Source organism: Gorillibacterium terrae (assembly GCF_051594785.1).
Classification (GTDB): Bacteria; Bacillota; Bacilli; order Paenibacillales; family NBRC-103111; genus Gorillibacterium.
Map to the genome: position 1 here is coordinate 228,647 of NZ_JBPPGI010000001.1, position 56,652 is coordinate 285,298.

General features: G+C 61.1%; 52 protein-coding genes, 1 pseudogene and 1 riboswitch (2 of these 54 only partly in view). Of the genes and pseudogenes, 37 read left to right on the top strand and 16 right to left on the bottom strand.

All coding sequences use genetic code 11. From position 1 onward, the window contains the following. The 4 genes from ACSEXS_RS00995 to ACSEXS_RS01010 all read right to left on the bottom strand — a co-directional run. On the bottom strand, positions 1-434 hold the start of the coding sequence (locus ACSEXS_RS00995) for a sensor histidine kinase (RefSeq protein WP_438431322.1). The gene continues 691 nt to the left of window position 1, outside the view; 434 of the gene's 1,125 nt are visible here — the first part of the coding sequence; it begins with the start codon at positions 432-434; its stop codon lies off the left edge, out of view. A gap of 38 nt (positions 435-472) precedes the next feature. Then, positions 473-1,531: a Delta(5) desaturase DesA gene (gene desA / locus ACSEXS_RS01000; RefSeq protein ID WP_438431323.1), complete on the bottom strand. Its 1,059-nt coding sequence runs from the start codon at positions 1,529-1,531 to the stop codon at positions 473-475. 231 nt (positions 1,532-1,762) lie between these two features. After that, positions 1,763-2,446 carry a YetF domain-containing protein gene (locus ACSEXS_RS01005; protein WP_438431324.1) on the bottom strand — a complete coding sequence of 228 codons (684 nt, stop codon included), beginning with the start codon at positions 2,444-2,446 and terminating at the stop codon, positions 1,763-1,765. Between the two features lie 250 nt (positions 2,447-2,696). Then, positions 2,697-3,275 carry a hypothetical protein gene (locus ACSEXS_RS01010; RefSeq protein WP_438431325.1) on the bottom strand — a complete coding sequence of 193 codons (579 nt, stop codon included), beginning with the start codon at positions 3,273-3,275 and terminating at the stop codon, positions 2,697-2,699. A gap of 263 nt (positions 3,276-3,538) precedes the next feature. On the opposite strand from ACSEXS_RS01010, the gene mutY reads away from it, so the two are divergent. From mutY to ACSEXS_RS01030, 4 genes are all read left to right on the top strand, one after another. Continuing rightward, positions 3,539-4,696: an A/G-specific adenine glycosylase gene (mutY, locus tag ACSEXS_RS01015; RefSeq protein ID WP_438433053.1), complete on the top strand. Its 1,158-nt coding sequence runs from the start codon at positions 3,539-3,541 to the stop codon at positions 4,694-4,696. A gap of 159 nt (positions 4,697-4,855) precedes the next feature. After that, the gene (locus tag ACSEXS_RS01020; RefSeq protein WP_438431326.1) at positions 4,856-5,599 is read left to right on the top strand and encodes a hypothetical protein; all 744 of its coding nucleotides are present in this window, start codon (positions 4,856-4,858) and stop codon (positions 5,597-5,599) included. 160 nt (positions 5,600-5,759) lie between these two features. Further along, on the top strand, positions 5,760-6,488 hold the full coding sequence (locus tag ACSEXS_RS01025; RefSeq protein ID WP_438431327.1) for a hypothetical protein: 729 nt from the start codon (positions 5,760-5,762) through the stop codon (positions 6,486-6,488). Between the two features lie 16 nt (positions 6,489-6,504). After that, positions 6,505-7,911, top strand: coding sequence for a zinc ribbon domain-containing protein (locus tag ACSEXS_RS01030; RefSeq protein WP_438431328.1), 1,407 nt, complete (start codon positions 6,505-6,507; stop codon positions 7,909-7,911). A 134-nt stretch (positions 7,912-8,045) separates the two neighbouring features. On the opposite strand, the gene ACSEXS_RS01035 is transcribed toward ACSEXS_RS01030, so the two are convergent. Next, positions 8,046-8,657, bottom strand: coding sequence for a superoxide dismutase (locus ACSEXS_RS01035; protein ID WP_438431329.1), 612 nt, complete (start codon positions 8,655-8,657; stop codon positions 8,046-8,048). A gap of 486 nt (positions 8,658-9,143) precedes the next feature. Between ACSEXS_RS01035 and ACSEXS_RS01040 the strand changes: the two genes are divergently transcribed. From ACSEXS_RS01040 to ACSEXS_RS01075, 8 genes are all read left to right on the top strand, one after another. Further along, complete coding sequence (locus ACSEXS_RS01040; protein WP_438431330.1) at positions 9,144-9,575, top strand: GNAT family N-acetyltransferase; 432 nt, start codon at positions 9,144-9,146, stop codon at positions 9,573-9,575. 99 nt (positions 9,576-9,674) lie between these two features. Next, positions 9,675-10,229 (top strand): DUF402 domain-containing protein, encoded by a 555-nt coding sequence (locus tag ACSEXS_RS01045; protein ID WP_438431331.1) that lies wholly within the window; start codon positions 9,675-9,677, stop codon positions 10,227-10,229. Beyond that, positions 10,226-10,687, top strand: coding sequence for a ribonuclease HI (gene rnhA / locus ACSEXS_RS01050; protein WP_438431332.1), 462 nt, complete (start codon positions 10,226-10,228; stop codon positions 10,685-10,687). Before ACSEXS_RS01045 ends, rnhA begins: the two co-directional genes overlap by 4 nt. Further along, a complete protein-coding gene (queG, locus tag ACSEXS_RS01055) occupies positions 10,684-11,922 on the top strand; it encodes a tRNA epoxyqueuosine(34) reductase QueG (protein ID WP_438431333.1) in 1,239 nt (412 codons plus the stop codon). Before rnhA ends, queG begins: the two co-directional genes overlap by 4 nt. A gap of 273 nt (positions 11,923-12,195) precedes the next feature. Then, positions 12,196-13,224: an HD-GYP domain-containing protein gene (locus tag ACSEXS_RS01060; RefSeq protein ID WP_438431334.1), complete on the top strand. Its 1,029-nt coding sequence runs from the start codon at positions 12,196-12,198 to the stop codon at positions 13,222-13,224. A gap of 95 nt (positions 13,225-13,319) precedes the next feature. Further along, the gene (locus tag ACSEXS_RS01065; protein ID WP_438431335.1) at positions 13,320-13,580 is read left to right on the top strand and encodes a YneF family protein; all 261 of its coding nucleotides are present in this window, start codon (positions 13,320-13,322) and stop codon (positions 13,578-13,580) included. 36 nt (positions 13,581-13,616) lie between these two features. Continuing rightward, on the top strand, positions 13,617-14,207 hold the full coding sequence (gene folE / locus ACSEXS_RS01070) for a GTP cyclohydrolase I FolE (RefSeq protein ID WP_438431336.1): 591 nt from the start codon (positions 13,617-13,619) through the stop codon (positions 14,205-14,207). A gap of 176 nt (positions 14,208-14,383) precedes the next feature. After that, a complete protein-coding gene (locus ACSEXS_RS01075; RefSeq protein WP_438431337.1) occupies positions 14,384-15,073 on the top strand; it encodes a DinB family protein in 690 nt (229 codons plus the stop codon). 69 nt (positions 15,074-15,142) lie between these two features. Here the strand turns inward: ACSEXS_RS01075 and ACSEXS_RS01080 are convergent, their stop codons facing one another. After that, positions 15,143-16,348, bottom strand: coding sequence for a superoxide dismutase (locus ACSEXS_RS01080; RefSeq protein ID WP_438433054.1), 1,206 nt, complete (start codon positions 16,346-16,348; stop codon positions 15,143-15,145). Between the two features lie 174 nt (positions 16,349-16,522). Here ACSEXS_RS01080 and ACSEXS_RS01085 point away from each other — a divergent pair, with 174 nt between their 5' ends. The 5 genes from ACSEXS_RS01085 (at position 16,523) to ACSEXS_RS01105 (ending at position 20,801) form a co-directional block, all read left to right on the top strand. Beyond that, entirely contained in the window at positions 16,523-17,275 is a 753-nt protein-coding gene (locus tag ACSEXS_RS01085) for an IclR family transcriptional regulator (RefSeq protein WP_438431338.1), read from the top strand. A gap of 390 nt (positions 17,276-17,665) precedes the next feature. Continuing rightward, positions 17,666-18,421, top strand: a complete 756-nt coding sequence (locus ACSEXS_RS01090; RefSeq protein ID WP_438431339.1) for a basic amino acid ABC transporter substrate-binding protein — start codon at positions 17,666-17,668, stop codon at positions 18,419-18,421. Positions 18,422-18,508: 87 nt separating this feature from the next. Next, on the top strand, positions 18,509-19,162 hold the full coding sequence (locus ACSEXS_RS01095) for an amino acid ABC transporter permease (RefSeq protein ID WP_438431340.1): 654 nt from the start codon (positions 18,509-18,511) through the stop codon (positions 19,160-19,162). A 12-nt stretch (positions 19,163-19,174) separates the two neighbouring features. Next, complete coding sequence (locus ACSEXS_RS01100; RefSeq protein WP_438433055.1) at positions 19,175-19,897, top strand: amino acid ABC transporter ATP-binding protein; 723 nt, start codon at positions 19,175-19,177, stop codon at positions 19,895-19,897. 151 nt (positions 19,898-20,048) lie between these two features. Continuing rightward, a complete protein-coding gene (locus tag ACSEXS_RS01105) occupies positions 20,049-20,801 on the top strand; it encodes a metallophosphoesterase family protein (protein WP_438431341.1) in 753 nt (250 codons plus the stop codon). A gap of 238 nt (positions 20,802-21,039) precedes the next feature. On the opposite strand, the gene acnA is transcribed toward ACSEXS_RS01105, so the two are convergent. Continuing rightward, the gene (gene acnA / locus ACSEXS_RS01110; protein WP_438431342.1) at positions 21,040-23,775 is read right to left on the bottom strand and encodes an aconitate hydratase AcnA; all 2,736 of its coding nucleotides are present in this window, start codon (positions 23,773-23,775) and stop codon (positions 21,040-21,042) included. Positions 23,776-23,980: 205 nt separating this feature from the next. On the opposite strand from acnA, the gene ACSEXS_RS01115 reads away from it, so the two are divergent. The 7 genes from ACSEXS_RS01115 to ACSEXS_RS01145 all read left to right on the top strand — a co-directional run bounded on the left by ACSEXS_RS01115 (position 23,981) and on the right by ACSEXS_RS01145 (position 30,356). Next, complete coding sequence (locus ACSEXS_RS01115; RefSeq protein ID WP_438431343.1) at positions 23,981-24,970, top strand: amidase domain-containing protein; 990 nt, start codon at positions 23,981-23,983, stop codon at positions 24,968-24,970. A gap of 21 nt (positions 24,971-24,991) precedes the next feature. Continuing rightward, entirely contained in the window at positions 24,992-26,155 is a 1,164-nt protein-coding gene (locus tag ACSEXS_RS01120; RefSeq protein WP_438431344.1) for a D-alanine--D-alanine ligase, read from the top strand. A gap of 4 nt (positions 26,156-26,159) precedes the next feature. Next, positions 26,160-26,483 (top strand): MBT domain-containing protein, encoded by a 324-nt coding sequence (locus ACSEXS_RS01125; protein ID WP_438431345.1) that lies wholly within the window; start codon positions 26,160-26,162, stop codon positions 26,481-26,483. A 76-nt stretch (positions 26,484-26,559) separates the two neighbouring features. After that, positions 26,560-27,522: a UV DNA damage repair endonuclease UvsE gene (gene uvsE, locus ACSEXS_RS01130; protein ID WP_438431346.1), complete on the top strand. Its 963-nt coding sequence runs from the start codon at positions 26,560-26,562 to the stop codon at positions 27,520-27,522. Positions 27,523-27,739: 217 nt separating this feature from the next. Next, the gene (locus ACSEXS_RS01135; protein WP_438431347.1) at positions 27,740-28,603 is read left to right on the top strand and encodes an inositol monophosphatase family protein; all 864 of its coding nucleotides are present in this window, start codon (positions 27,740-27,742) and stop codon (positions 28,601-28,603) included. Positions 28,604-28,876: 273 nt separating this feature from the next. Then, positions 28,877-28,962: riboswitch (cyclic di-GMP riboswitch) on the top strand. A gap of 80 nt (positions 28,963-29,042) precedes the next feature. Next, the gene (locus ACSEXS_RS01140) at positions 29,043-29,498 is read left to right on the top strand and encodes a chemotaxis protein CheX (protein WP_438431348.1); all 456 of its coding nucleotides are present in this window, start codon (positions 29,043-29,045) and stop codon (positions 29,496-29,498) included. Between the two features lie 138 nt (positions 29,499-29,636). Beyond that, complete coding sequence (locus tag ACSEXS_RS01145) at positions 29,637-30,356, top strand: hypothetical protein (RefSeq protein WP_438431349.1); 720 nt, start codon at positions 29,637-29,639, stop codon at positions 30,354-30,356. A 101-nt stretch (positions 30,357-30,457) separates the two neighbouring features. On the opposite strand, the gene ACSEXS_RS01150 is transcribed toward ACSEXS_RS01145, so the two are convergent. Both ACSEXS_RS01150 and ACSEXS_RS01155 read right to left on the bottom strand, forming a co-directional pair. Continuing rightward, positions 30,458-32,893 carry a glycoside hydrolase family 94 protein gene (locus ACSEXS_RS01150; RefSeq protein WP_438431350.1) on the bottom strand — a complete coding sequence of 812 codons (2,436 nt, stop codon included), beginning with the start codon at positions 32,891-32,893 and terminating at the stop codon, positions 30,458-30,460. 121 nt (positions 32,894-33,014) lie between these two features. Then, complete coding sequence (locus ACSEXS_RS01155; RefSeq protein ID WP_438431351.1) at positions 33,015-34,118, bottom strand: LacI family DNA-binding transcriptional regulator; 1,104 nt, start codon at positions 34,116-34,118, stop codon at positions 33,015-33,017. A 210-nt stretch (positions 34,119-34,328) separates the two neighbouring features. Here ACSEXS_RS01155 and ACSEXS_RS01160 point away from each other — a divergent pair, with 210 nt between their 5' ends. The 5 genes and pseudogenes from ACSEXS_RS01160 to ACSEXS_RS01180 all read left to right on the top strand — a co-directional run. Next, complete coding sequence (locus tag ACSEXS_RS01160) at positions 34,329-35,474, top strand: metallophosphoesterase (protein WP_438431352.1); 1,146 nt, start codon at positions 34,329-34,331, stop codon at positions 35,472-35,474. Positions 35,475-35,702: 228 nt separating this feature from the next. After that, positions 35,703-36,548, top strand: coding sequence for an ABC transporter ATP-binding protein (locus ACSEXS_RS01165; RefSeq protein ID WP_438431353.1), 846 nt, complete (start codon positions 35,703-35,705; stop codon positions 36,546-36,548). After that, a complete protein-coding gene (locus ACSEXS_RS01170) occupies positions 36,545-37,339 on the top strand; it encodes a (2Fe-2S)-binding protein (RefSeq protein WP_438431354.1) in 795 nt (264 codons plus the stop codon). Before ACSEXS_RS01165 ends, ACSEXS_RS01170 begins: the two co-directional genes overlap by 4 nt. 403 nt (positions 37,340-37,742) lie before the next feature. Next, entirely contained in the window at positions 37,743-38,885 is a 1,143-nt protein-coding gene (locus ACSEXS_RS01175) for a hydroxymethylglutaryl-CoA lyase-like TIM-barrel protein (protein WP_438431355.1), read from the top strand. A gap of 64 nt (positions 38,886-38,949) precedes the next feature. Then, positions 38,950-39,150 (top strand): annotated as a pseudogene (locus ACSEXS_RS01180) (transposase); the annotation flags it as partial. A gap of 184 nt (positions 39,151-39,334) precedes the next feature. On the opposite strand, the gene ACSEXS_RS01185 reads toward ACSEXS_RS01180, so the two are convergent. After that, positions 39,335-41,794, bottom strand: a complete 2,460-nt coding sequence (locus ACSEXS_RS01185; protein ID WP_438431356.1) for a type IA DNA topoisomerase — start codon at positions 41,792-41,794, stop codon at positions 39,335-39,337. A 221-nt stretch (positions 41,795-42,015) separates the two neighbouring features. Between ACSEXS_RS01185 and ACSEXS_RS01190 the strand changes: the two genes are divergently transcribed. After that, entirely contained in the window at positions 42,016-43,215 is a 1,200-nt protein-coding gene (locus ACSEXS_RS01190) for a polysaccharide deacetylase family protein (RefSeq protein ID WP_438431357.1), read from the top strand. An 18-nt stretch (positions 43,216-43,233) separates the two neighbouring features. Beyond that, entirely contained in the window at positions 43,234-44,544 is a 1,311-nt protein-coding gene (locus ACSEXS_RS01195; RefSeq protein ID WP_438431358.1) for a glycosyltransferase family 39 protein, read from the top strand. Between the two features lie 292 nt (positions 44,545-44,836). Here ACSEXS_RS01195 and ACSEXS_RS01200 read toward each other — a convergent pair whose 3' ends face one another. The 6 genes from ACSEXS_RS01200 to ACSEXS_RS01225 all read right to left on the bottom strand — a co-directional run bounded on the left by ACSEXS_RS01200 (position 44,837) and on the right by ACSEXS_RS01225 (position 51,338). Beyond that, positions 44,837-45,790 carry a copper amine oxidase N-terminal domain-containing protein gene (locus tag ACSEXS_RS01200; RefSeq protein WP_438431359.1) on the bottom strand — a complete coding sequence of 318 codons (954 nt, stop codon included), beginning with the start codon at positions 45,788-45,790 and terminating at the stop codon, positions 44,837-44,839. A 70-nt stretch (positions 45,791-45,860) separates the two neighbouring features. Continuing rightward, positions 45,861-46,514: an NAD(P)H-dependent oxidoreductase gene (locus tag ACSEXS_RS01205; RefSeq protein ID WP_438431360.1), complete on the bottom strand. Its 654-nt coding sequence runs from the start codon at positions 46,512-46,514 to the stop codon at positions 45,861-45,863. Positions 46,515-46,672: 158 nt separating this feature from the next. Next, the gene (gene rsgA, locus ACSEXS_RS01210; protein WP_438431361.1) at positions 46,673-47,737 is read right to left on the bottom strand and encodes a ribosome small subunit-dependent GTPase A; all 1,065 of its coding nucleotides are present in this window, start codon (positions 47,735-47,737) and stop codon (positions 46,673-46,675) included. A 55-nt stretch (positions 47,738-47,792) separates the two neighbouring features. Continuing rightward, positions 47,793-48,215 carry a GNAT family N-acetyltransferase gene (locus ACSEXS_RS01215; RefSeq protein WP_438431362.1) on the bottom strand — a complete coding sequence of 141 codons (423 nt, stop codon included), beginning with the start codon at positions 48,213-48,215 and terminating at the stop codon, positions 47,793-47,795. Positions 48,216-48,746: 531 nt separating this feature from the next. After that, complete coding sequence (locus ACSEXS_RS01220; protein ID WP_438431363.1) at positions 48,747-50,150, bottom strand: aspartate aminotransferase family protein; 1,404 nt, start codon at positions 50,148-50,150, stop codon at positions 48,747-48,749. 150 nt (positions 50,151-50,300) lie between these two features. After that, positions 50,301-51,338 carry an LCP family protein gene (locus tag ACSEXS_RS01225; RefSeq protein ID WP_438431364.1) on the bottom strand — a complete coding sequence of 346 codons (1,038 nt, stop codon included), beginning with the start codon at positions 51,336-51,338 and terminating at the stop codon, positions 50,301-50,303. Positions 51,339-51,603: 265 nt separating this feature from the next. On the opposite strand from ACSEXS_RS01225, the gene ACSEXS_RS01230 reads away from it, so the two are divergent. From ACSEXS_RS01230 to ACSEXS_RS01255, 6 genes are all read left to right on the top strand, one after another. Next, positions 51,604-51,951 (top strand): hypothetical protein, encoded by a 348-nt coding sequence (locus ACSEXS_RS01230; protein ID WP_438431365.1) that lies wholly within the window; start codon positions 51,604-51,606, stop codon positions 51,949-51,951. Positions 51,952-52,068: 117 nt separating this feature from the next. Continuing rightward, a complete protein-coding gene (gene bcp / locus ACSEXS_RS01235) occupies positions 52,069-52,551 on the top strand; it encodes a thioredoxin-dependent thiol peroxidase (RefSeq protein WP_438431366.1) in 483 nt (160 codons plus the stop codon). 170 nt (positions 52,552-52,721) lie between these two features. After that, on the top strand, positions 52,722-53,510 hold the full coding sequence (locus ACSEXS_RS01240) for an alpha/beta hydrolase family protein (RefSeq protein ID WP_438431367.1): 789 nt from the start codon (positions 52,722-52,724) through the stop codon (positions 53,508-53,510). Positions 53,511-53,626: 116 nt separating this feature from the next. Continuing rightward, positions 53,627-55,261, top strand: a complete 1,635-nt coding sequence (locus ACSEXS_RS01245; RefSeq protein ID WP_438431368.1) for a polysaccharide deacetylase family protein — start codon at positions 53,627-53,629, stop codon at positions 55,259-55,261. 104 nt (positions 55,262-55,365) lie between these two features. Next, complete coding sequence (locus tag ACSEXS_RS01250) at positions 55,366-56,343, top strand: AAA family ATPase (RefSeq protein WP_438431369.1); 978 nt, start codon at positions 55,366-55,368, stop codon at positions 56,341-56,343. Beyond that, positions 56,340-56,652: the beginning of a DUF58 domain-containing protein gene (locus ACSEXS_RS01255; protein WP_438431370.1), read on the top strand. It continues 914 nt past the right edge of the window; 313 of the gene's 1,227 nt are visible here — the first part of the coding sequence; the start codon lies at positions 56,340-56,342; its stop codon lies off the right edge, out of view. Before ACSEXS_RS01250 ends, ACSEXS_RS01255 begins: the two co-directional genes overlap by 4 nt.

Sequence of the window (56,652 nt, forward strand, 5' to 3'; positions counted from 1 at the left end):
ATGACCATGATCAAACAAATGATGACAAAGGGCAATTGATTGACCACCATCGGGTTGTGGACGAGAATCGCATATTCGATCGTCACGATCGTTACGGTAAGGTGAATGACATATAGCGTAATGAAGCCCGTCTTGCTCATAATGTTGCCGATCACGAAGGCGAGCAATAACGAGAAGTACACGAATCCGAATAGGACGGTCATGGCGATCGAGATGGCAATCTGTACGCCTGACCAAACATAGACCTTCCACCCTTTGGTAACGAAGACCAGCACATAGGAGACGAAGAACAGGAGAATCAGAGCGATTCCCACCGCGATATGGGCCCTGGATGAAGTGCGAAAGATATAGTAGAAGGGCAGAATGAACAGGATGGCCCATATAAAAGGGTTGAGTCCGGTCGTCTCGTGCAGATTCAAACGCCACTTTTGCATGCGGTTCCACCTTTTCGGAGGCTACTCGTGCTTCAGAATCATCTAGCCCCGTTAGCGGCCTTTCCGCCGTTAATCGGGATAACTTGCTTCGCAGCGAGCTTCTTGCGAGTCGCTCTCCCTTCGCGAAAGCTGATAAAGGTCTTCGCATTCTCATCCCACAACCGGAACCGAAGCGAGCGCAGGCTGCTGCGAAGGGTGATGGTCATGGCTTTCTGAAGCGGCGGAATCGCCAGATGAGTCTTCTCCAGATTGTAATTCGGCACTTTCGGGTTGAGGTGATGCACGTGATGAAAGCCGATGTTGCCGGTTATCCATTGCAGCGGCCTTGGAAGCTGATAATAGGAGCTACCTTCCACTGCGGCCTTCACGAAGCTCCACTTATCGTCATTCTCGAAGTAAGAGTCCTCGAACTGGTGCTGAACGTAGAATAACCAAATTCCCATCATTCCTGCAACCCAAAGGATGGGGGCTTGCACAAGCAGCACGCTTTTCCATCCGAATAAGGCAACCAATCCCGCGTATAAAGCGAGAATTCCTGCGTTTATCAGATGCGTATTCAGCTTCTCCCGTCGCTTTGCCCCTGTGCGGTTCATGCGGTTGGAAATCATAAACACCAGCAGAGGGCCCAGCACCAGCATGACAAACGGATTGCGGTACAAGCGGTAGGCCAGTTTGCGCAGCGGCGGAGAAGCGAGGTATTCATCCACGGTCATGATCCACATATCGCCGACGCCCCGTTTATCGAGATTGCCGCTTGTGGCGTGATGAATGTTGTGGGCGTTCTTCCATTGCTCATAGGGAAAATGCGTAAGTACGCCGGTAAGGTTCCCCAGCACATCGTTCGCCTTACGACTTTGGAAAAACGACTGATGGCAGCAATCGTGGAAAATAATAAACGTTCGGACTAAAAAGCAGGCTGCAAGGATCGCTATCGGCAGCGTCAGCCAGTAGGAGACCGACAGGCTCGCATAGGCGAGCGTCCACAGCAGCAGGAACGGCAGCAGGGTGTTGAAGAGCTGACGAATGCTGGCTGCGGTATTCGTGCGCGCAAACGGAATGGAGTGTTTTTTCAAATCGGCAATCTTCATTTGATCCATCCTTGATTCCCTCCTGGCTGAAGCGGCTCGCTGATGTCGTTTCGAAATGGATATCTTCAATGATAAGGCAGGATGCTCTGCCGCTACCAGTCACAAACGTCAAGTCATGAGTATGACAAATATCACATTAGGATGGGCAGGTCCCTCTTCTTGGCCAAAAGAGAAAACTCCCCTTTAAGCAGACACGGGAAATAGAGTAACCGTCTGCTTAAAGGGGAGGCCTCACGCGGGTCAGCCTTTATCCGCCGCCAAGAGATGGAGGCCATTCTCCGGCGTCCATTCCGCATACAACACTTCCTCCGGCCGGCTATATCCGTTCTTGTGCAGCTCCTCAAGCAGCCATTGGGGGTCTTTTCCGCATCGGCTCAGTTCGTCAAGCTGTACTTCTCCGTCTTCGATCAGGCCGACCGGCAGGCCGACGGCTTCCTCGGGCAGGTTGAGATCACGCCGCTCCACCGATTCGAAGGCGGATTTTTTCAGCACCGTGAGGCTTCCGTTGGTCTCGTAGACGGCATACGCCACCTCGCGCAGCGAGAAGACGTTTTGCATGCGCAACAGCAGGCGAAGCTGCTCGAAATCGAGCTTGTTGCGGTTCATTTCCTTGCGGTCGATGACACCGTTATGGATGAGGACGGAAGGGCGCCCGTCGAGCGGCCCGCGCAGCCGTTTAACGCGGAACGTCAGGAACTCAAACAAAAAAGACAGGGCGGCCCACACTCCGAACGCCAATAGCAGATGGAGAAGGGTTACCTCTTTATCATAGATGGTGTTGCCGACAATCTCGCTCAAGACGAGCGAGGAGATAAAGTCGAAGGGGGTAAGCTGGGCGATTTCCTTTTTGCCGAGCAGCCGCGTAATCGTCCACAGCCCGGCGAAGCCGACGCACAGCTTAATCACAATCAATTCGTAGCTCATGCGAACGAATGCCTCCCGTCTATGGTAAACCCCCGAAAACGCGCATGGGTTTGATTCTCTATTACCCGAACGGTTTTGGGGCTGAACCAGCGGTTCATCTCACTTGGAGTGGCATCTCTGCCGATGGACAGGAAAAAACCCTCCGGCGGTCAACCCGGAAGGTTTATTTCCCAATCTATATCATTAGGGGGGCTAGTTATAGATTACCCGCTCAACCTTAATTGAACCTGAAAAACAGATTACCGTTATGTTACAAATTGATGACAAGGGCGCAGGCGATCAAGCTGCAGCCGCCGAGCACGCCCAGCACAAACGGAGCGAAGCCTAGATAGAGCAGAGCAACCGCCAGCGTCAGCAGAATGAGCCACCAGGCGAGCGCCGTAAACCGGCGGGAGCGGTGCGCACCGAGCAGGAGATAGAGTGCCGCAAGCGCGAGCGCCCGATAGAAATCCACCAAGCCTACGGCGGGAACGAAAAACGGAAGCGCGGCGGCGAAGGCAGTCAGCGCGAGGGCGGTCCCGGTCGTCGCGAACCGTCCGGTCAGCCGGTGTCCGGGATTTGGCCGGTCGGTTCCGGCGGGGCGGCGTCGGGCAGCCTGCCCATAGAACGCGGCAGCCGCAAGCGTTGCCGCAGCCGCGAGATAGAAGGACAGCGGAGCGAGCCGCGAAGAAGCGCCGAACAGCTCCAACTGGCGGAAGGCGGCGGCGAGAATCCACTGGACTCCCCATAACAAACCAACGAATCGCCAGAACCGGCCGGCGGACCGGCCGATGGAAGAGGAGGCCGAACGGTCGGCGGGAGGGGAGGCAGAGCGGATGGAGTCGGACATGGCGAAACCCCCTGGTGCGGATGGTATAATGGAAATGGTGCCGTGACCTATTATAGCAGAATTGTGGTCTCAAGCGAGTCGGTACGGCCGGAAGGAGCGACAAGGTGAAGAACAGACAGCCGCATGAGGCGGAGTGGATAGATAAGCATGCAAAGGGGGCGGAAGCGGCCGCTGCGGCGGATAAGGATGGGGCGGGAGGCGATTCGAGCAGAACCGAATCGGGCAGAACCGAATCGGGCAGAACCGAATCGAGCGGAACCCAGATTAGCGGGGCCGTTCAGGCGGATGGGGAGACCGACGAGGCGTTCTATTCCCGCGAGCTCCTGGCCTGGTACCGGAGGCACAAGCGGGATTTGCCCTGGCGGCGAAACAAAGACCCCTATCACATCTGGGTATCGGAAATCATGCTGCAGCAGACCCGGGTGGATACGGTGATCCCGTATTATCACCGGTTTATGGAGCAGTTTCCTACCGTCGAGGCCCTGGCGGACGCACCCGAGGAGCAGGTGCTGAAGGCCTGGGAGGGGCTCGGCTACTACTCGCGGGCCCGCAACCTTCAAGCGGCGGTCCGCGAGGTGAAGGAGGACTACGGCGGCGTGGTGCCCGACGAGCCGGAAGCGGTGCGGGCCTTGAAGGGAGTCGGCCCCTACACGGCGGGCGCCATCCTCAGTATCGCCTACGACCGCCCGGAGCCAGCGGTGGACGGCAATGTGATGCGGGTGCTGTCGCGATTCTTCCTCCTCGAGGAGGATATCGCTAAGCCGTCGGCCCGAAGCTCCATTGAAAAGCTCGCCCGGTCGCTGATTCCGGCTGGAGCGGCCGGGGACTTCAACCAGGCGCTGATGGAACTCGGCGCAACCGTCTGCACCCCCAAATCGCCGCAATGCCTGATCTGCCCGGTGATGGAGCGCTGCGGCGCTCGGCTGGAGGGACGGGTGGACGAGCTGCCCGTCAAGTCGAAGGCGAAGCCGCCCCGTCCGGAGGCCCGAGCAGCGGCTATTGTTACCGACGGAGCCGGGCGGCTCCTGATCCGCCGCCGTCCGGCGGAAGGACTGCTCGCCGGGCTCTGGGAGCTCCCCCATGTCGCCTTGCCGGACGGTAACCGGGACCCGGCAGCCGTGCCTGCCATACCTCCGGTTTCGGCGGAAGCGGCCGGCTTCCCGTCGGCTTCCGCCGCCGCGCTGGCCCTAGGGCTGGCCGAGGCCGACGGACTTCGGGTGATTCCCGAAGCGTGGCTGACCGACGCGGAGCATACGTTCAGCCACCTGCGCTGGGAGATGCGGGTGTTCCGCTGCCGTCTGGCGGACGGCTCGCCCGCTGAGCTGCCGCCGGGGTATGCCTGGATGGGAGCTGAAGAGGAGAAGCGGTATGCCTTTCCCAACCTGTTTGTCCGGTTGATCGGAGCCTTCCGCCCCGAGTGAGACGGAAGAACAGCGGACTGAGTGGCTGAACGGGATGAATCGCAGGAACGGAGTCGCCGATACCGGTAATCCGGTAATCTTTTCCTTCGCCGCGGGGCATCCTAAGCGGGAGCTTCCCGCCGGAAGCTCCACTCTCAATCCCCGAAGGGAAGGAAAGCCATGAAACCACCCCTATCTGCCTGGATCGCCTGCGGCATGGCGGTGCTCCTCGCGGCAGCGTCTGCCGCACCTGCCGGCGCAGCCGGTGCGGTCGGCGCGGCGAAGCCGAGTCCGACGGCGCAGGTGACCCCGAGCCCGCCGCCGCAGCCCGGATCGTCTTGCCAGCCTAAACATACCCGCACCGGACTCGGCCCGGAACGAATTTATGCGGAAGCCGCGGCAGTGCTTGGCATAAGCAAGGCTGACTTGATGAAGGAGCTGAACGCCGGCAAGAGCTTGACCGACGTCGCTGCGGCCAAGGGCAAGAGCCGCGAGCAACTGCTCGCCGGCTTGAACCGGCGGGCAGCCGCTCTCCTGGACAAGGAGGTGAAGAACGGCACGCTGACCCGCGAAGCCGCCGATCGAATGAAAGAGCAGATGAATCGCCGGCTTCCCTGGCTCGTGGATGTCAAAGGAGCCGCTTTCTCCGGCAGAGACCGGGGCCGCCACGGCATGCCGCCGGGCCTGCTCGCCTCCCGGTTGCCGGAGCTTGCCGCCGATCTCGGGATGACCCCGGAGGAGCTGCAACGGTCGCTCGCTTCGGGCAAATCGCTGGCCGAGATCGCCGCGTCGAAGGGCGTGAGCCGGGAGCAGCTCATCGCGAAGCTGAAGGACGAGCTGACGCCTGTCCTGGAGAAGCTGATCGATCATCGGACCGTCGCGCCGGCTCCTTCCCCGAGCGACGCCGCCCCGAAGCGCAAATAACCAAACCCTCACAGCTCCATCCTCCAGCCCTCCCGATGCGGAGGGCTTTTTGCCGCAATACAACCAACGGCAAGGAAGGAAATTCCGGGAGATCTGTCGAAAGAAGGGGGATCAAGGAAGAAGCGGAATTCCAAGGTTCCGCCTAAGGAGGATAAGGATTGTGGCTTATTGCACGCAATGCGGCGCCAAGCTGGAGGAAGGAACGGTCCACGATTGTCCGGCCAAGGCCGCTCAACCGGTCTGGGTCGGGACGGACCAAGGGGAGAAGGCCCGGAGAAGGCCGGATGTGAATGCGAATCTGCTGCTCGCCATCCTGCGCGATCCGCTCGCCGCTTTTTCGCTGCAGCCGGCGCGGGATTCCATTTACGGCATCCTGGGACTTGCCGCCTCGATCATCGGGTTTTTCCTGTGGGGACTCGTGCTCAAATTCAAGCTTGTCCGCTCTTTTGGACCGGCGGACGGAATCTTCTCGGACATTGTCGGCGGCACAGTTCGCAAACTGCCGATCGCTTCGCACCTGCTGCTGCTCGGCCTGTTCTCGCTGGCCGCGCTCATTCTGCTGCTCTGGGCGGTGGGCCAATGGAAGGGCTCCGTCCAGCGAAGCGGCAAGGAGGTGCTCACCCACTTGGGAGCGATGCAGCTTCAATCGGGGGCCGGCTTCGCCCTGGCGGCGCTTGTGGCCTTCCTCTGGGTGCCCGGCTCGTTCGTGATCGTGGCCGCCTTCCTGCTCTACACCCTGCTCATGACCGTTCTGAGCGCGTTGGATTGGTTCGGGATCTCCGCGGAAAATCGGGGGCAGGCGCTCGCCGTGTTCGCCGGGGCGTATACCGTCGTCAGCCTCGTCGCTTTCCAACTCTTGATCCGCGATTTCGGCAGCGCCATCTTCTAGAAGGAGGAGAATCCCCATGTTCTGCGCACATTGCGGCGGTCCGGTAGCGCCCGGCGACCGGTACTGCGGAAGCTGCGGGGAGCCGGTAGCCTCCTCAGCGGCTCCGGCGCCGGTTCCGGCCCAACGGCAGGAGCCGCGGGCGAGACAACCGAGACAACCGCTCTCGCGAAAGATCCGCATTCTCGCCGCCTCCGTCCTTGGAGCAGCGGTGCTGGCGGGCGCCGGCTATGCCTTCGCCCATTTCACCTATGGACCGTCGAGTCCCCCAGCGCTGCAAGCCAAAGCCGAGGCCGCGGTCGAAGCCGGCGACGCCGCCGGGCTGTCCCGGCTGCTCGCGCCCGGCCAGCAGGAGCTGAAGAACCAGGAGGCCCTGGATGCTTTTGACAAGACCTTGGACAAGCCCGAGGTGAAAGAGAAATACAAGACCCTCTTGGCCGAAGCCGCGGATCAGGCGGACATGCAGCCGAACGCTCTGCAGCGGCTCTTTTCGGGGGATTCGGTGCTGGCCTTCGAATCGGAAAAGTCCTGGCGGGGAACCCGCTGGCGGCTTCAGGTCGAGCCGGGCGAGATCGCCATCGTCCAAGCGGAAGGAATCACGGTGGAAGGGAAGCTGGCCGAAGGCGGCCCGGCGGCGGCGAACAACCGGATCTCCGGCCTGTGGCCGTCCATCTACCGGTTCGAGGGAACCGTCCGCAACGACTATGCCAGCGAAACCGTGGCGGACACGGTGAGTCTGCTGCAGGGCTCCGGGGCGGAGATCCGTCCCGCCGAGCTGTTGAGCACCTCGCTCACCGTCGAACTGCCGCGCGGCAAGGGATACACGGTGACCTTGAACGGCAAAGAAGTCTCTTCGCTGAACGGAGAGCTGGAGCTGGCTCCCGCTCCCGCGAAGTCGTCTTTTCAGGTGAAGGCGAACGTGCTGGGAACCGAGCTGGAAGCGTCGCTTGACGTCGACGCCGCGCAGACGCAACGTGTGGAGCTGGACGGGCTCCTGAACGGCAAGATGGCGGAGCAGGCGCTGGAAGCGGCCTACGGCGCCGCCCTGTCGTGGACGGAGGCCCGCAACAGCGGCGATCCTTCGCTGCTCAAGGCCGCCGACCCGGCCTCGCCCTATGCGGTCGGCTTAAGCAAGGAGATCACCCAGCCGGCCGAGAACCGCGTCCAGCTGGTCAAGGTGCTGGTTGACCCGTCCAGCATCCAGTGGGACGGCGGCGACAGCCTGCAGGTGAGCGTCCGGGAGATGTACCATCTGGAGCGGCAGCCGGACGGCTGGTTCTCGACGCAGGACCCGGTATCCGATCACAGCTACACGTTAAAGCGCGCCGGAGACGGCAGCGGCTGGTGGCTCGATACCGACAATGGCTCCGCTTGGTTTGACGACAGCGAGGCCATCGTCAAGGAGAATGCGGGCGCATCGACTTGATGTCCGGCAGGGGGAGAACGGGAGACTAAGCCACCGTTATCGCTCCTTAAGAGCAACTCAATCTCTGATTGAACGCCAAAAAAAAGCGCGAACCGGGATGCTCCGGTTCGCGCTTTTCCTCTTGGCTTGCGCCTTTATTTTGCAGCGGCGTAGCGCTTGTTGACTTCGTCCCAGTTGATGAGGTTCCAGAAGGCGCCGATGTAATCCGGACGCTTGTTCTGGTACTTCAGGTAGTAGGCGTGCTCCCAGACGTCCAGGCCGAGAATCGGGGTCTTGCCTTCGGACAGAGGCGAGTCCTGGTTCGGCGTGCTGGTGACGGAAAGCTTGCCGTCCTTGTCGACGACGAGCCAAGCCCAGCCGCTGCCGAAGCGGGTCGTGGCGGCCTTGGTGAAGTCTTCCTTGAACTTGGCGAAGCCGCCCAGTTCGGATTCGATTGCCTGAGCGATGGGGCCGGTCGGTTCGCCGCCGCCGTTCGGGCTGAGGATCTGCCAGAAGAACGAGTGGTTGGCGTGGCCGCCGCCGTTGTTGCGGACGGCGGTGCGGATGCCTTCCGGAACGGCGTCCAGATCGGCAATCAGCTCTTCGACGGATTTATTCTGCAGCTCCGGCGCGCTTTCCAGAGCGGCGTTCAGGTTGGTCACGTACGTGTTGTGGTGGCGGTCATGGTGGATTTCCATGGTCTTTTCATCGAAATGCGGTTCAAGCGCGTTGTTCGGGTAAGGCAGCGGGGGCAATTGATGTGCCATTGCGAATTCCTCCTGATATGTAAAATTTGGAATCAAAGCTATCCATACCGTTATTATAAACAATTTGCCGGACTGTTGCAAAAATCATTGACAAGCTTGTAAAGAGTCAAGCCAGAGCGGGAAGACTCCGATTTCCCGGAAATCCGGATCGGCGGGGCAAAGCACGAACTCAACCTGTATGAACGGATGCCGGAGCTGCGTCGTCGGGGTTAAAAATAGGGGTTGCCGCATTTCGGGACATGCCTAATAATGGAGGAAGCGCCTTTTGCGCTTGGGCTGTGCGCCGATGGACCGAACATCGGAACCGTCGCGAGAGTCAAATGCGAGACAAATGATGAAAGCGGTTAATATTAAGCGCTTTCAGGAGGAATACGGTGAAAAGTTAATGAATTTTTAAAAATTCCTCCCAAAACGCAAGTAATTTGCGCAATTTTGTCGTAATATATAGGAGGTACCGAATCTCAATTCTTCTGGGGAGAGACCTTCATGATTATTCGTTCGTTTCGGCTGTCGGATTATCTCGTTGTGAACCGGCTGCTGGCTGAAGCCCTGACCGAAGCCTGCTACGAAGAAACCAACCATGCGCTCGCCCGCCAGTTGTCCTATGACAGCGAGCTCGTCCTGGTGGCTGAGGAAGGCGAGGACCTCCTGGGAGTCATTATCGGCACGATCGACAACAACCAGGGCTATTATTACCGCCTGGCCGTTGATCCGCTTCACCGCCGCAAGGGAATCGGCAAGGAGCTCATCCGTACGTTGGAGAAGCGGTTCCTCACCCGTAACGTGAGCGACATTCTCATTGCGCTGGACGAGCATGGTGAAGATCAGGAGATGCTGTCCGTATTCGATGCGGTAAGGTACTTCAACCGGTTTTTGCCCAAGGGCAGGAAAGCGCTTAGCATCGTCGGAGCGCACTGACCCGCGGATCCATTTTGAAGCATATCGGGCGCCGAAATTGGCGTGCCGGTATGCTTTTCTTGTATACTGGAGCAAAGAGAGAGAAAGAGGACGGTTGCGATGAGCGATTCCGACGTATATGTCATCAAAAGCTTCAAGCATAACGGCCATCTGCACCGCATGTGGCTGGAGAACCGCCGGGTCCCGGACGAACTCCTCCATCCGGAGCATGCCGCCGAGAAGATGATCGTGACCGTCAACTGCCGCACGAAGATTGTGGAGGCGGCGGGAAGCGAATGGTTCAGCCGCAGCCCGGGCGTCACCTTCTTCATTCCGGGCGCCTGGTACAATATTGTCGCGCTGATCGAGAACGGGGGCGTGCGTTATTACTGCAACGTGGCGTCGCCGCCTTATCTGTACGGCAATGTCATCACTTACATCGATTATGACCTGGACCTGATCGTCACGCCGGGCGGCGAACGGATTCTCGTCGATCAGGACGAATACGAGCGTCACAAGCAGAGCTATCATTACTCTCACATCGTGGAGCGAAAGGTTCGCGAAGGCCTGCGGCTTCTGACCGAGCGTGCGGACAAGAAGCGGATGCCCTTCGACAATGGACAGGTTCTGGCTTACTACGACTGGTGGCGGAAAGAGTGGGGAGAAGAGGCATGAAGGAAGTCATTCTATACACCGACGGAGCGTGCTCCGGCAACCCGGGTCCCGGGGGCTGGGGTGCTGTTTTGTTTTACGGCGAGCATCGGCTGGAGCTGTCCGGGGGAGAAGCCCATACCACGAATAACCGGATGGAGCTGTTGTCCGTCATCGAAGCGCTCGCCAAGCTGAAGGAGCCGTGCCAGGTCAAGGTGCACAGCGACTCGGCCTACTTGGTGAACTGCTTTCAGCAGGGCTGGTACCGCGGCTGGCTGAAGAACGGCTGGCTGAACAGCAAGAAGCAGCCCGTGGAGAATCAGGATCTGTGGAAGCGGCTCCTGGCCCTGAAGGATATCCACCGACTGGAGTTCGTCAAGGTTAAGGGGCATGCCGACGACAAATGGAACAACCGCTGCGACGAGCTGGCCGTGGCGGCGGCGAAAGCGGCCGCCGCGGGCGGAAGCGCGGGCGTAAAATGAATGGGAAGGGGGCGAGACCCATCGCCGACCTGCTGCATCTGGACGCACCCGCCGGCGATTGGCTGTCCCTGAAGGAGGAGATCAAAGCCGCCGCCCGCGGCTTGGGAATCGACAAGATCGGCTTCGCGTCGGCCGATCCTTTTCTTGAATTGAAGGAACGGCTTCTGCGCCGCCGGGCAGAGGGCTACGAATGCGGCTTCGAGGAGAAGGACATCGACAAGCGGACGCATCCGGAGCTGCTGTTCGAGGGACCGCGCTCGATCCTCTCCATCGCGTTGGCCTATCCCTCCAAGCTGGAGGGGCCGCCCCGCTCCGAGCCGGGCGCTTCGCGCGGAATCGTCGCCCGGTCCGCCTGGGGCGAGGATTACCACACCGTGCTGCGCGACCGGCTCGAGCGGCTTGCGGATTTCATCCGCTCGCGGGTGCCGGAGGCCCGCTTGGAGAGCATGGTCGACACGGGCGCTCTCGTCGACCGGGAGGTGGCGGTCCGGGCCGGCATCGGCTTCAGCGGCAAGAACTGCTCGGTCATCACGCCCGAGTTCGGCTCCTACGTCTACTTGGGCGAGCTGCTCACCAACCTGCCGTTTCCGCCGGATACGCCGCTTACCGATAGCTGCGGCGATTGCACGCTCTGCCTGGATGCCTGCCCGACTTCGGCGTTCGTGGAACCCGGCGTGCTGAACGCGGGCCGCTGCCTGTCGTTCCTGACCCAATCCAAGGACGAGATTCCGGAGGAGGTTAAGGACCGGATGGGAAACCGGCTCTATGGCTGCGACACCTGTCAGGTGGTATGCCCGAAGAACAAGGGCTTCAACTGGACGCATCATGCCGAATTCCGCCCGGACCCGGAGCTGGCCAAGCCGCTGCTGGCGCCGCTCCTCACGATCGGCAACCGCGAATTCAAGGAGCGGTTCGGCTCGGGCGCAGCCGCCTGGCGGGGCAAGAAGCCGATCCAGCGCAACGCGATCCTCGGGCTCGGCAAGTTCCGCGACCGCACGGCCGCGCCGCTGCTAATCCGGCTGCTTCTGGAAGATCCGCGGCCGGACATCCGGGCCGAGGCCGCTTGGGCGCTCGGGCGCATCGGCGGGGATGAGGCGCTCGGCGCTTTGAAGCAAGCGGCCGAGCGCGATCCGGAGGAGCGCGTCCGGGTCAAGGCAGCGAAGGCGCTGGCCGAAGCCCGGCCCGCCGGCGAAGGGTCGGCGGATACGCCGATCCAGCCGGATTTGCCGGTCTAACTAGATGGAACAAAAGAAAGCCGGAGAAGAGGAAGGTCGTGAAGAAGCGAAGCGGGCGCCTTTGATCCCGGATTTCCCCCTTAACAAGTTCATTCCGAAAATCTGGGATCAACAGCGATTGGAATGACATTCCAGCTGCGCAGGCGTAAATAATAAGTTCAATCTCTATAGGTGACGGTTGGGGGTTCATCAACCCGTTTGCGTTGACGATATGGAAGATAGGGGCCGCTTGACGGAAGGCGGCCTTCAACCTAATGATCCGGGTGGTGCATCATGAAGTATGTCAGTCTCGACAATGTAGAACCGGGTCAGTATTTGGGCAGAACCATTTTTTCCGGCAATGGAGCGACTCTGCTGGCGGAGGGCGTCCAACTGACGGTCTACATGATCAACACGCTGAGGCGGATCGGCGTGACCATGCTGTATATTCAGGACCCGCTGTTCGAGGACGCCTTGTACGAGGACCCCGTCTCCGAAGAGAACAAGCGGCTCGTCATGCACCGGATGGGCGAAGCCATGGAAGCGATCCGCTCGGGAAAAGACTTTTCCAGCAAAGCGGTCAGCATCAGCATCGACCGGCTTCTCGAGGACATCTCCCAGAACCAGGAGGTGCTGCTGCAGCTTTCGGATATCCGCACGCACGACAATGCCCACTATGTGCACGCGCTCAATGTCGCAACCCTCAGCGCTTTGATCGGCGCGAACATGGGGCTCGGCCAGGTGCAGCTCAAGGAGCTGACCATCGGGGCGCTCCTGCACGATATCGGCAAAGTCGAAGCGATCACCGACGACTCTTCGACGGATTTGAAGCGGCACCACACCTGGCGGGGCTTCGAGCTGCTCAAGACGAAGCGGGAGTTCAGCCTGCTGATCGCCCATGTCGCCTTTCAGCATCACGAGCGGCCGGACGGGCTGGGCTTGCCGCGCGGCCTTTTCGACGATCAGATTCACCTGTACGCCAAGATCGTGAAGGTCGCCAACACCTACGACAATCTGTTGTACCGCGACGGTCAGCCCATGATGCTTCCGCATGAGGCCTGCGAGGTGATGATGGCGATGGCGGGCGTGGAGCTCGATCATGAGGCGCTCCTGCAATTCACCCGGATCGTGTCCGTGTACCCGACCGGGATTTCCGTCCGGCTGTCGACCAAGGAGACCGGCGTCGTCGTCGGCCAGCATCGCGGCCTGCCGGGCAGACCCATCGTGCGGGTAGTGCGCCAGGAGTTTGACGGCGAGGTGGAGACCAAGGAGGTCGACCTGGCCAAGCATACGACGGTGTTCATCGAGACGGTTCAGCCCTGACGCCCCCAGCGGCAAAAGCGGTTTGTGCGCCTTTCGGGGACATGGTATCATAGTAAAGGTTTTGATTACTCTTAACTGGGGTGAAGGAAGAACGTATGAATAGTGTATGGGATTGGCTGATTCCCGTTCTCACGCTGATTGTCGGCCTCATCGTCGGCTTCGTGATCGGCGTCTACTACCTGCGCAGGCAGATGGAGAAAATGCAGAACGACCCTGACATGCTGGCGAAGATGGCCAAGCAGATGGGATACAACATGAACCGTCAGCAGCTGGCCAAAGCGCAGCAGATGATGAAGCAGCAGGGGCAGGGCAAGAATCCGGGAATGAAGCCGCCCGTTCGCGGCGGCAAACGATAAATCGGGGTCATCCCGACAGGTCAGGGGGAGAGCGCCATGCTGTCCAAGCAGCTCCGCAATGAAAAAGTCGAGGAAAACCGCGAAGAGATCGAAGGGCATATCCGCGAGATTCTCCGGCTCATCGGGGAAGATCCGGACCGTGAGGGCCTCCGCGAGACCCCGGCCCGCGTCACCCGCATGTATGAAGAGATCTTTGCCGGGTACGGCAAGGATTATCAAGAAATCCTCGGCGTCACCTTCGACGAGAACCACGAGGAGCTGGTCGTGGTCAAGGACATCGTCTACTACAGCCAGTGCGAGCATCACATGGCGCCGTTCTTCGGCAAGGTGCACATCGGCTACATCCCGAGCGGCAAGATCGCAGGCTTAAGCAAGTTCGCCCGGCTGGTCGACGCCGTGGCGAGCCGCCTGCAGGTGCAGGAGCGGATCACCTCGGAGCTGGCCGACACGATCATGCGGGTGCTGAAGCCGCAAGGCGCGATCGTCGTCGTCGAGGGCGAGCACCTGTGCATGTGTTCGCGCGGGGTCAAGAAATACGGCAGCAAGACCGTTACCTCCGGCGTGCGCGGCATCTTCCGCCGCGATGTCGCCCTGCGAACGGAATTCATGTCGCTGATCAAGGAATAAGCAGCATTTGTCTTAAAGCGCGAGGGCGGTTGGCCCCGCGCTTTTTTCATGCCTTTTGTGCGCATAAGGGAAATTCCGCAAAAAGCGTCAAGCCGTCTCCTCTGCGGTTTGCTATAGTAGGGGGAGACGAATAGCCATTTGGACATTGGCTCATGATTCGCTAAGGAGAGACGGCGATGTTTGAAGTGGGAACGCAGTGGAACCCGAAGCAGGCGAGGCTGAAGGCCATCCTGCAAAAGCGCGAGCACTTCGAGGAGGCGGTCGGCCTGTTGTCCGACATGCACTCCCTGGTGCACGAGTCTCGCGTCGGCGGCGGGCAAGCGGACACGTTTATGGATGAAATCGCGGCAGGGTTGGACTCCGAGACCTGTCGGGCGATGCCGGCTGCCAAGGGGAACACGATCGCATGGAACCTCTGGCACATGACCCGCATTGAAGACCTGACCGCGAACCGGTTGGTTGCACGGCGGGAGCCTGTCTTCGATGAGGAGTGGATGCGGCGGCTCGGGACCGACGTGAAGGACACGGGGAACGCGATGACCAAGGAGGAAATCCGCTCCTTCAGCGAATCGGTGAGCCTGACGGAGCTGCTTGAGTACCGCTGTGCAGTGGGCACCCGGACCCGCACGATCATTCAAGGGCTGCATCCGGAGGATATGAAGCGCAAGGTGGAAAAGGAGCAGTTGGGCCGGATCGCCGAGGAGGGCGGCGTCGCCCGCCGCGAAGCCGCGTTCTGGCTGCTCGATTTCTGGGGCAGGAAGACGGTGGCCGGAATCTTCCTGATGCCGATTACCCGGCATCAGATCGTTCATCTGAACGCCTGCCGCAGGATCAGGGAGAGCTGCCTCAAGCAAGCCCGGCGGTGAAGAGAAACAAAAGGACCGAACGGCTTTATTGCCGATTCGAGTCCTTTTTTGGTTTGGCGGTGAAAAAGCTCAATAAGGATACCACTTCACCTGGCGGGCGGTAGCGAACCGCTCGTTCACATGGGGCCAATTGACGAGATTCCACCAGGCGTCGATGTACTTGCCCCGCTCGTTCTGGTATTTCAGGTAGTAGGCATGCTCCCAGACGTCCAGAGCGAGCAGGGGAATGACGTCCCACTGCGACAGGTTCTGGTGCTTTTCCGCCTGCAGGATCTCCAGCCGGTGGCTGCGCGGGCTCCAGACCAGGATCGCCCAGCCGCCGCCCTCCACCTTTTCCGCAGCTTGGGAAAAATGCTTCTTGAACGCCTCGAAGCTGCCAAAATCGCGGTCGATCTGCGCCGCCAGCGCTCCGCTCGGCTTGCCGCCTCCCTTGGGCGTCATGATGTTCCAAAACAGCGTATGCAGGTAATGGCCGGCTCCGTTGAAGGCGGCTTCGCGTTCCCAGTGCTTGATCAGCGAGAAGTCGCCGGTCTTGCGCGCCTTCTGCATCTCCAGCTCCGCTTTGTTGAGTCCGTCCACGTAGGATTTGTGGTGGATGTCGTGGTGGAGCTGCATGGTCTTGGCGTCGATGTAGGGCTCCAGCGCGTCGTAGGCATAGGGAAGCGGGGGCAGGGTGTGACCGCCGATCGGTACGGGCGCCTGGTCGGGAACCGGCGGCCGCGACCACTGGCCTTCGCCGGTGGCAGTGGCATCGCCGGCTTCATCCCGGCGGAGTTCGCTTTCGGCGCCGGGTAAGTCGCCGCTTGACGTGAGGGCGGAGGCCGCTTCGTACTCCGACAAGTAGGGCTCCAGCGCATCCGCGTACGAGGTGGACTCGTTCGCAGCTTGGGCGAGGAGCACGGCGGCGGAGCCGGGGGCGGGCGGAAAGGCCCGGCTATCCGTTTCGGCCCTTTCGGCGGCAAACCGTTCGAGCTGGGAGACGAATTCCCGCGACTGGGCAAGCGAGACGGGCAGGAGACCGGCGATGGGGTGCTCCGGCCCGGTCGGGGGACCGGCTGCTCCGCGGCTGCGGGGTGCCAGCTCCCGTTCGATCAGCCGGACGGCAGCCTGCTCGGTTTGTCCGAAGACCCGCTCCCAGTTGGCCAGCCATTCTTCCACAGCGGGGGCTTGTTCGGGAACGGACTGCCGCAGGCTGCGGGCGTAGCCGGCCTCGCGGAACTTCCAGGAACGGATCACCTCCAGCAGGTGGAGCGGAGTGAGCTTGTCATAGCTCATGGACACGTTCGACAACTCCTTTCCGGATTGGACTTCATCCCTTATCTGTATTCCGCCGCCGACGAGCCTATGAATGCTTCGTTGCTCCCGTTCCCCTCTGGCAGGATAGGAGCTCCTGCGTTATACTGATGGTAACTGGGTTTCACTCTTTGAAACGGGAGGCGGGTTGCCGATATGTCCACGGAAGATTCCAAATTGACGGTGCGGGCGGTGGAGCGGGCCCTCGACCTGCTGCTCTGTTTTGCCGAGGACAGCGACCTCAGCCTGACGGAATTAGCCGCCCGGGCGGGCTTGCATAAGAGCACCGTGCACCGGCTGCTGGCCTCTTTGGAGGTCAAGGGCTTCGTCCGCCGCGATCCGGCTTCGGAGCGGTACCGGCTCGGCTACCGGATGTGGGAGCTCTCCGCCAACCTGGTACAGGATGACGACCCGGCGGTGATCCTGCTGCCGGAGATGGAGCGGCTCCGCGATCAGCTTGGAGAGACGGTTAGCCTCTATGTGCGGGACGGTCTGGAGCGGATTCGGGTGCAGGCGGTGCAGAGCAGCCAAGCCATCCGCCGGGTGGCCCCGGTCGGCGTCCGCCTGCCGCTGCACGTAGGGGCTTCCGGCAAAATCCTCGTCGCCTTCGGCGCGCCGGAGCTCCAGCGCGAGTTGTCGGCCGCTCCGCTGTGGGCCGACGAGGCGCAGAAGGCCGCGTTCGAGCGGCAGCTTCAAGAGGCGCGGGACTGCGGGTACGCCACGAGCCTGGAGGAACGGGAAGCGGGCGCGGCGGCGATTGCCGCTCCCATCGTCAACCGCGCTCACCGGATGGTGGCGGCGCTGGCCGTCTCGGGTCCGGTCAACCGGTTGACGGCGGAAGCGATGAAGGAGGATGCGCCCCTTCTCCTGGAAGCGGCTGCACGGATGGGCAAGATGCTTAAGCCCTAGTCCTTCTTTTCCCCATCCGATCCGGACAACGTCATGGATAGGTGTCAGGGTTCTTGACCTTATGAATGAATAACAACATGTCCATTGAAAACGAATAACCATAATATGCATAATTTAATCTTAATAGGAAAATTCGTCCATCTCGACGGACGAAATGGAATGACAATCGAGAGCATTTTTAGGCCTTCCTGATCGGGAAGGCTTTTTGGCATACCTGTCTTTCTTTATCGTGGCAGCGTAATAAACGTCACTTTATCTAACAATTCATGAAAAATTCCATTGTCGTATGCGCAATATGCTGGTAAAATCACCGTAATGATTTTACTTTTTCAAGCGTGGGGGGAGAAGGATCGAATGAAAAAGCTTGTTATGTTAGCTATAGCCGGTTTCATGGCAGTATCTTTTACGGGATGCGGCAATAAATCCTCGGACGGCGGAGAAAAGGTGTACCGGATCGCCACCGACGCCAGCTATGCCCCGATGGAGAGCATGGATAAAGATAAGATTGTCGGATTCGATGTCGACTTTTTCGCTGCGGTGATGAAGGAGGCGGGACTGAAATACAAGCTGACCAATACCGGCTGGGACCCCATGCTCGACACGGTCAAGAACGGCACCAACGACGCCGGGCTCTCCTCGGTCTCGATCACGGACGACCGCAAGCAGACGTATGATTTCTCGGTTCCCTATTTCGAATCGACCAACATGATTCTGGTCAAGGAAGGCAGCTCCATCAAGAGCGCGCTCGACCTGAAGGACAAGAAGGTAGCCGTACAGGGCTCGACGACCGCCGACACGCTGATGAGCGACATCATGGGAGCGACGAATCCCAACCTGAAGAAATACGAATCGAATACGTATGCCTTCCTCGAGCTGGATAAGGACGGCGTCGACGCGGCGGTAGCGGACATCGCCATCGTACGCGAATATGCCAAGAACAACCCGAAGAAGAAATTCGTTACGATCGAAGACAAACAGAATTTCGGGGTGGAGTACTATGGGATTCTCCTCCCGAAAGGAAGCGAGCTGAAGGCAAAGCTGGACCCGGCGATCAAGGCGATCCTCGAGAACGGCACATACGCGAAGCTCTACAAGAAGTGGTTCGGCGAGGAGCCGAACACGCAGGCTCTTCTGAACGCCAAGTAGGCCGACTCCGAGACGTCCTGCCGCGGGCGGGTCTGCCGGTAACGGGCCTTCACCCTCCACGAGACAAGCGAAGGAAGGAAGAACATCATGCTTGGTGGCTTTCGATTCGATATCATTGGGGATTACTTGCCCCTCCTGCTGAAGGGAGCGCTGCTTACCGTCGGCATCTCCGTCGGCTCCATCCTTCTGGGTTCGCTGCTGGGGCTTGCGGTAGGCTTCGGCAAAATGTCGCGGCGCTGGTTCCTGCATTACCCGGCTGTGTGCTACATCAACTTTTTTCGCGGGACGCCGCTCTACGTGCAGATCCTTATGGCTCATTTCGGCTTGATTCCGCCCATTCTGGGGCACACGGACGCCATCGTGGCCGCGATCACGGCGCTCTCCCTCAACTCGGCGGCGTATTCGGCGGAGATCTACCGGGCCGGCATTCAGTCGATCGACAAGGGACAGACCGAGGCGGCCCACTCGCTCGGCATGAACGCGGTTCAAACGATGCGGCATATCATTTTGCCGCAGGCGGTCAAACGGATGATCCCCGCCTTCGGCAACGAGTTCATTACGCTGCTCAAGGACTCCTCGCTGATCGCCATCGTTGCCGCGCCGGAAATTATGTATTGGGCGAATGCCATGCGCGGCCAATACATGCGCATCTGGGAGCCTTACCTGACGGCGGCGCTCATCTACTTCGTCCTAACCTACTCCCTCAACAAGCTCTTGGCTTACGTGGAAAGGAAGGTGTAGCGGATGGAGCCGATCATCCGGGTGCGGGGGCTGTCCAAGGCCTTCGGCAGCAGCGTCGTCCTGCGTGACATCAACGTGGAGGTTCAGCCGAGCGAGGTGGTGGTCGTCATCGGTCCGTCCGGATCGGGAAAATCCACCTTCCTGCGCTGCCTCAACCTGCTGGAGGAGCCGAACGGCGGAGAGATCGTCATCGACGGACAGTCGCTGATGGACAAGAAAACGAGCATCGCCGAAATTCGCTCGGAGGTCGGCATGGTGTTCCAGCAGTTCAATCTCTTCCCGCACAAGAAGGTCATCGACAACCTGACGCTGGCCCCCATCCTCGTCCGCAAGTGGACGGAGGAGAAGGCCCGGGCCAAGGCGATGGAGCTGCTCGACAAGGTCGGCCTGTCCGAGAAGGCCGAGGCGTATCCGCCGTCGCTGTCGGGCGGCCAAGCCCAGCGCGTGGCCATCGCCCGCGCGCTCGCCATGGAGCCGAAGATCATGCTGTTCGACGAGCCGACCTCGGCGCTCGATCCGGAGATGGTCGGCGAGGTGCTCGGCGTCATGCAGCAGCTCGCCCGCGAGGGCATGACGATGGTCGTCGTCACGCATGAAATGGGCTTCGCCCGCGAGGTGGGCGACCGGGTTCTGTTCATGGAGCAGGGCTTCGTGGTGGAGGAAGGTCCGCCCACCGAGCTGTTCGGCAGCGCGCAGCAGGAACGCACCAAGGCGTTTCTCTCCAAGGTGCTCTAGGAAAGGAATTCTTCCGCCGGGCCGAGCCGTTCCTACGGGCTCGGTCTTTGCCATTGGAAGAAATGCGATAGAGAGGATGGACGCGTCCCTCCCTTAAGGCTAAACTGAGAAGGACTACCATGCAGCCAAGAACAAGAGGGTGAAACCGAATATGAAAAAAATAGCGATTCTGGCGGATGTCCATGGAAACGCTCCGGCGCTGAAGGCGGTGCTTCAGGAAATCGACCGCCGCCGGGAGGTCGAACAAATCTACGTGCTGGGGGATACGATCGGAATCGGACCGGATACGAACGAAGTGCTGGAAGCCTTGTTCGCGCGGAAGGATGTTTCTCTCCTGGCAGGCAATCATGACGAAGCGGTGCTGGCGCTCGTTCGCGGAGAGGCTTATCCCGCGAGCCACGCCCAGGTCCGGGAGCATCACCAATGGATCGTCGACCGGATGGACCGGAAATTCCACAGCAAGCTGGCTGGCCTGCCCCGGACACTGCTGCGTACCTTGGAGGGGCGAACGTTCCGGTTTACCCATTACGCGCTGGTACGGGGCAAGGAGCGGGCGCCGATCGGCCGGGAGCCGTATGCGTCGATCGTCAAGCCGACGCGGGAGAACCTGGAGACCCTGTTCCGCGAATGCCGGGAGGATTTCATCTGCTTCGGGCACGATCATTTGCCCCTTTGCCTCCGCGGCAACAGGTCCATGTTCCTGAATCCCGGCTCTGTGGGCTGCACGGCCGAACCGAGCGCGCCTTACGCCATTCTCGAAGTGGCGAAGGACTCCGTCCAAGTTCACCTGGAGGAAGCGGCCTATGACCGGACAGAATTCCTGGCCTCGTATGAGCGCCTGAAGGTTCCCGACCGCGAGTTCATCCTGAAAGTGTTCCACGGCCAGCCGGGGGTTAAGCCCTAAGCCGGGCAGGCGAAGGCCGGGCGCATAAGCTCCGGCAAACGAAAACCCTCCGCACCTTTCTCGGTGCGGAGGGTTTTCGTTATGCGCTGCCGGAACACCGGCTAAGAGAGAACAGGTGGCGGCAATCCCGGTACGACCCCGGTCAGTTGCAATGGGACGGCGAGGCGATGCGGCCGGTTCGACGACGAACGCGCTCCCGATACAACCGTGCCGTTATCGCTGTGACCGCGATGCTGGATCAAGCCGTGGGGCCGGCCAACTTCTCCGACGCCGTAATCTGCCGCAGGACGGTCTGCAGAATGCCGCCGTTGCGGTAATAATCGACCTCGACCATGCTGTCGAGCCGGACGACCGCTTCGAAGTCGAAGTCGGAGCCATCCTCGCGCGTCACCGTCACCCGAACCTTCTGCCCGGGCTGCACGGCGTTGTCGAGGCCGGAAAGCTCGAACGTCTCCGTGCCGGTGATGCCCAGCGTCCGCCAGCCGAAGCCTTCCGGGAACTGCAGGGGCAGCACGCCCATGCCGACCAGATTGGAGCGGTGGATGCGCTCGTAGCTCTCGGCGATGACCGCCTTGACGCCGAGCAGATACGTTCCCTTGGCCGCCCAGTCGCGCGAGCTGCCGGTTCCGTATTCCTTGCCGGCCAGCACGATCAGCGGGGTTCCCTGCTCCTGATACTTCATCGACGCATCGTAGATCGGCATCACTTCACCGGTCGGCAGATACTTGGTGACGCCGCCTTCGGTGCCGGGAGCCGCCGCGTTGCGGATGCGAATGTTGGCGAAGGTGCCGCGCATCATCACTTCGTGGTTGCCGCGGCGGGAGCCGTAGGAATTGAAATCCTTGCGCTCCACCCCGTGCGACTGGAGGTACAGTCCGGCCGGGCTGTCAGCCTTGATGTTGCCGGCGGGCGAGATGTGGTCGGTCGTGACCGAATCGCCCAGCATGGCGAGCGCCTTCATGCCGGAGAAGCTGGAGATATCGCCCGGTTCCTCGGAGAGACCGGAGAAGAACGGCGGCTCCTGGATGTAGGTGGACGCTTCGTCCCATTCGTACAGCTCCCCGAGCGGCACGAGCAGGTTGTTCCAGCGCTTGTTGGCAATGAACACTTCCTTGTACTTCTCGTGAAACATCGCCGGGCTGACGCTGGAGCGGATCGTCTCGGCAATCTCGCGCGAGGTGGGCCAGATGTCCTTCAAGTAGACCGGCTGTCCGTCCTTGCCCACCCCGATCGGCTCCTTCGTCAGGTCGATGTCGACCGTGCCGGCCAGGGCGTAGGCGACGACGAGCGGAGGAGAGGCCAGGTAGTTGGCTTTCACCAGGGCGTGAATCCGGCCCTCGAAGTTCCGGTTGCCGGACAGTACGGCGGCCACGGTCATATCGTTGTCGGCGATCGCCGCCGACACTTCGTCCGGCAGCGGGCCGCTGTTGCCGATGCACGTCGCGCAGCCGTAGCCGGCCAGATGGAAGCCGAGCGCCTCCAGCGGAGCGAGCAGGTCGGCTTTCTTTAAGTATTCGGTGACGACCAGCGAGCCCGGGGTCAGGCTGGTCTTGACGTATTCGGGAACGGCGAGGCCGAGCTCGACGGCCTTCTTGGCGACGAGGCCCGCGCCCAGCATGACGCTCGGGTTCGAGGTGTTGGTACAGCTCGTGATCGCGGCGATGACGACGGCTCCCGTCTTGAGAACGGTGGTATTGCCGCTCGGATGGACAACCGGTACCGCCTGGGCGATCTTCTCGTCGGTCAGGCCATATCCGCCTTTATCGACGGGCGTGCGGATGATCGAGTCGAAGGAGGACTTCATGTTGGTGAGCTCCACCCGGTCCTGCGGGCGCTTCGGCCCTGCCAGACTCGGCATGACGGTGGACAGGTCCAGCTCGATGGTGTCGCTGTAGACCGGCTCGGGACTGTCCGCGTTGCGGAAGAGGCCTTGAGCCTTGTAATAAGCTTCCGTCAGGGCGACCTGCTCCTCGCTGCGGCCGGTGCTGCGCAGGTATTTCAAGGTTTCCTGGTCGACCGGGAAGAAGCCGATCGTCGCCCCGTATTCCGGCGACATGTTGGCGACCGTGGTCCGGTCGGCGAGGCTCAGGCTCTCCAGCCCTTCGCCGTAATACTCGACGAACTTGCCGACGACGCCCTTCTTGCGCAGAATCTCGGTGATCGTGAGCGCGAGGTCGGTGGCGGTCGCGCCCTCCGACAGGCTGCCGCTCAGCTTGAAGCCGACGACCTCCGGCGTCACAAAATACAGCGGCTGCCCCAGCATCCCGGCTTCCGCCTCGATTCCGCCGACGCCCCAGCCGACCACGCCGAGCCCGTTGATCATCGTCGTGTGCGAATCGGTGCCGACGAGCGAATCCGGGAACACCTCGACTTCTCCGTCCACGGTGCGGGTCGCCGCCACCGATGCGAGGTATTCCAGGTTGACTTGGTGAACGATGCCCGTATCGGGCGGCACCGCGCGGAAGTTATCGAACGCGGTCTGCGCCCAGCGCAGGAAGCGATAGCGCTCCTCGTTGCGCTCGAACTCGATCTGTTCGTTGAAGGCGAGGGCGTTCTCCGTCCCGAACTGGTCGACCATCACCGAATGGTCGATGACCAGATCGACCGGCACGAGCGGATTGATCGTCTTGGGGTCTCCGCCCATCCGCTTCATCGTCGAGCGCATTGCCGCAAGGTCCGCCACCACCGGCACGCCGGTGAAGTCCTGCAGCACGATCCGGGCCGGAATGAAGGGGATTTCCTTGTTCGCGTCGCGGTTCTCCGCCCAGCCGGCGATCTGCTTGACGTGCTCGTTGGTGATCGCCCGGCCGTCGAACTGGCGCACCGCCGCCTCGAGCAGCACCTTAATCGAGTAGGGCAGGCGGTGGATGGGGCCAAGACCGCGCTCCTCCAGCTTCTGCAGGCTGTAATAGACGTACTCCTGGCCGCCGCTGGTCAACGTGCTTTTGACATTGAAATGATCCTTTCTCGCCATTCCATGGGCCTCCTGTCATGATCAATTGTTTCACAGGTTGAAACACGATTTCATAATTTCGTCATCTTTAGTATAACGGTTCCCGCCCCGCGAGTAAACTGCTTTTTCGCGGAAAATCGCCTAGGAAACCGGCTCCAAGGACCTTTTCGATCCACATGAGCCATGCCCGGTTTACATATAGTTGGAATGAATGGGGGGAATGGCGATGAATTGGAAGACGCTCCTCTACGAATATGCCCACAGCCGCAACCGGATGGAGGCGGAATGCGATCCGTCCGTCCTGCAGCCGCTGGGGGAGAGCTCGCTCGATTGGGGCTTGCAGGGAGAAAAGCTGCAGCGTATCCGCGAGCAGCGGCGGGAGCGCCGGCTCGTTGCGGTCAGCCGGGAGGTTCGCCTCCGCATCCTCCGAGCCAGGCCCATCCGCGGGGGGCTCTTGGCGGATATCCGCTTGCACAGCCGCTTCGCCTACCGCATCGACGGAGCGGATCATCTGGAGGAGCGGGCGGAACGGGAGAGCGTCTATCTGTCCGCTCTGCGGGGCGGCTGGGCGATCGCCGGCATCGAGCCGGACACCCGCGAGCTGACCGGAGGCGCAGTCTTCCCGCCGGAAGGGGGAGCGGCAAACGCGGCGCCCTTGCCCGCCAACCTTAAGCCTATGCTGAATCCGCTCGCCCAATTCCGCAGAGCGGGCGGGTACGACCGGCAGGCCGCGGCCGACTATGCCGACCGGTATTGGGAGACGGCCAATCCCGGCTATCTCGAATTCGAGGTCGACTGCTCGAACTATGTCTCGCAGTGCATCTTTGCAGGCGGAGCGCCGATGAACTATACTGATAGAAGAGATTCCGGCTGGTGGTACCGCGGCATGAGCGGCAGCCGGGAGAACTGGAGCTACAGTTGGGCCGTCGCCGACAGCCTTCGCCGGTATTTGGCGGCGGGCCGGTCGCACGGGCTCCGCGCCAAAGCGGTTGAAAGCGCGCAGGAGCTTGAGCCGGGCGACGTCATTAGCTACTGCTGGAAAGGCGACGGCCGGTTCGGCCACAGCACGGTGGTTGCTTCCAAGGACAAGAACGGGATGCCTCTCGTCAATGCCCATACCGTAAGCAGCAAGCATCGATACTGGGACTACCGGGATTCCTACGCCTGGACAGAGAACACCAGGTATCTTTTTTTTCATATTACGGATCTGTTCTGATTCCATATTCAGGAGGTTTCCATGGCGAACAAAGTTCGGGTTGGACTGATATACGGAGGCCGTTCGGGCGAGCATGACGTCTCCCTGCAGACAGCCCTCGCCGTTATACGGGCGTTTGATCACAGCAAGTACGAGATCCATCCGTTTTACATTGACCGCACCGGCGGCTGGAAAACGGGGCCCGTGCTGAACGGACCTGTCGGTTCCGTGGCCGAGCTGACTTTCGAGCGGGAGGCGCTTACGGCCGACGGCCGGATCGCCGGAGACGATACGGGAGCCGCAGCGGCGGGCAAGCAGGCGGCCGTGTCGGAGCAGGCGATGCCGCTCAGTCCGATCTTTGCCGGAACGAACGGGGAGCGGGGGCTCGATGTGGTCTTTCCGCTGCTGCACGGAACCTTCGGCGAAGACGGCACCATTCAGGGACTCCTGGAAATGGCCGACATTCCTTACGTCGGCGGCGGCGTGCTTGCCTCCTCGGTAGGCATGGATAAGGTGGTCATGAAGAAGCTGTTCGCCCAGGAAGGCCTGCCGCAGTGCATGTTCCGCCATTTCACCCGGGCGCAATGGGAGAAGGACCAGGTATTCTTCCTGATGGAGATCGAGATCGCACTCGGCTACCCCTGCTTCATCAAGCCGGCGAATCTCGGTTCGAGCGTCGGCATCTCCAAGGCGACCAACCGGGACGAACTGATCGAGGGCATCAAGACGGCGTTTAAATACGACCGCAAGGTGATCGTCGAGGAATTCGTCGATGGCCGCGAGATCGAGGTGGCGGTGCTCGGCAACGACGACCCGAAGGCCTCCGTGGCGGGCGAGATCGTCGCCGGAGCCGACTTCTACGATTACAAGGCCAAGTACCTGGACGGCAAATCGACGATGGTCATCCCCGCCGACCTGCCGGAGGAGCTGTCCGACCGCATCCGCGAGCTGGCCGTTCGGGCCTTCTGCGCGGTGGACGGCAGCGGTCTGTCGCGCGTCGACTTCTTTGTCGGCCGGACCGACAACGCCATTCTGATCAACGAGATCAACACGATGCCGGGCTTCACCCCGTTCAGCATGTATCCGCTGCTGTGGAAGGAAACCGGCAAATCCTACGGAGAGCTGCTCGACGAGCTGATCGGTCTCGCCGTGGAGCGGCACGCGGAGAAGCAAAAGCTGCAGTTTACTTTTGAAGCCGGAAGGTGAGACCATGGGATTCTCGACGGAATTCAACTCGGTCTGCAAGTTCAAATCCGAACGGGAGCTTGAAGACCTGTTCGAATACGGCAAGACCAAAATGCGCAAAAACGGCTTCCGCATCTATCCGACCGGCATGAAGGTAATCGCCTTCGATCCGCGCAATCAAGCCGTTGCGATCGTGAAGATCAGCGCCTCCATCGCCGAGATCGACTTCCAGGGCAAAGAGATCACCCTGGTGGAGATGGAGCTGGTTCGCCGCCTTACCGCCCAGGAGTCCGAGGTGGAAACGGCGCTCGCCGACGAAATGTTTTTCCGCGATCACCCCGGGCTGTGACGCAACGGGCGGAGAAAAGGGAATACTAAGGGCAGGCCCTTAGGGGCCCAGTCCGCTATTCCCGGAGTTGACGTTCATGCTGATCCGTTTCGGCTATGTGGCCATGTCGGTCCATGTGGCGCATGCTTCTCCATCGAAGACGATGACCGCGACGCAGTTTGCCAAGATTGCCGACCGTGAAGCGGCGCTCGGGAAGCTCGTTCGGATTGCCGAGGAGAATCTCCATAATACGCTGCGCCTGCTCCGCCACAACCGCGCCTACGATATCCATGTCTTCCGGTTCTCGTCCAAGCTGGTTCCGCTCGTCACCCATCCGCTGACCGAGGGCTGGGACCCGATTCCGCGGCTTGCGGAGCCGTTTCGGGAGCTGGGCGACTACGTCATCCAGCATGGCATGCGTACGTCCTTTCACCCCGACCACTTCACGGTGCTGACGACGCCCCGCGAGGAGGTGTTGCGCACCTCGCTCGCCGATCTGGCCCATCAGGTGCGGATGCTGGAGGCCATGGGTCTGGACGAACGCTCCAAATGCAACATCCATATCGGCGGTACCTATGGCGACAAGGAGTCGGCGCTGGCCCGCTTTCACAGCCGGGTTAACGATCTTCCGGCCGCAGTGAGGCGGAGGCTGACCCTGGAGAACGACGACAAAACGTATACCGCCGAGGAAACGCTGCAGGCCGCCGAGGAGCTCGGACTGCCGATGGTACTGGACCTGCACCATCACCAGGTGAATCCCGGCTCGGGCGTCGCCGCGGAAGAGCTTTGGCCGCGCATCCGGGCGACTTGGAAGGACACCGGGATTCCGCCGAAGATCCACGTGTCGAGCCCGAAGAGCGAGAAGGATGTGCGGGCCCACGCCGATTTCGTCGAGCCGGAGCCGCTCGCCGCCTTTTTGGGGGCAATCGCCGCCGAGACGCCGCGGCTCGATATCATGATCGAGGCGAAGCAGAAGGACGAGGCGCTGTTCCGGCTGGTCGCCGATTTGGCCGGACGGGAGGAATTCCGCGAAGTCGACGGCGCTACCTTGGAACGCTGAGCGCTGAACGTTGACCGCTTATGGTCCGTTACTTCCGCTCAAGCGGCACGCTTGATCCATCCCCACCGCAGACGGTGGGGTTTTTAGCGATAGGGCCTGCAACACCCATGCCCTTTGTCACCGCTTACGATGAAATTTGGGGGAAGCTCCGGTAGTTTTTGCGAAGCAACTCTACTATACTGGGGAATAAGAGATTAACCGAAATGAGTGATGATTCATGGCTGAGCCGATTAATGTCCATTATTCCGCAAGCGGGAAGAGCTTTACCGCAGTTGCCATCAACACGGCGGCCAAGGCCGGGGAGTGGATCAAGAGCAAGCTGGGAGCCTACACCACGCTGGGTACCAAAACATCGCCGGCCGATCTGGTGACCGAAATCGATAAAGGCTCGGAGAAGCTGATCAAGAACTTGATTATGACGCATTTTCCCGAGCATTCTTTCTTGGGGGAAGAAGGAGTAGAGCCCGGTCCGCTCGCATCCGCCCAAGCGCTGGAGAGTGTGAGGGACGCCGATTACCTGTGGATCGTCGATCCCATCGACGGCACGACCAATTTCGTTCACGGCTTTCCGTTCTTCTCCGTCTCCATCGCGCTGGCCTTCAAGGGCGAGGTCATCGTCGGGGTTGTCTACGATCCTTCCCGGGATGAGCTGTTCGTCGCCGAGAAGGGCAAAGGGGCTTATCTGCGGGGCAAGCCCATCCACGTCTCCTCGGAGGCGGCGCTGGCCGAGAGCCTCCTCGCGACCGGCTTCCCGACCGATCCGGTCGCGGCCCTGCCCGTGAACATGCGCGGCCTAACGGCTGTGCTGCCGCGCGTGCGCAACATCCGCAACGGAGGCTCCGCCGCGCTGCATTTGGCCTATATCGCCGCCGGCCGGCTGAGCGGCTTCTGGGAAATCAACCTCAACGCCTGGGATCTCGCCGCAGGCTCGCTGCTCGTTCAGGAAGCCGGCGGGCGGGTAACCGATACGACGGGGCAGGAGTATCACCTTGGCGTCCGGAATATCGTCGCAACGAGCGGAGGCATCCACGGCGAACTGATCGATGTGTTGAAGCAGGCGGAAGCTACGGGAATGGAATAGCGCCTCGGGACGAACGGGGCTTATCCAAGGCAGACGGTTTTCCGTCTGTCTTTTTGGTAGGCCCTTTTTGGCATGCTGCCGGGCCTTAGGCGTCGCCTTCGGCGGCGAAGGGTCACCCTCTTAGGTCCCTCGGCTCGCAGTCCGTATTCCGAAATCCGTCCACCAGAGACATAACCGGACAGGACTTGCAGGAAACGGGAAGGAAGTCTATTGATTAATGGGTTTTTGGAAAGTATACTTAGACTAATGGCAGGACTGTGGTCCTAACAACTTGATGCGAAAAGGCAAACCTACCGAAAGGCAGGGACGCAAAGCCTCGGGCCTAAAGGACCAGTTCCTACGGCGGCCGGGTTGCCGAACAACAGTGGCATTGGACCCTACCGGGAAGACCGCTATTGCTTGGTTTCGCACGATTCCAGCGAGTGAGAGAGGCGAAAAAATGCAAGCAGCTTACATCAATCCGTTTCTGATGTCTTCCTGTACGGTAATCGAATCCTTGATCCAGGTCAAACCGACACTGGGCGAGCTCACCATCAAGCAGATCGAGATCGGCGACGATCGCGTCTGGCTGAAGATCGGCATCGTCGGGGGCATGACCGGCGAAGTGGTATTCGGGTTCCCCGAAGCCGTGGCGCTGCGAATCGCTTCAGCGATGATGGGGGGATTTTCCCTGACTGAATTTGACGAGATCAGCCGCAGCGCCATCTCCGAATTGGCCAACATGATCAGCGGCAACGCCAGCACGCTCCTCTACAACCAGGGCATCTGCGTGGATATTACTCCGCCTGCTTTCATGGAGCAGCGCTCCGGAGTGCCCGGCGGCGTGAAGGCCTTGTCCATTCCGCTCAATCTGCATTCTTACGGAGCATTTGATATTTATGTCATTACCCGCTAAGGGGAGAGAACGCCGCGAGCAAGCGGCGTTTTTTTTGTAGAAAGGGATGAACCGCGACCGATTCGCAGTCCTTCACCCGAAGATGCTTCCCGGAGAAGAGGGAGCCGCGTTTAGGCGAACCCGAAAGGCAGGAGCCTCATGAAACGACCGAGCAAACGAAAGACCGCACTCCTAATCCTATCTTCGTTGATTCTGCTGTTGGCGATTTCGCTTTACCTGAAGACGCCCCAGCCCGTCAACGCGATGTTCGCGGGTTCTTCGAGCCTGACTCCCTATGGGAACCGGGTTTACATCGACCCGAGTATTTCGCAGATGACCCGTGAGCAACTCTTGCAGGATCTCAAAGAATCCGAGGAACGGATTAAGGGATTTTACGGAGAGGTTCAAGCCGACCCGACGTTCCTGTTCGTGGAGTCGCCCAAAATGGTTAAGCGGTATGCCCAGAACTCGACGGGACAAACGTATCATCTGTACTGGGGAGATTACATTGTGGTTGGACCGAGCGGATTTAGCCAGGATGTGATCGCCCATGAAAGGATGCATTCCGAATTGAAGAAGAGGGCCAAGCTGGATCGGATTCCCGCTTGGTTTGACGAAGGCTTGGCAACGCTGGCCGATGATCGGTTTCCCGATTACAAGTCCTTCGATGCCGGTCCCCAGGACAAGCAGAAGCTTCAAGCGATTTCCAAGCGAAACGACTTTAATCGAATGAGCTCGGACAAGAGTTATCCGATTGCCCATGCGGAAGTGGGGCATTGGTTCGGAAAGGTGGGGCAAGCCGGCCTGGCCCGCCTCATCGATGGGATCAACGATGGAAAATCCTTTGACGAGCTCTTCGCGGAGATCGATGTTGAGTAGGCAGTGCAGAAGAGTTCGGCCTTGAATACAAAAAGGACCGCTTCCTCAAATGGAAGCGGTCCTTTGTCTTACCTACCGGTATGACCGGATACGGCTATCAATCAGCCCAATACGACCTCGACTTCATGCGTAGCGCCGTCGCCGACCACCGGCAGAACATTGCCTTCGATCTCGCGGCCGTCCAGCGTCATCTTGGCGACGCCCTTCGAGACGTGGTTCGGGTTGGTGATCTTGATGCGGTAGGTGTCGCCGCGGAAGACGCGGGTGATCGTGTAGCCGTCCCAAGCCTTCGGGATGCAGGGGTCGACCTTCAAGCCATCGAAGTCCGGCTTGATGCCGAGGATCGCCTGGGTGATGGCGACGAAGTTCCAGGACGCCGTGCCGGTCAGCCAGGAGTTCTTGGCTTCGCCGTGGCGGACGGCGTCGCGGCCTGCGATCATCTGCGAGTAGACATACGGCTCCATACGGTGCAGGTCGCTGATGTCCTCGCGATAGGCGGGAGCGATTCGGCTGTACACCTCGAACGCGCGGTCGCCGCGGCCGATCTCGGCTTCCGCAATCATGATCCACGGGTTGTTGTGGCAGAAGATACCGGCGTTTTCCTTATAGCCCGGCGGGTAGGACGAGATTTCGCCGAGGTTGATGTAATACTTGGAGTACGGCGGCTGCTGCAGCACGATGCCGTGCTTGGTCTCCAGCCGTTCGATGACGGAGTCGAGCGCCTTCTCGGCGTCGCCGGTCTCGACACCGATGCCCGCCATGACGCACATGCCCTGCGGCTCGATGAAGATTTGGCCTTCGGCGCATTCCTTCGAGCCGATCTTGTCGCCGTAGTGGTCATAGGCGCGAAGGAACCAGTCGCCGTCGAAGCCGTGCTTCATCGTCGTTTCCTTCATGCCCTGGATGAGCGCTTCCGCTTCCGCGGCTTCCTTCTCCAGACCGCGGCGGCGGCAGATTTCCACGTAATCCGGACCGACGAAGACGAACAGGCCGGCGATGAAGACGGATTCGGCCACTTTGCCTTCGATGTTCTCCGTCGTCTGGAACGATTCGCCCGGCGTGTTGGAGAAGCAATTCAGGTTGAGGCAGTCGTTCCAGTCGGCGCGGCCGATCAGCGGCAGCCCGTGGGGCCCAAGGTTGTTCGGCACGTGGAAGAAGGAGCGCTTCAGATGCTCGAACAGCGTGGCGGAGTTGTTCGGGTCGTTGTCGAACGGAACGTCTTCATCCAGGATGCTGAAGTCGCCGGTTTCTTTGACATAAGCGGCGGTGCCGCTGATCAGCCACAGCGGATCGTCGTTGAAGCCGATGCCGACTTCGGTGTTGCCGCGCTTCGTGAGCGGCTGGTATTGGTGATACGCGCTGCCGTCGTCGAATTGGGTGGAGGCAATGTCGATGATCCGTTCGCGGGCGCGCTCCGGAATCTGGTGCACGAAGCCGAGCAGGTCCTGGTTGGAGTCGCGGAAGCCCATGCCGCGGCCGATGCCGGATTCGAAGTAGGACGCCGAGCGGGACATGTTGAACGTGACCATGCATTGGTACGGGTTCCAGATGTTGACCATCCGGCCGAGCTTCTCGTCGCCCGTCTCGATCATGTACTTCGAGAGCAGGTTGTTCCAATAAGCGGCGAGCTCGTCAAGCGCGGCGTCGACTTGGGCCGGCTCGGCGAATTTGGCGATCATCGCTTCGGCGCGGGTCTTGTTGACAACGTCGAGCGCTTCCCATTTCTCTTCCTGCGGATTCTCCACGTAGCCGAGAATGAACACGAGCGTCTGCTCTTCGCCGGGAGCGAGCTCCAGGTTCAGGCTGTGCGAGCCGATCGGCGACCAGCCGCTCGCCACCGAGTTGCGGGATTCGCCCGCGGCGACAACCTGCGGGGCATCCAGTCCGTTATACAGGCCGAGGAACGATTCGCGGTCGGTGTCGAAGCCGTCCATGGGGCGGTTGACCGAGTAGAACGCATAGTGGTCGCGGCGCTCGCGGTATTCCGTCTTGTGGTAGATGACGGAATCCTTGACTTCCACTTCGCCGATGCTCAGGTTGCGTTGGAAGTTGGTCATGTCGTCCTGGGCGTTCCACAGGCAGAATTCCACGAAGGAGAACAGCTTGACGCTCTTCTTGGCGTCGGAGGTGTTCTTGACGGTGACTTTATAGACTTCGCCGTTGTAATTCAGCGGCACGAAAGCCAATTGATTGACCTGGATTCCGTTCCGGGCGCCGGTGATCGAGGTGTAGCCGAGGCCGTGGCGGCACTCGTAGAAATCGAGATCGCGCTTGACCGGCATCCAGCCGGGCGTCCAGAAGTCGCCTTCGTCGTACAGGTAGAAATAGCGGCCGCCCGTGTCGACCGGGATGTTGTTGTACCGGTAGCGGGTGAGGCGGCGCATCCGGGCGTCGCGGTAGAAGCAGTAGCCGCCGGCCGTGTTCGAGATCAGGCCGAAAAAGTTCTCGTTGCCCAGGTAATTGATCCAGGGATAGGGGGTTTGGGGGGTGGTGATGACATACTCTTTGCGGGCGTCATCAAAATGGCCGAATTTCACGATTCCAACTCCTCTCATGATAGGGAAAACCGTCTTGCGCTAGCCTGTGTATAAACGCGCGTTCACAAACGCGCCAAATGAACCCCGCGGGGGTTATTTGCGAAAAAAGGATAAGGGCCGATCAGCCCGGAACATCCGATCCGTCGTCTGTTGAAGCCGAGCTGTCCGCTGGAACCTCAGCCCTCTTCGCGCAGGATTCGCGGACGACGAGCCGGGTGGGGAAGCTGACGGCGCTGAAGGAGGCGCTCCGCTTGCGGCACATGGCGACAACCGTTTCGGCGGCCGTCTGCGACATCTCCGCGATCGGCAGGCGAACGGAGGTGAGCGCAGGCGTGAGGCGTGAGGCGATCGGCGAATCGTCAAAGCCGATCAGCGACACGTCCTCCGGCACTCGGAGGCCGAAATCGCGGAAGGCGTCGAGCGCGCCGAGGGCCATCTCGTCGTTGGCGGCGAAGAAGGCGGTCGGACGCTCTCCGGCGGCGAGGAACTCGGTCACCGCCCGGCATGCCGGGCCGCGGCGGAAATCGCCGTCGAGCACAAGCTCCTTGCGGAGCGGTATTCCGTGCTCCTCCAGGGCGGACTCGTAGGCGCGCAGCCGCTCCCGGCCGGAGTGGGTATTCAGCCGGCCGCTGATGAAGGCGATCTCCCGATGTCCAAGCGCGATCAGGTGGGCGACCGCTTCGCTGCCGCCCGCGAAGTCCTTGGTGTTGATGACCGCGACCGTGTTGTTGTCCATATGGTGCCTGGCGAGCTCGGCGGGGTCGTAGTCGATCAGCACGAGCGGCTCTCCGAGCTGGACGATGCTGCGGATTTCCTCCAGATTCTTCTGCGTGCCGACGATGACGCCGCCGTCGATCCGCTTTTGCGAGAAGGCTTGGCGGATCTTCTGGAAATCCTCCTCGGAATACACCGTATGAATGAGAACGTAATAGCCGAGGGCATTGGCGGTATCGACCAGCGCGTCCACGAAGGGCGCGAAGTAATTGTTCTGGTAAATCCGGTTGCCCCGCGTCTTCTCGGCGGTGCTGATGACGAAGAGGCCGATGGTGTCCGTGCCCTTGCCGGCGAGAACGCGGGCATTGGTGTTGGGCTCGTAGTGGTGCTCCTCGATCACCTTCATCACCTTGCGCCGGGTCTCCTCGGGAACGTTCGGGTATTGGTTGATCACTCGGGACACGGTGCTGCGGGAGACTCCCGCCAGCCTGGCGATATCTTCGCTGCGCATGTTCGGCTCCTTCTCATAAACGCGTGTTCACACCCATTGTAGACCAACGGCGGCCGCTTGGCAACGACAAAAAGAAAGCGCCGTCAAAAGTAGATGAAGTCCCGAGTGGGGGATGCGCCGCGGAGCCCCCGGCTCGAAGGAACTTTTGAGAGAATGTGATATAATCGGTGACAAGTTCGCTATCTTGGTGAAGGAAAGAGGGCATTGCCGGTGAAATGGCGCATGATCGGAATCGGTATTGTTTTCTTGGGCGTGTACGCGGCGCTCACTTATTATATCGGCTGGAACGGGCTGGTCTTCCTGGATGCCGCCGGAGCGGCGGTAAACGGCTGGGCCTATTGGCCGGTGCTCGCGGTGCTCGCGGTGGCCTATCTGGCGGGTCGGCTTCCCTTTGGTCAGGGCAGAGTAACGAGGTTTCTTAAGGTGGTAGGCTCGTATTACTTCGGCCTGCTGGAATACCTGCTGATCCTGCTTCCCCTCGCGGACCTGGCCGTGGCAATCGGAACGGCTGCCGGAGCGGACCGGACCGGGATGATTCTGGGCAGCGGCTGGACGGTTGCGGCCCTCCTGGCATTTATTCTTCTCTACGGCTCCTGGAACGCCTGGTCGCCGGTCGTCCGCTCGTATGAGCTGGAGATCGACAAGCCGCTGGGCGAGAATGGGCGGCTAAACGTGATCATGGCCTCCGACATCCACCTCGGGAACATCGTCGGCAACCGCCATCTGGGACGGATGGTCGAGCGGATGAATGAGTTAAAGCCGGATGTGGTGCTGCTGCCGGGTGATGTCATCGACGAGGACATCGAGCCGTTTGTGCGCAACCGGATGGCCGATACCTTCGGCAAGCTGAAGGCCAAGCACGGCATTTACGCCTCGCTGGGCAACCACGAATATTACGGCGGCCATATCGAGGAGTACGTAAAACGGATGAAAGCGATCGGCATTCCCGTGCTGCTCGACGAAGCCATTCTGGTGGACGGAGCGTTCTACGTGGTCGGCCGCAAGGACAAGACAGCGGAGGGGAGAGGGCAAGGCGGCCGACGGGCGGTGTCGGACCTGCTCTCCGGGCTCGACCCGGCCAAGCCCATTCTACTGATGGACCATCAGCCGTACGGCTTCGCGGAAGCGGCGGCGGCGGGAGCGGATCTGCTGGTGTCGGGGCATACGCACCGCGGGCAGTTCGCGCCCAACCATTGGGTGACCAAACGGATGTACGAGCTGGACTGGGGTTACATGCGCAAGGAGCGGATGCACGTCGCCGTCTCGTCCGGCTTCGGCACCTGGGGGCCGGCCATCCGGTTGGCCAGCCGCTCCGAGATCCTGGAGCTGACACTGGTGTACAAGCCCAGGCAGTAGAACGAGAACAGAACGGTCGGCCATCCGATCGGCGCCTGACGACAGTCGGACGTACGCAGGGCTGAGGGGCCTGAGCGAACGAACCCGGCTGTCGGCAGGCGCTTTTTCGTGGAGGAAGCTTTTCAATTGGAATCCATTTGAGCGGAACCGATTGACGAATCTAATTGATAACGATTATCATTGATAATATCAAAATGAAGATCGGATGAAGAAAGGGAAGGAATCCGCATGAACACCTTGGAGACGAAAGCTCTCGATATCGCCTATGCCGACCGCCTGATCGTGGAGGGCATGAACTTATCGCTGCCGGAAGGAAAGATTACGGCGCTCGTCGGCGCGAACGGCTCCGGCAAATCGACGCTCCTGAAGACGATGGCCCGCATCCTGAAGCCGCAGCGCGGCGGAGTGTACCTGGACGGCAAGTCGATCCACTCCCAGTCCACGGTGGAGGTGGCGAGGCAGCTTGCCATTCTGCCGCAGAATCCGAGCGCTCCGGAGGGACTCACGGTCAGCGAGCTCGTCTCCTTCGGCCGGTTTCCCCATCAGCGCGGCTTCGGTTCCCTGACCGCGAAGGATAAGGATGCGATCCGGTCCGCGCTGGAAGTAACCGGCATGGCCGGGCTCGCGCTGCGCTCCCTGGACGAGCTGTCCGGCGGGCAGCGGCAGCGCGCCTGGATCGCCATGGCGATCGCCCAGGAGACGGACATCCTGTTCCTCGACGAGCCGACCACCTACCTGGACATGGCGCATCAGCTGGAGGTGCTCAAGCTCCTGCAAAAGCTGAACGAAGAGGAGGGGCGAACCATCGTGATGGTTGTCCACGACCTCAACCATGCGACCCGCTACGCCCAGCACATGGTCGCCATCCGCGAGGGCAGGGTCGTGGCCGAAGGAACGCCGACCGAGGTCGTTACGCCGGACGTGCTGCGTCAGGTGTTCGGGATCGAGGCCGATCTGGTGGCCGACCCCCGCACCGGCGTACCGCTGTGCCTGCCTTATGAATTGGCCGGAAAAGCCTCGGAGCCTGTCCGGGTTCCCTCGCAGAAGGAGGCGCTGGTATCGGCGCGACGGTGATCGACCCCGAAATCGCCGCTTATTACGGCGTTGTCACGGAAGAGCCTGCCGACGCCGCAGGGTTTTCCTTTGCGGAGCTGGCCCGGCCGGAAGGGGCGCTCGTCTTCGCCCAAGCCTTCGCGTCGCGGCTGCGGGCGCGGACGCTGGACGTAGCGGGCACGTACTTGGCCTCCTGGCTCGCTCGGCTCTCGGGAGCCTATCAGGAGACGCTGGTTCAGGCTTCGGCGGAGCTTCGTCTCCAGCCGGAAAACACGTTCCTGTACCTGTCGGGCGAAGGACCGGCGGTTTCCTTATCGTTCTTCCTGAAGACGGCCGAGCTTCGGCCGCTTCCCGCAGGCGTTGGCCGGGGTAGCGCGGCGCGGGCAGGCATGGACCGCTTTTACGGAGAGCTCGTCCGCCCGCTGTTCGAGTCGGTGGCCGCCGCCGCGGCAGTTCAGCCGCAGACGCTGTGGGCGCTGCTTGCGACCAGTCTGCGCTATGGCTGGGACCGGCTGCAAGCGAAGGAGCTGCCCGAGCCGTACGGCAGCCGGCTTGCGCACGACTTCTCGTATCTCATGCAGGAGATGCCGGGAGAGATCTTCGGGACGGGAAGCCGCAATCCGCTGGCCGTCCGGTTCCGCAGCGTCGACAGCCCCTACGAGCCGGGGGCGAAGGTGTTGATCCGCGCCGCCTGCTGCCTCGCTTACAAGACAGATAACGGGTATGGTTACTGCTACAATTGCCCGAAGCTCAGCCGAGAAGAGCGAGAGGAGCAGTTCCGCGAGATTCGTCGGCGGATGGCGACCCCCTAACTTCCGGAATCGACGTCCCTTGAAAACGCAAACACGACTCATCATCCGATAGCCGCCTTTCTTCTCCGGGAAGGGCGGTTTTTGTTAGGGGGAAGCCTGCCTGCTTAGGCACCCCGACCGGACAAGCGGGATGTTATCCATTCTGCAAAAGACTTCGGCGCTGTTTATCGGGAGAACTGCCTGCCGGCTGCTGCCCGGTGTCTTTCGCTAGACAGAGCGGGCAAGAGGATGACAAGGATGCGGCAGAATAGTGGATAAGAGTGGAATTAATTCGGAAGATATATCTAATTATTAGAACGTTTATATCTAAAAACAGCTTTGAAAAAGAACGATTGACTTTGTATAATGAAGATGTTGTTAAGTTTAATGACATCAAAACGAACGGAAACGAAAGAGGTGCACCATGAAGCGAATCGGGTACTGCGATACGACACTGCGTGACGGAGAGCAGGCTGCGGGAGTGGCATTTACGGCGGAGGAAAAGCGGCAGATCGCCCGGATGCTCGCCGAAGCGGGCGTGCAGCAGATCGAAGTCGGCACGCCGGCGATGGGCGCGGACGAGGAAGCCGCCATTCGCAGCATCGTCGAGCTGGAGCTGCCGGTGGTGATTTCCACCTGGAACCGGGCGCTCGCCCGGGATCTCGATGCGACGCTCCGAACCGGTGCCCGTTGGGCGCACGTCACTCTTCCCGCTTCCGAGCTGCATATCCGCGACAAGCTGGGCCTGACGAAGTCCGGGGCGCTATCGCTGATCCGGCGGGCGGCTGACTACGGGATGAAGCGCGGGCTTCAAGTCTCGATCGGACTGGAAGATGCTTCGCGGGCGGACCCTTCGTTTATGTCGCTCGTGATCAATACACTCTATGAAGATGGTGTGCGCCGCTTCCGGTATGCCGATACGGTGTCGGCTCTGAACCCGGTGACCACGACGGAACGGATCAAGACGCTCGTCGACTCTGTTCCTTCGGATACAGAGCTGGAATTCCACGGCCACAACGACTTCGGGTTGGCCACGGCGAACACCCTCGCCGCTTTGGCGGCCGGTGCGGCCATCGCCAGCACGACCGTCGCCGGTCTCGGCGAACGGGCCGGCAATGCGGCCATGGAAGAGGTTTCGATGGCCTGGCGCCATCTCTACCAAGGCTGCGATGTGCTACAGACGGAATGGTTCCAGCCGCTCGCCGATTACGTCACCCAGGCCTCGGGCCGCCGCATGCCGGAGGCGAAGCCGATCGTCGGCAGCCTGGTCTACGCGCACGAATCGGGCATCCATGTGGACGGCCTGATCAAGAACCGGTCCGTGTACCAATGCTTTGAGCCGGAAGAACTGTGCCGGGAGCACAGCTTTCTGTTGGGCAAGCATTCCGGCCTGCATTCGCTGGAGCATGTGCTCAGCCTCCAAGGGGTGGAGATGAACCGAATCGGCGGAGCGGATCTGCTCTCGCAGGTGCGCAAGGAAGCGGAGAAGCTGAAGCGTCCGATCGCCCCGCGCGAGGTGGCCGATCTGGCCCGCCGCCTGGAAACGGCAAACGGAATCGTCCAATAAAAAGAGAGATTGCTTTACCCTTTGGATAGGGGCAGCCCCATCGCACAGAGAGGAGCGCAACGCCATGGCGCGGAGAGGCCAATCGTTCGTATCGTATTCGCCCGAGATCAAAGCGGAGGCGGTGCGTCTCCGTTTGGAAGAAAAGGCGTCGCTCCGGGAAATTCGGCTGCTGCTCAACATTCGCAGCGACGCGCAGATCATCGGCTGGGTTAAACGCCATGAAGACGGCCTTTCCTTGGAGGACGGCCGGGGGCAGTGGCGGCGGGCTCAGGAGGCGTAATCTTCTTGGCGCACCGGGCCGCAGGCCGCGATCGCCAAACAGGCCGTTTTCGGCGGGAACGACTCCCGTCGGAAAACGGCCTGTTTGATTTGCCCTGACGGCAAGGAAGCTTTAGACGCGCCATCTGCGGCGGCTTGCGATCGCTTCCTGCCCCCGACGGGCTTGGCTCCTATTCGGCTCGGTGCAGCTCCAGCGCACCCGTCGCCGGATCGCGCAGGACGAGCCGGCCGTCGAAGGAGCCGTCCGCGTCGCTGAACTTCAGCTTGCCGGTGCGTCCCTTCTCGGCGAGCTGGCGCACCATGCTGTCGGACAGCGATTTGCCGAAGCTGTCCTTCCAGATCACGAAGCCGCAGCCTTCCTTGTAGCGGCTGCAGCCGTAGCCCCGGCGGCCCATGAACAGCTCGCCGCCGCAGCCCGGCCGCGGGCAGCGGGCCACCCGAGGCCGCTCCCCGGCCGCTGCCGGAGCGGCCGCCGAGGCGCGCGAATCGCTGCCGGACGTCGCTGCGGATGCGCGGGCTCGAACCTCGGCGGCCGCGCTCGGGGCCGGCGCTCCACCCGACCCGCGCCTGCTGCCAGCGGCCGCCTGCGCCGCCGATGCGCCGCCGGTGCGGCCCGCGCTCTTCGCCGCCGCGCCGCTCCCGCCGCGCGCCGAGGCCCGCTTCGTCCCGGCGGCTCTCGCGGCGGTGTCCCCGCCTGCCGCACCCCGGCCCGTACCGCGCCCGCGTGCGCCGCCCGGCCGTCCCGCGCCGGCGGTCTCGCCGAAGGCGGTCTTGTCCGCCGCCGCCTGGCGGCTGACCTTGTCCACGATCAGCCGCGCGAACTGCTTCACCTTCTCCATGAAGGCGGCGCTGTCGGCTTGGCCGCGGGCGATGTCGTTCAGCCGCCGCTCCCACTGGCCGGTCATCTCCGGGGAGGCAAGCAGCTCGACGCCCGCGCCGCGGATCAGCTCGATCGCCATGCGCCCCTTCGGGGTAACGGCGATCTTTTTGCCCTGCATGTCGATGTAGCCGACCTGCTTCAGCCGCTCGATCGTCGCGGCCCGGGTGGCCGGCGTACCGAGCCCCGAATCCTTCATCGCGTCGCGCAGCTCCTCGTCCTCGACCTGCTTGCCCGCGCTTTCCATCGCCTTCAGCAGCGTGCCTTCCGTATAGGATTTGGGCGGCTGCGTTTCCTTCTCGACGGCATTCGCTTCCTCGCAGTGTACCGGGCGCGCGCCATCCAGCACGAACGGGGAGGAGGTTTCCTCCTCGGCACTCGGATCGTCGGAGTCCGGCCCGGCCTCGTTCGCCTTGGCCTTCGCATTCCGCCGGTTTTTCCGGGCGGCTTCCTCACCGGCATAAATCGCCTTCCAGCCTTCGGCCAGCAGCTCCTTGACGGTCGTCTTGAAGCGTTCGCCCTCCGCCTCGGTCAGCACGGTGTGCACCTTATATTCCGCCGGAGGATAATACTGGGCGAGGAAGCGGCGAACGACCAGGTCGTAGACCTTCTGCTCGTCCGGAGAGAGCGCGCCCGGCTTCTTCAGCGTCGGCAGAATCGCATGGTGATCCTCGACCTTGGCCGGATTGCAGACCGCCTTGTTGTTCTTGTGCACCCGCGCCGGATCGGCACCCGCCGCCAACTCGCCGTAGGCGGTGGACTTCAGCATCTCCAGCGACTTGCGCATATCCGGCAGGTTTTCCTCCGTGACGTAATTGGAGTTGGTCCGGGGATAGGAGATGACCTTGTGCTTTTCGTACAGCCCCTGGGCGAGATCCAGCGTCTTCTTGGCGGAGAAGCCGAGCTTTGCGTTCGCCTCGCGCTGAAGCAGGGTCAGGTCATACAGCTTATAGGGATATTCCTTCGTTTCCTTGATATCATAGGAGGCGATCCGGCCCGGCTTGTCCGCCACTTTGGCGGCGATCGCCTTGGCTTTGTCCGGGTCGGCGATTCGCTCGCCCTGCCACAGCCCGCGATAGCGGGCTTCGTCCTGGCGAAAAAAAGCCTCCACCTCGTAAAATTTCGCCGAGGTGAACGCCTCGATCTGCTTTTGCCGATCGTAGATGAGCGCCAGAACCGGCGTCTGCACGCGCCCCACGGAGAGCAGCTCGTTGTGCCTGACGGTAAACGCCCGCGAGCCGTTCATGCCGATCAGCCAGTCGGCTTCGCTGCGGGCCCGCGCCGCCCGGGTCAGGTTGTCGTAGTCCGCGCCGCTCTTCAGCTCGCGGAAGCCGCGGCGGATGGTCTCCGCCGTCAGATCCGAGATCCACAGCCGGTCGACCGGCTGGCGCAGCTTCAGGTGCTGCTGGATATAGGCGAAGATGAGCTGCCCCTCGCGCCCGGCGTCGCAGGCGTTGACGATGCGGCCGCACTGCTTGGCGAGCTCCGCGATCACCTTCAATTGATCCTTCGTGCGGTAGACCGGAATCAGCTTGAAGGTGTCGGGGATGATCGGCAGGTCGGCCATCCGCCATTTCTTGTATTTGTCGTCGTATTTGTCGGGCTCGGCCAAGGTGATGAGGTGGCCGATCGCCCAGGTGATGATGTAGCTTTCGCCTTCCAGGTGCGTCCGCCGGTTGGCCGCCTTCGGTTCGATGGCGGCGGCGATGTTGCGCCCCATATCCGGCTTTTCGGCGATGACAAGGGTCTTCATGCGGTTTCCTCCCCTTCGAGAAGTATAGCAGATTGCGGCTCCCGGCGGGAGCGAGCAAGGGAATTGCCGTAAACCGCAACCAAACCGGGCGTTCGTTCGTCCCTATTTAAGGGGTTTCTTAAGAATGGTAAAGAAACTCTTAAGATGCGACGCGGCTTCTTTACGGAAACGGGTCGATCCCGTATACTTGCTTTTGGAATAAAGGGGAGGTCTATTTTACATTGAACACGCGCAAGCTGGTGCCGCCGCTTCTCGTCCTCATTGCTCTATCGCTGATTCTTGCTTCCTGCGGGCTTACCGGCAAAAGCTCCTACCAATTTTTCGTTAACGGCAGCGAGGTCAAGAAGCCGTCCACGGAGACGAAGCAGGATGAACTGTACGTTCCGGCATCCTTTTTGAAGGAGAGCCTGGGGATGGAGGTCAACTGGACCGCCTCGGCGAAGAACGACACTCCGCCCGCAAAGGGCGTCTATTACACCGACCGCGTCCAGACGCTGATGTATCACGACATCTGGCCGAAGGATCAGCCCGGCCGTTCCTCCATCACGGTGGCCGACTTCCGCAAGCAGATGGAGCTGCTCCGGGACGAGGGCTTTCACGTGATTTCCATGGACCAGTACGCCGACTTCATCTTGAATAAAGGAAAGGTTCCCGACAACGCCGTGCTGCTCACTTTTGACGACGGGTACGAAACCTTCTATACCTACGCCTATCCGATCCTGAAGGAATTCGGCTACACCGCGACCAACTTCTTGATCGTATCCGGCGTAGACGACCCCAAGAAGGCGGGATCGCCCAAGCTGAAATGGGACCAGATCCGCAAGATGAAGCAGGACGGAATGAGCTTCTACAGCCACACCTACGATCAGCATATTACCGTCGCCGTGGACGCCAAGGGCTCGCAGAAGCCCGCGCTCATGCACGCCCAGTACCTGAAGAAAGAGAAGCGGATGGAAACCGCGGAGGAATACCGCAAGCGGATTTCGGACGATCTGACGAAGGCGGAGGAACGCCTGAAGGCCGAGCTCGGCAACAAGCTCAGCGTGCTCTGCTTCCCCTACGGCAAATACAGCCTGACTACGCTGGAGGTGGCCAAGGCGGCAGGAATCGACTTCATGTTCACCACCATGGAGGGCATTGACACCCGGGCAGACCGGATCGGCTACCGGATGAACGGCTCGAAGGCGGGAGAGAAGCCGGAGACGTTGATCGGGCGGATGAAGCAGGGGGACCGGACGCTGGAAAACAAAGAAACCCGGGGAGTCCTGAGCGTCAACGGCAACGACATTCCTCTGTCCGGACTGACGCCGGAAATGAAGGACGGCGAGCTCATGGTGCCCCTGCGGGAATTCTGCAACGCAACGCGAGTGGGGCTGGTCTTCGACAAGAAACGCCAGCGCATTGAGTTAACGGCGACCTGATGATAGAATGAAGAAAGTATGCCCAAAACCCAGCAACGGGCAGCAAGGGCAACCATCGTCTCGAAAAGAGGGGTTGACATCAAACCAGTGGCAGCAAGCGGCAATCTATTCAAAAAATCGGCCAAATACCTGATCGTGCTCGTGTTGGCAATCGCCTTTTTCATGCGGTTTGACTATGTGTCCCACTACAAATTTCCCCAGATCAAGAACGACCAGTACAACTACACTGTCATGGCGGCGCAAATTATCGAGGACGGCGTCTACGGCTACAAGTCGGAGGCTCCGAACGCCAAGGTTCCGCCCGGCTGGCCGCTGTTCCTGGTCGGCGTGTTCAAAGTGTTCGGCTACGGCGATATGCTCCATACGCTCTATGTAATCCGCATTTTTAACTGCCTGTTCATGACGGGCACCATCTATTTTCTCTATCGGATCGGCTGCCGCTTATTTAATCGGGCGGCCGGGTTGATTGCGGCCGGCATCGCCACCGTCTACGGCCCTTATCTGTTCGTGACCGGTCTCATCCTGACCGAGAATCTGTTCCTCTTGCTGTTCCTCGCCGCGGTCTATTACCAGGTGAAGATCATCCAGGAGAACAAGCCCAGGGATCATATCATCGCCGGAGCCTTGGCGGCCCTCGCCACGCTGGTGCGGCCCAACACCATCATCATCACGGTTGTGCCGTATCTGTTCCTCTGGATCAAGCACAAGAAGCTCTTCCTCAAGCAGATCGCCTTCGGCGCCGCGGCCTTCGCCGTGTGCATGCTGCCCTGGTGGATCCGCAACCTGATCACGCTGGACAAGTTTATTCTCCTGTCTCAAGGATCGGGCAATCCCTTTCTGGCCGGGACGGAGCCGTATTTCAAGAAGTCGATCCCCTGGAACGACATCGACTACGATCACCAGACAGAAATAGGCCTGGAGCGGATCAAGCAGGGGTTGAAGGACGACCCCAACACCTGGATTCGCTGGTTCACCACCGGCAAGACCAAGGCGATGTTCCTGAGAGGGATATACGCAGCGAACTACTTCGACTATCTCACGTGGAAGCCCTGGGAAACCGTGCTGCGCAAGCTGCACAAATTCCTCGTGTACTACGGGATGCCGCTTGCGGCCATCATGCCGTTCATCCGCCGGCCGTACCGGTTCCTCGCCGTGCACTTCTTCCTGTTCCTCTTCGTGCAGCTGCTGTTCATACCGGAAACCCGCTACACGCTCGGGATGATGCCGTTCCTGATGCTGATTGTCGCCGGAGTCATCACCGATCTGGTCGGACTCGGCCGGAAATGGATTGCAGGCCGCCGCGCCGCCCAGCCGGTTCAGTCGGCCTGATCGTACCTGGTGGAATAAGCCCGCCTCTTCGGAGGCGGGCTTTTTGGATGGGCGTTGCGGGTACGGGCCATTCATGGATGGGCGCTGCGGGTCCGGATCGTTCTTCCAATCGCTGTTGCCCCCGGATTTCTGAATGAGTCTGCTAAGGTTGAAATCCGGGGACAAAGGCGAGCGCTGCGCTTTTCCAGAACGACTCCGCCCCCTTCGCTTGGGAAGCCCGCCTCCTTGGAGACGGGCTTATTTGTTGCGTAAGGCCGCTGCGGACGGATTCCCGCTCCTCAGGCTCCCCCGCTTAGCGAAGCGGAGCGAACGATACCCGAACGCGTTCCAAGGACTGCCTCATCTGGGTGTATTCCTCGGTGAGGGCCGGGTCCTGCGTGTTGTACTGGACGTCGGAAGCGGCGATCATTGCGAACACCCGGCCTCCGGTTTCGCCCAGCACCCAGGAAGGGACGATTTCCAGGATGGCTTTTCCCGATTGTTCCCACTGCTTCTTCGGGCTGATCTGCAGGGTGAAGACGGTTCCGCCGACGGCTTGGTTGGCCTTGTCGACGAAGCGGAGAGAGACGACCCCGGTGTCCGGATCGGTCTGGGTCTCAACGGTGAACTTTCCTTTCCAATAGTCGGGCAGGGCGAGCGAGAAGCCCTGTTTCCGGTCCTCGTAAAGGAAGGTCGGAGCCGGGGAGACGGACGTCCCATTGACGGACAAGATATCCAGCAGGACGGTTTGATAGGCGCGCAGGTCGCCGCTTCCCGAAGCGGAGAAGGTCTTCGTTTCCACGCCGAAGGCGTCTCCCTTGATCGCAGCGGCGCCCAGCTTGCGGTTCGCGGCATCGTAGAAGGTCAGCCGCGCTTCCAGCCGGTTGAGGCTGTTTCCTGTGCCGGCATATTGCAAGTGGCCGGTGATGGCCGTATTGCCGCCGGAGCGGGTAAGGACGAGGTTGCCGACCGAAACGCCGGGAAAGTTGGGATCGGCGACGGTCAGAGGGCCGTTCCGGATGCGAACCGTCTTTGAGTCGGCCTCGTACCCGACGACCGCCCCCAGCTCTTCGGCCACGAAGCGGAGCGGCACATAGGTGCGCCCATTCACCTCAATAGCCGGATTGGCGCTGTCCGGGTGGACGCTCTGACCGTTGATTTCAAATAAAGCGGAGGTCAGTTTTGCTTGCAGGGAGGGAGCGGCAATGGCCGCGGTCGAGCCGGCCAGAAGAGCGCCGCTGAGCAGACCGAGCAGGAACTTTTTCATGGAGCACCTCTTTCAGGGGATATAGGGAAAAGACGATACGCCGGGCGGGGGAGTTGCGGAGGGTTTGTCTTTAATGATTCGTTCCGGCTTCTTTGGGAAATCGAGACAGGTATTTTTCGATTTTCTCTCTTAGGTTGACCCAGTCATACTCCTGCTTTGGAAAAATCTCATCGGGACGGTTTACGGCGGTTTTCACGGGGAGGGAGATGCCGGTATCCCATTCCTCCGAAAACGGGATGACCCTTAATTGAATCGTATCCAGAGCGTTGGCTATCGTATCATTGACCATCGCTTTGTAACTGGACAATGCCCAGTCTGACCCGCCGCCGTGGGAAAGGATTCCGGTCGGAATGCCATAAACCTCGGATTGGTAGCGATTGTCCTTCGCCCAGTGCAAAAATGTGATTTGCTCCATCTTTTCTAAAATCATGCTTAATTTCGCCGGTATCGGAGCGTAATGGGGAGACACGATAAACACCCTGTCACTGCGGATGATCTTCTCATAAATGAGGTTAAAGGCTGTATCGCAGACGCATCGATGCGTCCGGTAACACTGGCCGCACCCTGTGCAAGGCTGGAGCTGCCGGGTTCGCAAGTCGATGATCTCTCCGCAATAAAGCTCTTCCGATAAGCATTCCATGATCATCTTGCATATTCTAACGGATGTGCTATCGGTTAAGGCCTGATTCGTCATGTTGGATGCCGAAATGCATAAAACGTTCATCCTGTCCCTCCCTTTACGATTTACTGGCATATTATACCTTCCCCCAAAGCGAACATACAAACAAACGTTCTGTGTCCGTATCCGGCTCCGCGAGCTTTCCGATTCCTATCCAAAAAATAAAAGCCGAAGTCCTTGACGGCTTCGGCTTGTGCTTGTGGTCAATCCTCCGATTCGATTTGTCGCGATCCGCGTGTGGGTTGGGCTTGCTTGCGGCCGCCCTTCTCCTGGGCGCGCTGCTTTTCCTGCTCCTTGCGCGCGACGAAGGCGAGCTCGGATTCCAGTTTGCGGAAGCTGTCGTAGCGGCTGCGCTCCAGCGTTCCCGCCCGCAGCGCTTCCTGCACGGCGCAGCCGGGCTCCTTGCGATGCGTGCAATCGCCGAACCGGCAGGCTTCGGCCAGCTCCTCGATATCGGCGAAGGCGGCGGTCATGCCTTCCTCCGCCGACCAAAGCTGCAGCTCGCGCATTCCCGGAGTGTCGATCATCAAGGCTCCCCCGGCGAGCGGAATCAGCTCGCGGTGGGTGGTGGTGTGGCGGCCGCGCGAATCGTCCTCGCGGATGCCGCCGGTGGACATGACCTCGCTTCCGGCCAAGAAATTGGTCAGCGAGGACTTGCCGGCGCCGGACGAACCGAGCAGGGTCAGGGTGCGGCCGGCGGTCAAATAGGGGGCGAGCCCGTCCATGCCCGCACCGGTTACGGCGCTGACGGCGTGGACCGGGACGCCCGGAGCGATGCCCTCCGTCTCGGCGACGAACAAGGCCGGATCGTCGCACAGGTCGGACTTGCTCAGCACGATGACCGGCTGAGCCCCGCTCTCCCAGGCGGGAATGAGATACCGCTCCAGCCGGCGGAGATTGAAGTCGCCGTTCAAAGCGGCGATCAGGAACACCGTATCGACGTTGACGGCCGCGATCTGCTCGTCGGTCGTATTCCCGGCGATCTTCCGGGAAAACTTGCTGCGCCGCGGGAGAATCGCATGGATGGAGGCTCTTCCGTCCTCATAGCGGGGAGAGAGAGCCAGCCAGTCTCCGACCGCGGGGTAATCCTCCCGCTCCGAAGCGGCGAAGCGGAATTTGCCGGTTACCTCGGCAAGCAGCTCGCCTTGTGCGGTTTGAACGGTATAGATATGCTTGTGCTCGGCCGTCACGCGACCGGGAATGTGCCCGAGCGCGGCGTAGGGGACAAAGGCCTCGGCCCACTCGCTGTCCCAGCCCCACCGGGCCAAGCGTTCTTCATGGTTTGTCGTAATGATGATTCCTCCCGATTGGTTATCTTTTGGTTCATTCGTAGACGGTAAACATCCCGGTCATGCCGGGGGTGTGGTTGCGGAAGCCGAAGGCTTCGTAGAAGGCTTCGGTTCCCTCGGCTGCAAACAGTCCGGTAAACGCGAGCCCTTCCGGACTCCGCCGGCTCTGGGCATAGCGGATCAGACGCTCCAAAACGCCGCGCCCGATCCCTTGCCGCTGGTGCTCCGGCAGGACGGCCACGTCCTGGATATAGAAATACATGGCGCCGTCGCCGACCATCCGGCCCATTCCGACCAATTGTTCTCCGTGATAGACGACCACCCCGTGGAGCGTATTCGCGAGCGAGGCGACGGCCATTCGGGCATCGAGCGGCCCCCAGCCCACGGCTTCCCAGAGGGCGCGGTGCTCGTCCGCGGAAGGGATTCGTTCGAGGTAGGTATAAGCGGATGGGATCATAGCCATCCCTCCCATCTGGATGCGCGCATGCATGCGGCATCGTTCATTGAATTGTGGTCGACTGCCCTTTCAGTATAAGGGTCGGCTTCCCGCCGAAGAAAGAGAAAGAAAGAGTATAATGGAACGATCGTCAAGGCAGAAGTTTGACAAAATTTTAAAACTCCTGTATAGTTCAATCTTGTATCAGACTCAGTCAACCCCATACTTGCCTGTTAACGAATTGAATCCCCGCTACGCAAACTATCCTTCCTTCCAGGATTTACGAAGATCCCACCGGCGATACGATTCCAACGACAGGTTCGACAAAGCTTAATTCACACTGGCGCGGTCATCGGAGCCGCAAGGATGGAAGAGAGGCAGGGCTTTCATCGTTTTAAGATCACGATTGTCTGAATAGGTATGTGAGTTTGTCCAAGGCCGTCCTCCAGGGGCGGCCTTTTCCACGCGCTGCGGCGCAGAGAACGTCAAAAAGCCACTGCGAGGTTGCAGTGGCTTTTTGGATTCGGGGTGTGCGATTTAAGGCAGCCGTTCTTACCTGTCGCTTTCCTGCATATGGGCGAACGTCGCTTCCGCCGCTTCCAGCGTGTAAGTGACGTCGGCGTCGGTATGAGCCGTGGTCAGGAACCAGGCTTCGTACTTGGACGGGGCGAGGCAGATGCCCTTGTCCAGCATCAGCCGGAAGAACCGGGCGAACGCCTCGCCGTCGGTATCCTTGGCCTCGTCGTAGTTGGTGACGGGGTGGGCGCAGAAATGCGTCGAGAACGAGCCACGGATGCGGTTGATTGTCAGCGGTATGCCGTGGCGGGCCGCCGATTCGGCGATGCCTTCGGTGAGCCGGATGGCCAGCTTGTCCATCTGCTCGTAGATGCCCGGCTCGGCCAGCGCTTCCAGGCAGGCGATTCCGCTCGCGATAGAAGCGGGGTTCCCCGCCATCGTCCCGGCCTGGTAGGCCGGTCCGAGCGGTGCGACCTGCTCCATGATCTCGCGCCGGCCGCCGTAAGCGCCGATCGGCAGACCGCCGCCGATGATCTTGCCGAGGGCGGTCAGATCCGGTTCGATCGCGCGGAAGAAGGCGGCGCGGGCTGCGGCAGCGTCGGCGGCGAGCGCTTCGCCGGCCGACGGGCCGTCCAGGCTGGAGACGCGGAGCGGCTCCGGCACGAGCCCTTCGTAGGTCTGGGCCGAACCGTAATGGAAACGGAAGGCGGTGATCACCTCGTCGTATATGACGAGGGCGCCGTGGGCGCGGGCCAGCTTGCCGAGGCCCTCGAGGAAGCCCGGCTGCGGCATGACCATGCCGAAATTGCCGACGATCGGCTCGACCATCACGGCCGCGGTCTCCGCGCCCCAGCGGTCGAGCGCCGCCGCGAGCGCGTCCAGGTCGTTGAACGGCACGGTGATGACCTCGCCGGCGATGCTCTGCGGAACGCCTGCGCTGTCGGGAGTACCTAGCGTGGAGGGACCGGAGCCCGCTGCCACCAGCACCAGATCGGAGTGGCCGTGGTAGCAGCCGGCGAACTTGATGATCTTGCTGCGGCCGGTGAAGGCCCGGGCGACGCGGATGACGGTCATGACGGCTTCCGTGCCGGAGTTGACGAAGCGGACCTTGTCCATCGACGGGATGGCGGCCTTCAGCATCCGGGCGAGCTTGATTTCCAGCTCGGTCGGGGTGCCGTACAGCACGCCGGTCTGCGCGGCGCGAACGATCGCTTCGGTGACGTGCGGATGGGCGTGGCCGAGGATAATCGGGCCGTAGGCGCACAAGTAATCGATGTAGCGGTTCCCGTCTTCATCCCAGAAGTGGGCGCCTTGGCCGCGCTGCATGAAGACCGGGGCGCCGCCTCCGACGGCCTTGAAGGAACGCGAGGGCGAATTGACTCCTCCCACAATGTGGGTGAGGGCTTCCTGGTATAACGCTTCGGAACGGGGGCGGTTCATCCGTCGATACACTCCTTAATAGAAAATCGAGGGCGCCGTCCGACTGCCCTTGGCCTAAGCCCGGCGGGTCTGACGGAATCCCTCGTTTGTGAACGGGCGGCATTCCGCCGCGTATGCTGCTCTGAATCATGCCATTCCCGGCTATTCCGCTTACGGACTGGCCGAGGGCGTCGGCATCGCACCGGAAGCACCCGGAGAGGCCGAATCCGAGGGAGAGGGCGACGCCTGCTGCTCCTCCAGAAACTCCTGAATGAACGACTGCACGGCAGCTTGGTCTGTCCCGACAACCTGGGCTCCGCCTACGTTCAGTTCCTGAACGAGCTTGCTCGGAGGCAGCTGCTGGCTGGCGACGGTCCCGGCCATGACCTTATAGCCCAGCGTTCCCAAGCGAAGCATGTCATTGACCGACAGGTTCGTATCGATGTAAGGGTCCATCGCCGAGATGATCTTCGGCAGCTTCAGGATGTTCGTCGTGCTCTGCATCTTCTGGGCGACGGCGGTGAGGAATTTGCGCTGGCGCTCGGTGCGCGTGAAGTCCGACGTCGCATCGTGGCGGAAGCGGACGTACTGCAGCGCGGTCTTGCCGTCGAGGTGCTGGAAGCCCTTTTTGAGGTGGATGTCGAATTCATGTTTGTCCCAGGCGTCCTCGTAGTTCATATCCTTTTCGACATCGATGTCGATCCCGCCGATGGAATCGACGAGCGACATGAAGCCCTGAAAGTCGGTGTACACGTAATACTGGATTTGCAGGCCGGTAAATTCGCTGACCGTCTCGACGGCCAGGTTCGGACCTCCGTAGGCGAGAGCGGCGTTGATCCGCTCCTTGCCGTGGCCGGGGATGCTGACCCACGTGTCGCGCAGGATTGAGAACAGGGCGGCCTTCTTGGTCACCGGGTCGATGGAGGCGATAATGAGCGAGTCCGAACGGGGGATCTCGCCTTCCTTCTTGCCCCGCGAGTCGCCGCCGAGCAGGAGGATATTGACCCGGTCCTTGCCGACCCATTCCGGCGGAACGTACGTGGAGGCGGGTTCCTTGTTTCCGCCGGCCGTACCGGTGTTGGTGTTGGAGATGGCTCCTCCCTTGTGGAGGCCGTTCAACGAGCTGTATAAAGAATAACCATAATACCCGACCGAAATCAAAGCGACAAAAGACAAAGTCAGCGCGAGCCATTTGATTGCTTTGCGCATTCACAAACTCCTTCCGGGGAGGCGGGACGTTCCCGTTTCCTTGTGCCAATTTCTGTGTCTTAAGGGGCAGTTCCGGCCCCGAAGCCTGTCGAAAAAAAGACAGTGCCTGTTCCATTATACGGTCTCAGGCGGATAAGCCGCAATACGAAAAGTATGTCAGAAGCCGGCCGCCCTCATTCGGCGGGTTTGCATAATCTGTGCCGCACGCGCTCATCCTGACAACGAGCGGGAAAATTCGCCGCGAAAGCGCGAAAGGAGCATCGCCATGCTGGAACGAACGGATGCCCTCGCCTTGTTGGGGCTGGCCAGCGAAGCGGGGGAGGATGAGGTCGAATCCAAGTACCTGATCCTGGCCAAGCGGCATAAAAACAAGGACGACGACGAGCCCTCCTATCCGGGCGGGCCGGTGTTTTCCAAGGTGACGGAGGCTTATCATTCGCTGATCGGCTACCACAAGCTGGAGGCTCCGGTCTACGCGAAGCTGTCTCGGCGGGAGAAGCTTCGGTACCTCATCGACAATTACAGTCCCGAGATCGGGTTCGCGGTCTGCGCGGCGCTGCTGGCCGTCATGATGGCGCTCGGTATTTACTGGTTTATGAACGGACTGCGGTAACAAAATCCGATCAGCCCATCGCCGTTTGCGGGCGCTCGCCCGGGAGCGGCTTTTTCCCATGCCTCGGAAGTTTGGTACAATAAAGGAAAGACGTTAAGACGAAGGGAAGGGATTGGAATGACACTGGAAATGGGCAAGCCTGCTCCGGAGTTTGAGCTGCCGAACGCAGCGGGCGAGACGGTTCGGCTGAGCGATTTTCGCGGACGCTCGGTGGTCTTGTATTTCTATCCGAAGGATATGACGCCGGGATGTACGACGGAGGCGTGCGACTTCCGCGACCGGCATGGGGAGTTTGAGGGATTGAACGCGGTGGTCGTGGGGGTAAGCGCCGACCCGGCGAGGTCGCATGCCCGGTTCGCCGACAAATACGGCCTGCCGTTCGTGCTGCTCTCCGACGAGACGCATGAAGCGGCCAAGGCCTACGACGTGTGGAAGCTGAAAAAAAACTACGGGCGCGAGTACGAAGGCATCGAACGGTCTACCTTCCTGATCGGGGAAGACGGTACGCTGCTTCGGGAATGGCGCAAAGTGAAGGTGGCCGGTCATGCGGATGCCGCGCTGGAGGACTTGAAGGAACGGGCGGACGCTGGACAGGCTTAGCGTTAGCGAGGATACAGGCTTATCCGAAGGGTTCGTCGAGAGCGGCAGCGAGCCCCGACGAACCCTTTTGGCACGGCAGGTTCGGCCATCGCCGCGCTGACGGGGTGTTTGAAGTGCCGCAAGGATTCGTTAAGAATAGCCAATGAGGCATGGGCGGGGAGGCGACGGCAATGAGCGAAACGAATTCGGTACCAACCGACCGGCAGGAGAGATCCGCTGGAGCGGAAGTTCCGGTCAAGTCGGTCTACTTTCTGTCGGGCATCGGAACGTGGAAATCGGGCAATCCGTTCGGGGCGGCGATGGCCGACCTCGTCCACCGCTACACGGCGGCGGGCCTCTCGCCGGTCCGGGTGCGCGACATTTACCCGTACGGCTGGATGGACGACGTTCCTACGAAGCGGTTCCGGCGGTTTCTGGCCAGGCAGGCGCTCAAGGTCAGCCGCGACATGTACGTCAAGTATTACCGCAATGCGGGCGGCCACCGCGCTTTCCGGGAAATCCGCCGCGATTACGACCGCGAAGGCGGCGGGGAGATCGTGCTGATCGGCCACAGCGGCGGCGGGGTGGCGGCCTACAAGACGGCCAAGCTGCTGGCGGACCGGGGATACCCGGTGGAGCAGGCGATCCTGGTCGGCGCACCCATGCATAGCATCGCTTCCGATTGGCAGGGGAGGGTCAAGCTGCTGCGCAAGGCCGGGCCGATCGGCGATTACGTCACCTGGTGGGGAAGGCCCTGCATCGGCGCTCCCCGGGAGCTGCAGACCGTTGCCATCCGCGGCGGACACACCGATTATTTCCGCAAGGATCTGATGGACGCGAATGGACGCTCCAACGTCACGCTGGTGATGGACCGGATTTGGCGCTGGCTGCGCCCGGACCGCGAAGAGGCCGAGGCGCCGGCACTGCCGGTCGGCGGAAAGCGTCCGAAGCGGAGCGCCGGGTTTCGCCTGATCCGGTGACGCTTCGATTTATCCGTCAGCCTTACGCCAGGCATAACCTCCGTTACTCTCCCATATACTCTATCAATCGATTTCGATAGCGCCTTAGCGGCGCATGGGATAACGGAGGGACTACGATGAACGGAAACCGCGGCGGATTAACCGGATTCTTTCGAAAAGGGACGGCCTTGCTGGCCGTCTTCTTGCTGCTCTGGGGAAGCTTCCCGGCCATGCTGTCGGCCGAGAGCAAGGCGTCCCCGTCTTCGGCGGCGAATCAGCTCTATCAATCTCTCAGCTCCGGCAAACGGATTTCCGTTCCGGCCGCCCCAGGCGTGGCCTCTCCGGGCGGTGACGATGCGTCCGAGTCGCAGGAAGGGGGCAAGGTCGTCTACCTGACCTTCGACGACGGCCCGAGCAAGCTGACGCCGCAGGTGCTGGATATTTTGCAGCGGGAGCAGGTGAAGGCAACCTTCTTCGAGCTGGGCGAACTGGCGGAGCAGCGGCCGCAGCTCACCAAGCGGGTGGTGGCGGAGGGGCATGCGCTCGGCAACCACAGTTACGACCATGTCTATAAGGAGCTGTACGGCTCGTTCGAAGGCTTCTGGAATCAGATCACCCGGACTGAAGCTATCTTCTACCGGATCGCGGGTCTCCGGCCGGAGCTGGTGCGGCCGCCCGGCGGTTCGTACACGAATTTTGACTCGTTCTATTTCTACTTGCTGGAGCAGGGCGGCTACCGGGTGTTCGATTGGAACGTGGACAGCACCGATGCCTCGCGCCGGGGAGTGCCCGCCGAAGCGATCGAACGGGCGGTGTTGGGCGCGCCGCTTAAGGATCGGATGGTGGTCCTGATGCACGACGGCGCCGGACATGAGGAATCCGTGAAGGCGCTGCCTGCGGTCATCCGCCATTTCAAGGAGAACGGCTACCGCTTCGACCGGCTGGACGCGGCGCCCGAGTCCGTTCAGTTTCGCCTGGGAAAGGTGAAGTGGCAGCGGGCCCTGGGCTTCGGCGCATTCGAGAAGCTGCTGGCGGAGGCCGCGGAGCATCGCACTCTCCTGGTTAGGGAGCCTTCCGGCGGGGCAGCAGGCCCTGCGGGAGTTGTCACGACGGCGAAGGGAGAGGAGACTGCCGGGCAAGGGAAGACTCCGGAGAACGGAAATACGAGCCAAGCGGTTAAAGCGGCGGAGCCCGTTAAGCCCGCAGCCGGCTTATCGGCAGGGACGGATGCGCTGTTGACAGGTACGAATACGGAGGTCCGACCGGCGGAGGGATCAATCGCGGTCCCCCCTGCGGGCGGGCTGAATCGCAGCGCCGGGCTGGCGGCCGTTTCCGGTTCGGCGGGACCTGCGCCGGAACCCGGCAAGCTCACGGTGCGCGTGAACGGAAAGAGCTGGACGTTTACCGACGGCGAGTACGAATTGGACGGAGGGCGGTTCACCGTGCCGCTGTCTGCCGTGGCGCGCATGTTGGGCGGCGTGTACACGGCGGGGCCGGATGGCGAGCGGCTGCAGATCGGCCTTACCCGGCTGACCCTGGCGGCAGGCGGGTCTTCGGTCGCGGTGGAATTTCCCGGCGAAAAGACCGCTTCGTATCCGCTGGTGAAATCGGCGGTTCAGGCGGGCGGAGAACGGCGGATCGCTCTGCGGACGGCCATTGAGCTGGCGGGCGGAAGCATCACCGGATATGCCCTGAACGGAACGGGGGGCATCGTCGATGCGGAATGCCCGGTTCGCTTGGTCCAATGTGCGAATCTGGCCCCGGGGGCTTAATCCGGGTTCTATGAACCTTTTCTTCCAACCGGAGGAAATCGGGTCTAAATCGCTAGGAAGATGGGAAAAATGATAGCATCCTGTCCGATACGGAGGCTGTTGTCATGCCCATTTTATCCAGTTCTTGGGACCGGGGCGAACCGGTCACCGATTTGCTGATCCGCCAGGTGGAGAAGGCGGTGGTCGGCAAGCGCGAAGCCATCGAACGGTGCGTCGCCGCGATTCTGGCCGGCGGCCATGTCCTGATCGAAGACGTGCCCGGCACCGGCAAGACCCTGCTCGTCAAAGCGCTGGCTCGATCGCTCGATTGCGGCTTCAGCCGGATTCAATTTACGCCCGACCTCTTGCCCGCCGATATGACGGGAACATCCATCTATCATCCGGTCACGCACAGCTTCGAGTTCCGCAAGGGGCCGCTGTTTGCCCATTTCGTATTGGCCGACGAGCTGAACCGGACCCCGGCCCGCGTTCAAGCCGCATTATTGGAAGCGATGGAAGAGGGGCAGATCACCGCCGACGGCGAGACGCATCCGCTACCCCGCCCGTTCATCCTGATCGCCACCCAGAATACGGTGGACGGCGAGAGCACCTATACGCTGCCCGAGGCGCAGCTCGACCGGTTCCTGCTGCGGGTGCGGCTCGGTTATCCGGGCATCCGCGAAGAGGCCGACATCCTGGCCAGACAGGGCGAGAAGTCGCCGCTCGACCAGCTTCGTCCCGTGCTGATGCGGGAAGAGCTGCTGGCTCTGCAAGCAAACGTGCGGAAAATTCACGTCGATGAAACGCTTCGGGACTATATCGCGCTCCTCGCGGCGGCTACCCGCCGCAGCCCGGATATCGCCCTCGGCGCCAGCCCCCGGGCGTCGGTGGCGCTGATGCGCGCGGCCCAAGCCAAAGCCTTCATGGCCGGCCGCGGCTACGCCGTTCCCGACGACATCAAGGAGCTGGCGCCTGCGGTTCTCGCCCACCGGCTCGTGCTTTCTCCGTCCGCCCGGTATGAAGGGCGCACGGCCGAGCAGACGATCGCCGAGGCGTTGGAACGAACGCCCGTTCCCGCCGCGGACCGGAGGGCGCGCGCATGAGGGAGGCTGTGATGGGACGCTACCGGCTGTTTGCCGCTTTTGTCTTGTTCTGGTTGGCCGCTGCCATTCTCGGTGTGGCGCGCGGCGGCTTTGTGCCGTGGTTCCTGACCGGGAGCCTCGGAGCGCTGCTGATCTACGCGCTGCTGATTCCGGCCCTGTGCCTGAAGGGAGCGTCGGCTGCCGTTTCGCTCTCGGGAGAGAAGACGGCTGCGGGCGAGTCGGTGCAGGTGAAGCTCGAGCTTCGCCTGTCCGGCCGAATTCCGCTCCCCTGGTTGACGGTACGGAGCGTCTGGAAGGACGGGGCGGGCC

What these genes read in the sequence shown, in the direction of transcription:
- desA (WP_438431323.1), bottom strand. Translation starts at nt 1,531, where the DNA reads ATGGATCAAATGAAGATTGCCGATTTGAAAAAACACTCCATTCCGTTT.
- ACSEXS_RS01005 (WP_438431324.1), bottom strand. Translation starts at nt 2,446, where the DNA reads ATGAGCTACGAATTGATTGTGATTAAGCTGTGCGTCGGCTTCGCCGGG.
- ACSEXS_RS01010 (WP_438431325.1), bottom strand. Translation starts at nt 3,275, where the DNA reads ATGTCCGACTCCATCCGCTCTGCCTCCCCTCCCGCCGACCGTTCGGCC.
- ACSEXS_RS01020 (WP_438431326.1), top strand. Translation starts at nt 4,856, where the DNA reads ATGAAACCACCCCTATCTGCCTGGATCGCCTGCGGCATGGCGGTGCTC.
- ACSEXS_RS01030 (WP_438431328.1), top strand. Translation starts at nt 6,505, where the DNA reads ATGTTCTGCGCACATTGCGGCGGTCCGGTAGCGCCCGGCGACCGGTAC.
- ACSEXS_RS01035 (WP_438431329.1), bottom strand. Translation starts at nt 8,657, where the DNA reads ATGGCACATCAATTGCCCCCGCTGCCTTACCCGAACAACGCGCTTGAA.
- ACSEXS_RS01040 (WP_438431330.1), top strand. Translation starts at nt 9,144, where the DNA reads ATGATTATTCGTTCGTTTCGGCTGTCGGATTATCTCGTTGTGAACCGG.
- ACSEXS_RS01045 (WP_438431331.1), top strand. Translation starts at nt 9,675, where the DNA reads ATGAGCGATTCCGACGTATATGTCATCAAAAGCTTCAAGCATAACGGC.
- rnhA (WP_438431332.1), top strand. Translation starts at nt 10,226, where the DNA reads ATGAAGGAAGTCATTCTATACACCGACGGAGCGTGCTCCGGCAACCCG.
- queG (WP_438431333.1), top strand. Translation starts at nt 10,684, where the DNA reads ATGAATGGGAAGGGGGCGAGACCCATCGCCGACCTGCTGCATCTGGAC.
- ACSEXS_RS01060 (WP_438431334.1), top strand. Translation starts at nt 12,196, where the DNA reads ATGAAGTATGTCAGTCTCGACAATGTAGAACCGGGTCAGTATTTGGGC.
- ACSEXS_RS01065 (WP_438431335.1), top strand. Translation starts at nt 13,320, where the DNA reads ATGAATAGTGTATGGGATTGGCTGATTCCCGTTCTCACGCTGATTGTC.
- folE (WP_438431336.1), top strand. Translation starts at nt 13,617, where the DNA reads ATGCTGTCCAAGCAGCTCCGCAATGAAAAAGTCGAGGAAAACCGCGAA.
- ACSEXS_RS01075 (WP_438431337.1), top strand. Translation starts at nt 14,384, where the DNA reads ATGTTTGAAGTGGGAACGCAGTGGAACCCGAAGCAGGCGAGGCTGAAG.
- ACSEXS_RS01080 (WP_438433054.1), bottom strand. Translation starts at nt 16,348, where the DNA reads ATGAGCTATGACAAGCTCACTCCGCTCCACCTGCTGGAGGTGATCCGT.
- ACSEXS_RS01085 (WP_438431338.1), top strand. Translation starts at nt 16,523, where the DNA reads ATGTCCACGGAAGATTCCAAATTGACGGTGCGGGCGGTGGAGCGGGCC.
- ACSEXS_RS01090 (WP_438431339.1), top strand. Translation starts at nt 17,666, where the DNA reads ATGGCAGTATCTTTTACGGGATGCGGCAATAAATCCTCGGACGGCGGA.
- ACSEXS_RS01095 (WP_438431340.1), top strand. Translation starts at nt 18,509, where the DNA reads ATGCTTGGTGGCTTTCGATTCGATATCATTGGGGATTACTTGCCCCTC.
- ACSEXS_RS01105 (WP_438431341.1), top strand. Translation starts at nt 20,049, where the DNA reads ATGAAAAAAATAGCGATTCTGGCGGATGTCCATGGAAACGCTCCGGCG.
- acnA (WP_438431342.1), bottom strand. Translation starts at nt 23,775, where the DNA reads ATGGCGAGAAAGGATCATTTCAATGTCAAAAGCACGTTGACCAGCGGC.
- ACSEXS_RS01115 (WP_438431343.1), top strand. Translation starts at nt 23,981, where the DNA reads ATGAATTGGAAGACGCTCCTCTACGAATATGCCCACAGCCGCAACCGG.
- ACSEXS_RS01120 (WP_438431344.1), top strand. Translation starts at nt 24,992, where the DNA reads ATGGCGAACAAAGTTCGGGTTGGACTGATATACGGAGGCCGTTCGGGC.
- ACSEXS_RS01125 (WP_438431345.1), top strand. Translation starts at nt 26,160, where the DNA reads ATGGGATTCTCGACGGAATTCAACTCGGTCTGCAAGTTCAAATCCGAA.
- uvsE (WP_438431346.1), top strand. Translation starts at nt 26,560, where the DNA reads ATGCTGATCCGTTTCGGCTATGTGGCCATGTCGGTCCATGTGGCGCAT.
- ACSEXS_RS01135 (WP_438431347.1), top strand. Translation starts at nt 27,740, where the DNA reads ATGGCTGAGCCGATTAATGTCCATTATTCCGCAAGCGGGAAGAGCTTT.
- ACSEXS_RS01140 (WP_438431348.1), top strand. Translation starts at nt 29,043, where the DNA reads ATGCAAGCAGCTTACATCAATCCGTTTCTGATGTCTTCCTGTACGGTA.
- ACSEXS_RS01145 (WP_438431349.1), top strand. Translation starts at nt 29,637, where the DNA reads ATGAAACGACCGAGCAAACGAAAGACCGCACTCCTAATCCTATCTTCG.
- ACSEXS_RS01155 (WP_438431351.1), bottom strand. Translation starts at nt 34,118, where the DNA reads ATGCGCAGCGAAGATATCGCCAGGCTGGCGGGAGTCTCCCGCAGCACC.
- ACSEXS_RS01165 (WP_438431353.1), top strand. Translation starts at nt 35,703, where the DNA reads ATGAACACCTTGGAGACGAAAGCTCTCGATATCGCCTATGCCGACCGC.
- ACSEXS_RS01175 (WP_438431355.1), top strand. Translation starts at nt 37,743, where the DNA reads ATGAAGCGAATCGGGTACTGCGATACGACACTGCGTGACGGAGAGCAG.
- ACSEXS_RS01185 (WP_438431356.1), bottom strand. Translation starts at nt 41,794, where the DNA reads ATGAAGACCCTTGTCATCGCCGAAAAGCCGGATATGGGGCGCAACATC.
- ACSEXS_RS01195 (WP_438431358.1), top strand. Translation starts at nt 43,234, where the DNA reads ATGCCCAAAACCCAGCAACGGGCAGCAAGGGCAACCATCGTCTCGAAA.
- ACSEXS_RS01200 (WP_438431359.1), bottom strand. Translation starts at nt 45,790, where the DNA reads ATGAAAAAGTTCCTGCTCGGTCTGCTCAGCGGCGCTCTTCTGGCCGGC.
- ACSEXS_RS01205 (WP_438431360.1), bottom strand. Translation starts at nt 46,514, where the DNA reads ATGAACGTTTTATGCATTTCGGCATCCAACATGACGAATCAGGCCTTA.
- ACSEXS_RS01215 (WP_438431362.1), bottom strand. Translation starts at nt 48,215, where the DNA reads ATGATCCCATCCGCTTATACCTACCTCGAACGAATCCCTTCCGCGGAC.
- ACSEXS_RS01220 (WP_438431363.1), bottom strand. Translation starts at nt 50,150, where the DNA reads ATGAACCGCCCCCGTTCCGAAGCGTTATACCAGGAAGCCCTCACCCAC.
- ACSEXS_RS01225 (WP_438431364.1), bottom strand. Translation starts at nt 51,338, where the DNA reads ATGCGCAAAGCAATCAAATGGCTCGCGCTGACTTTGTCTTTTGTCGCT.
- ACSEXS_RS01230 (WP_438431365.1), top strand. Translation starts at nt 51,604, where the DNA reads ATGCTGGAACGAACGGATGCCCTCGCCTTGTTGGGGCTGGCCAGCGAA.
- bcp (WP_438431366.1), top strand. Translation starts at nt 52,069, where the DNA reads ATGACACTGGAAATGGGCAAGCCTGCTCCGGAGTTTGAGCTGCCGAAC.
- ACSEXS_RS01240 (WP_438431367.1), top strand. Translation starts at nt 52,722, where the DNA reads ATGAGCGAAACGAATTCGGTACCAACCGACCGGCAGGAGAGATCCGCT.
- ACSEXS_RS01245 (WP_438431368.1), top strand. Translation starts at nt 53,627, where the DNA reads ATGAACGGAAACCGCGGCGGATTAACCGGATTCTTTCGAAAAGGGACG.
- ACSEXS_RS01250 (WP_438431369.1), top strand. Translation starts at nt 55,366, where the DNA reads ATGCCCATTTTATCCAGTTCTTGGGACCGGGGCGAACCGGTCACCGAT.